General features: G+C 45.2%; 36 protein-coding genes and 1 tRNA gene (1 of these 37 only partly in view). 29 read left to right on the forward strand and 8 right to left on the reverse strand.

Annotated elements, in window-relative coordinates; translation table 11 throughout:
• Together BN161_RS09190 and BN161_RS09195 are read right to left on the reverse strand one after the other, a co-directional pair.
• Positions 1 to 2,186: the 5' portion of an RHS repeat-associated core domain-containing protein gene (locus tag BN161_RS09190; RefSeq protein WP_244436452.1), read on the reverse strand. 4,138 nt of this gene lie to the left of the window's left edge; the window shows 2,186 of its 6,324 coding nt (coding positions 1-2,186); its start codon is at positions 2,184 to 2,186; the stop codon falls past the left edge of the window.
• 31 nt (positions 2,187 to 2,217) lie between these two features.
• Positions 2,218 to 2,652 (reverse strand): T9SS type A sorting domain-containing protein, encoded by a 435-nt coding sequence (locus tag BN161_RS09195; protein WP_044265167.1) that lies wholly within the window; start codon positions 2,650 to 2,652, stop codon positions 2,218 to 2,220.
• Positions 2,653 to 3,184: 532 nt separating this feature from the next.
• Here BN161_RS09195 and mraZ point away from each other — a divergent pair.
• The 15 genes from mraZ (at position 3,185) to BN161_RS09270 (ending at position 21,158) form a co-directional block, all read left to right on the forward strand.
• The gene (gene mraZ, locus BN161_RS09200) at positions 3,185 to 3,664 is read left to right on the forward strand and encodes a division/cell wall cluster transcriptional repressor MraZ (protein ID WP_044265246.1); all 480 of its coding nucleotides are present in this window, start codon (positions 3,185 to 3,187) and stop codon (positions 3,662 to 3,664) included.
• 23 nt (positions 3,665 to 3,687) lie between these two features.
• Positions 3,688 to 4,599, forward strand: coding sequence for a 16S rRNA (cytosine(1402)-N(4))-methyltransferase RsmH (gene rsmH, locus BN161_RS09205; protein WP_044265170.1), 912 nt, complete (start codon positions 3,688 to 3,690; stop codon positions 4,597 to 4,599).
• 56 nt (positions 4,600 to 4,655) lie between these two features.
• Complete coding sequence (locus BN161_RS09210; protein WP_125910786.1) at positions 4,656 to 5,024, forward strand: FtsL-like putative cell division protein; 369 nt, start codon at positions 4,656 to 4,658, stop codon at positions 5,022 to 5,024.
• 53 nt (positions 5,025 to 5,077) lie between these two features.
• Positions 5,078 to 7,180, forward strand: a complete 2,103-nt coding sequence (locus BN161_RS09215; protein WP_044265174.1) for a penicillin-binding protein — start codon at positions 5,078 to 5,080, stop codon at positions 7,178 to 7,180.
• A gap of 50 nt (positions 7,181 to 7,230) precedes the next feature.
• Positions 7,231 to 8,679, forward strand: a complete 1,449-nt coding sequence (locus BN161_RS09220; protein WP_044265177.1) for a UDP-N-acetylmuramoyl-L-alanyl-D-glutamate--2,6-diaminopimelate ligase — start codon at positions 7,231 to 7,233, stop codon at positions 8,677 to 8,679.
• 59 nt (positions 8,680 to 8,738) lie between these two features.
• A complete protein-coding gene (gene mraY / locus BN161_RS09225; RefSeq protein WP_007210863.1) occupies positions 8,739 to 10,007 on the forward strand; it encodes a phospho-N-acetylmuramoyl-pentapeptide-transferase in 1,269 nt (422 codons plus the stop codon).
• Between the two features lie 132 nt (positions 10,008 to 10,139).
• Positions 10,140 to 11,474, forward strand: a complete 1,335-nt coding sequence (gene murD / locus BN161_RS09230; RefSeq protein WP_044265179.1) for a UDP-N-acetylmuramoyl-L-alanine--D-glutamate ligase — start codon at positions 10,140 to 10,142, stop codon at positions 11,472 to 11,474.
• A 180-nt stretch (positions 11,475 to 11,654) separates the two neighbouring features.
• The gene (locus BN161_RS09235; RefSeq protein ID WP_044265182.1) at positions 11,655 to 12,932 is read left to right on the forward strand and encodes an FtsW/RodA/SpoVE family cell cycle protein; all 1,278 of its coding nucleotides are present in this window, start codon (positions 11,655 to 11,657) and stop codon (positions 12,930 to 12,932) included.
• Between the two features lie 48 nt (positions 12,933 to 12,980).
• Positions 12,981 to 14,150: an undecaprenyldiphospho-muramoylpentapeptide beta-N-acetylglucosaminyltransferase gene (murG, locus tag BN161_RS09240; RefSeq protein ID WP_394332288.1), complete on the forward strand. Its 1,170-nt coding sequence runs from the start codon at positions 12,981 to 12,983 to the stop codon at positions 14,148 to 14,150.
• 82 nt (positions 14,151 to 14,232) lie between these two features.
• Positions 14,233 to 15,621: a UDP-N-acetylmuramate--L-alanine ligase gene (murC, locus tag BN161_RS09245; RefSeq protein WP_044265186.1), complete on the forward strand. Its 1,389-nt coding sequence runs from the start codon at positions 14,233 to 14,235 to the stop codon at positions 15,619 to 15,621.
• Between the two features lie 21 nt (positions 15,622 to 15,642).
• Positions 15,643 to 16,383 (forward strand): cell division protein FtsQ/DivIB, encoded by a 741-nt coding sequence (locus BN161_RS09250; RefSeq protein ID WP_044265188.1) that lies wholly within the window; start codon positions 15,643 to 15,645, stop codon positions 16,381 to 16,383.
• Between the two features lie 19 nt (positions 16,384 to 16,402).
• Entirely contained in the window at positions 16,403 to 17,830 is a 1,428-nt protein-coding gene (gene ftsA, locus BN161_RS09255; protein ID WP_044265191.1) for a cell division protein FtsA, read from the forward strand.
• A gap of 20 nt (positions 17,831 to 17,850) precedes the next feature.
• Positions 17,851 to 19,170, forward strand: coding sequence for a cell division protein FtsZ (gene ftsZ / locus BN161_RS09260; protein ID WP_007210870.1), 1,320 nt, complete (start codon positions 17,851 to 17,853; stop codon positions 19,168 to 19,170).
• Between the two features lie 89 nt (positions 19,171 to 19,259).
• Positions 19,260 to 19,709, forward strand: a complete 450-nt coding sequence (locus tag BN161_RS09265) for a GatB/YqeY domain-containing protein (RefSeq protein WP_044265193.1) — start codon at positions 19,260 to 19,262, stop codon at positions 19,707 to 19,709.
• Between the two features lie 201 nt (positions 19,710 to 19,910).
• Positions 19,911 to 21,158 (forward strand): acyloxyacyl hydrolase, encoded by a 1,248-nt coding sequence (locus BN161_RS09270; RefSeq protein ID WP_044265194.1) that lies wholly within the window; start codon positions 19,911 to 19,913, stop codon positions 21,156 to 21,158.
• Between the two features lie 217 nt (positions 21,159 to 21,375).
• On the opposite strand, the gene recO is transcribed toward BN161_RS09270, so the two are convergent.
• Positions 21,376 to 22,110: a DNA repair protein RecO gene (gene recO, locus BN161_RS09275; protein ID WP_044265197.1), complete on the reverse strand. Its 735-nt coding sequence runs from the start codon at positions 22,108 to 22,110 to the stop codon at positions 21,376 to 21,378.
• A gap of 286 nt (positions 22,111 to 22,396) precedes the next feature.
• On the opposite strand from recO, the gene BN161_RS09280 reads away from it, so the two are divergent.
• The 3 genes from BN161_RS09280 to gyrB all read left to right on the forward strand — a co-directional run bounded on the left by BN161_RS09280 (position 22,397) and on the right by gyrB (position 24,936).
• Positions 22,397 to 22,468, forward strand: a tRNA-Glu gene (locus tag BN161_RS09280).
• Between the two features lie 39 nt (positions 22,469 to 22,507).
• Complete coding sequence (rpsT, locus tag BN161_RS09285) at positions 22,508 to 22,762, forward strand: 30S ribosomal protein S20 (protein WP_044265199.1); 255 nt, start codon at positions 22,508 to 22,510, stop codon at positions 22,760 to 22,762.
• Positions 22,763 to 22,974: 212 nt separating this feature from the next.
• A complete protein-coding gene (gene gyrB / locus BN161_RS09290) occupies positions 22,975 to 24,936 on the forward strand; it encodes a DNA topoisomerase (ATP-hydrolyzing) subunit B (RefSeq protein ID WP_044265201.1) in 1,962 nt (653 codons plus the stop codon).
• Positions 24,937 to 25,119: 183 nt separating this feature from the next.
• Here the strand turns inward: gyrB and BN161_RS09295 are convergent, their stop codons facing one another.
• Both BN161_RS09295 and gpmI read right to left on the reverse strand, forming a co-directional pair.
• Positions 25,120 to 25,701 (reverse strand): DUF3109 family protein, encoded by a 582-nt coding sequence (locus BN161_RS09295; RefSeq protein ID WP_007210876.1) that lies wholly within the window; start codon positions 25,699 to 25,701, stop codon positions 25,120 to 25,122.
• A gap of 69 nt (positions 25,702 to 25,770) precedes the next feature.
• Positions 25,771 to 27,285 carry a 2,3-bisphosphoglycerate-independent phosphoglycerate mutase gene (gene gpmI, locus BN161_RS09300; RefSeq protein WP_044265204.1) on the reverse strand — a complete coding sequence of 505 codons (1,515 nt, stop codon included), beginning with the start codon at positions 27,283 to 27,285 and terminating at the stop codon, positions 25,771 to 25,773.
• Between the two features lie 273 nt (positions 27,286 to 27,558).
• Between gpmI and BN161_RS09305 the strand changes: the two genes are divergently transcribed.
• A complete protein-coding gene (locus BN161_RS09305) occupies positions 27,559 to 28,485 on the forward strand; it encodes a magnesium transporter CorA family protein (RefSeq protein ID WP_044265206.1) in 927 nt (308 codons plus the stop codon).
• An 11-nt stretch (positions 28,486 to 28,496) separates the two neighbouring features.
• On the opposite strand, the gene BN161_RS09310 is transcribed toward BN161_RS09305, so the two are convergent.
• Positions 28,497 to 29,102, reverse strand: coding sequence for a ribonuclease HII (locus BN161_RS09310; protein ID WP_044265213.1), 606 nt, complete (start codon positions 29,100 to 29,102; stop codon positions 28,497 to 28,499).
• Positions 29,103 to 29,362: 260 nt separating this feature from the next.
• Between BN161_RS09310 and BN161_RS09315 the strand changes: the two genes are divergently transcribed.
• From BN161_RS09315 to BN161_RS09330, 6 genes are all read left to right on the forward strand, one after another.
• On the forward strand, positions 29,363 to 29,641 hold the full coding sequence (locus BN161_RS09315; RefSeq protein WP_044265215.1) for a LysO family transporter: 279 nt from the start codon (positions 29,363 to 29,365) through the stop codon (positions 29,639 to 29,641).
• Positions 29,638 to 30,243 carry a lysine exporter LysO family protein gene (locus BN161_RS09320; protein WP_044265219.1) on the forward strand — a complete coding sequence of 202 codons (606 nt, stop codon included), beginning with the start codon at positions 29,638 to 29,640 and terminating at the stop codon, positions 30,241 to 30,243. The genes BN161_RS09315 and BN161_RS09320 overlap by 4 nt, the downstream gene beginning before the upstream one ends.
• 357 nt (positions 30,244 to 30,600) lie before the next feature.
• A complete protein-coding gene (locus tag BN161_RS30455) occupies positions 30,601 to 31,161 on the forward strand; it encodes a TonB-dependent receptor plug domain-containing protein (protein WP_244436453.1) in 561 nt (186 codons plus the stop codon).
• Positions 31,122 to 31,952, forward strand: coding sequence for a hypothetical protein (locus BN161_RS30460; RefSeq protein WP_244436454.1), 831 nt, complete (start codon positions 31,122 to 31,124; stop codon positions 31,950 to 31,952). The genes BN161_RS30455 and BN161_RS30460 overlap by 40 nt, the downstream gene beginning before the upstream one ends.
• Positions 31,891 to 32,535, forward strand: coding sequence for an outer membrane beta-barrel protein (locus tag BN161_RS30465; RefSeq protein WP_244436457.1), 645 nt, complete (start codon positions 31,891 to 31,893; stop codon positions 32,533 to 32,535). The genes BN161_RS30460 and BN161_RS30465 overlap by 62 nt, the downstream gene beginning before the upstream one ends.
• 81 nt (positions 32,536 to 32,616) lie before the next feature.
• Positions 32,617 to 32,913, forward strand: a complete 297-nt coding sequence (locus BN161_RS09330; protein ID WP_044265223.1) for a nucleotidyltransferase domain-containing protein — start codon at positions 32,617 to 32,619, stop codon at positions 32,911 to 32,913.
• A gap of 101 nt (positions 32,914 to 33,014) precedes the next feature.
• Here BN161_RS09330 and BN161_RS09335 read toward each other — a convergent pair whose 3' ends face one another.
• Positions 33,015 to 35,219, reverse strand: a complete 2,205-nt coding sequence (locus tag BN161_RS09335; protein ID WP_044265226.1) for a sodium-translocating pyrophosphatase — start codon at positions 35,217 to 35,219, stop codon at positions 33,015 to 33,017.
• Positions 35,220 to 35,392: 173 nt separating this feature from the next.
• Between BN161_RS09335 and BN161_RS09340 the strand changes: the two genes are divergently transcribed.
• From BN161_RS09340 to BN161_RS09350, 3 genes are all read left to right on the forward strand, one after another.
• Entirely contained in the window at positions 35,393 to 37,978 is a 2,586-nt protein-coding gene (locus BN161_RS09340) for an outer membrane beta-barrel family protein (RefSeq protein ID WP_044265229.1), read from the forward strand.
• A 324-nt stretch (positions 37,979 to 38,302) separates the two neighbouring features.
• Positions 38,303 to 38,827 carry an RNA polymerase sigma-70 factor gene (locus BN161_RS09345; protein WP_007210903.1) on the forward strand — a complete coding sequence of 175 codons (525 nt, stop codon included), beginning with the start codon at positions 38,303 to 38,305 and terminating at the stop codon, positions 38,825 to 38,827.
• Positions 38,824 to 39,795 carry a FecR family protein gene (locus tag BN161_RS09350; protein ID WP_052356218.1) on the forward strand — a complete coding sequence of 324 codons (972 nt, stop codon included), beginning with the start codon at positions 38,824 to 38,826 and terminating at the stop codon, positions 39,793 to 39,795. Before BN161_RS09345 ends, BN161_RS09350 begins: the two co-directional genes overlap by 4 nt.
• Before the next feature lie 41 nt (positions 39,796 to 39,836).
• On the opposite strand, the gene BN161_RS09355 is transcribed toward BN161_RS09350, so the two are convergent.
• Positions 39,837 to 40,157 (reverse strand): heavy metal-binding domain-containing protein, encoded by a 321-nt coding sequence (locus tag BN161_RS09355; protein ID WP_044265231.1) that lies wholly within the window; start codon positions 40,155 to 40,157, stop codon positions 39,837 to 39,839.
• Positions 40,158 to 40,324: 167 nt separating this feature from the next.
• On the opposite strand from BN161_RS09355, the gene BN161_RS09360 reads away from it, so the two are divergent.
• Positions 40,325 to 40,666, forward strand: coding sequence for a hypothetical protein (locus BN161_RS09360; RefSeq protein WP_244436455.1), 342 nt, complete (start codon positions 40,325 to 40,327; stop codon positions 40,664 to 40,666).
• Positions 40,667 to 40,766: the final 100 nt, after the last annotated feature.

The raw sequence follows: 40,766 nt of genomic DNA on the forward strand, positions 1-40,766 counted from the left end.
ATATTGGATAACGGATAATAAACCTCCCACCACGTACCATTATGAAATTTACGCCAATATTCCACTTGACAGACATCCCCATGCACAGAACAACTACTACCATCCAGCCACTCACCACAAACCAAGCACCTGTTGGAATACCCAATATATTCTCCACAATGCACACATTCATAATCTTCCGGATATTCTGCATTACACTCCGGGCAAAATTCGTGTGAAGTAACAGGCATCTCATACGTACCTTTTTTGGTATATGACTTGACAGGAGTTACTAAGAATTCCGGTTTGCCATCACCATTTATATCTCCAATGGCCATGTCTCTATTGCTTTGAAATACATAATTATAGGATAAGTCAAAACTACATTTCAAGTTTAAGCTATATACTCCGTTCACTTGAGAAAACGAATACACTTTTGTTATCCCAAAATTAATATGACAAATATCCGTCTTTCCATCTCCGTCAATATCTACAGCCACCAAAATTCCTTGTTTCACATTGAAATTGAAAACATGAGCATTAAACAACACCTTATTTGTGCTCAAATCAAACAAATAGCACTTAGAGTTCATATCCTTATCCAAAGGTCTATCCATAGATATAGCCAATAACTCAGCTTTTCCATCTCCATTGTAATCGCCCGGAAGATATACTTTTGGCCAAATGCTAGAACTATTGGGAGCCTCACTGTCAAATGTAAAAGTAGAAGTCTGTGTCAAAGACAAACCCAGACCAGGCTTATAAACCTTTACAGTTAAACGATCCTTACCACTCTGCACCGTAGCATTTATCTTCAATAGTTCATCTCCAGATACTCCATCTACATCTGCCGACAATAAAGTCTGAAAGCCTCGCTCTGCATACAAAGTTGCAGGTACCAAAGTACTACCTTCCAAATTTCGATATACAAGCAACTCTTGGTTTTCAGCAAAAGCAGAATAATACCCTTTCGAAGATATAGCACAAGGATTAAAATCCGGATACGAAAAAAGTCCATCATCTTCTGTCCCTGACTCAAACTTTACCTTATTTACTACTAAATCGGTATCCTGATTAAAATATCTCGTTAATATAGCTTTTTGTTTTTCCCATCCATTCATATTATTATCATATCCATAGTAAAACAACAAAGGATTTAAATTATCGCAATCGATTCTTGTCAACAAAGACACATTACTAGTTTTATAAACAAATGAATAGGTATGAAGCAATTCTGTTCCGTGATAACACTTGATATTATCAAGTAAATGGGATAACTTTACTTCTGTCCCTCCTTCAAAACCACCCAACACGTCCACACGGTCTTTATAAGTAAATGTAATATTAGCCAATGGCGTATCAGAAGAGGTATGGGCTCCATATTCTATATTTAGAATACGATATCTGTTATTTTGATAAGCATAAGAAAAGGATACCATATTCCCCAAAACATCTGTACTTTTAGATATTGGGTAAACGAGGCAGTCACTCGCATTAGTTTGTGAACCAAACACAGCTACCGTGCCATTCGGATATAATACCATAAAATAACTAAACGTTCCGGATGCCGTTTTCTGCGCTTTCACTCGAATATTCCCTTGTTCTGTCTCAAAAACATTCACAACAGTTGTTGGTAACAGACGAACTCCATCAAGCATTAATGCATCATCACCATTCACTTCAACCGGTGCTGTTTTACCGTCATAGTACATAGAACGTGGTACTCGAGTTATAGATGATAGACCGCCAATAGACCAACCATAACCAACTATGTCATTTCCACCTTGACTATTATAAGTAATGGAAACAGAAGGTGTAATGCCACTACGTACCGGAACACACGAAATAGGAACATTGTAAACAAGTCCTCCCGATGGCGTAACTTGTGAATTTATTGGTATAACACCAACATCTTTACTTGTATTTACAGATATTGAGGTAGGGATATGCGTATGAGAACCACTCGCAAAACCTCTTACTAAATCTTGTTGAGACATAGGATTTTGGTTAACAATAGTCTCTTTGCTCCTGCACTCTAGCTTTTTTATATAAATGGAATCACCAGTAGAAATTGTGTCAGTAGGTACTGTCCGATGTTTTTTTATGGATGAAATAAAATCAAAAGATTGTTGTCCCATAGATGGGAATGTCACTATAAAAGTAAATGTCACGGCTAAAAGAATAAGCCATAAGTGATGTGTTTTCATAATAAATAATTAGTTTACAAACAGTATAACCCTATTCTTTAATAATTTTCCATATAGATTGCCTTGAACCAAAGACCAACTTCAGCAAATATGTACCCGACACAAAGCTATCAAGCTGAAGGATAGTTCGTATAGAAGTCACATCCTGTCTTAACAATAGTCGACCTTGCAAATCGTACAGGAAAACCTCGCCGTAACCCGGCTCAAAGAGTTCACTTAACAGAACAGTCAACTCCGTTTGCATTGGATTAGGAAAGAGCTTAATTGCTTTCTGTTCCAACAGTCCTTCCGACAAAACAACATTTACCTCGTTTTTTTGAAGAACAAAAGAACGCGTAGCTACTTGCATTCGAGTAACCCTGTTACCGGCAGCATCATACAAATACGAAAAAGATTGTGAGAAAATGGAAGTGGCCAATCCTAAGTTGATTAAGAGCAAAATAAATTTCAATTTCATGTTTTTCATAATTTAATTACGCAATAAAGATAGACACTCTTTTTTTAGAAAAAAGCTATCAGCATTATGTATTTAGAGGCAATACAATTTTTACTCCTTTTTCTACAGTTTTTACTCTAAATAAAAAGTTTATAGACAACAACCAGGAATTTCTCATGCAGTTTTTTCCTCCATGACTTCGCTAAATCAAATAAAAAATGCAAAGTCTTCCATCTTTTAACCCCACCATACTCCAACCGTACCCGAACCGTACTTGCTCCGTACCTTCTTCGGTCAGAAGTACCTCTATACGGAGAAACTACGGAGTTGGTACGGAGCAAGTACGGCTCAGGTACGGTACAAGTACAGTCCGAATAGAAAACTAACAAGGTTTTTGCCCCTCAATTCCCCACGAATAAAGCCTTTCGGCACCATGTTCATTATCAACGAAATAAACAATGAACAGGGTGTTGAAAACTTCTCTGAAAGTTTTTAGTTAAAACTTGTGGGGGATTGTGGGGAAATGTGTACTTTTACCGTCGCTTATTATAATAAGGTAGCAATGATACGTTTTTTGGGCAATATAGAAGCGAAGACCGACGCAAAGGGACGTGTATTTATCCCCGCCGGCTTTCGGAGGCAACTGCAATCCGCTTCCGAAGAAAGGCTAGTGCTGCGCAAAGACGTATTCCAAGATTGCCTGGTACTCTATCCAGAAAGCGTTTGGTTCAAGACGCAAAACCAATTAAGGAGGCGATTGAACAAATGGAACGCAAAACACCAAGACATTTTCCGGCAATTTGTGAGCGATGCGGAAATCATGATTCCCGACGGGAACGGACGCATCCTTCTGCCCAAACGTTACCTGCAAATGGCCGGCATACAGAGCGATGTACGTTTTATTGGTATGGATAATACAATAGAGATCTGGGCAAAAGAGAAAACCGAACAGCCATTCGTCAGTCCGGAAGAGTTCAGCGAAGCATTGCAGGACATTCTGGGAGATGAGGATGATTGGAAGGAAGAGGAAGAGAATGATTAACGTTTAGTGATGAGTGATTAGTGATGAATGAAGAATTGACATATCATGTACCGGTGCTGTTGATGCCGAGTGTGGACGGAATGAATATCCGCCCGGATGGGACGTATGTAGACGTCACTTTCGGCGGAGGAGGACATTCACGCGAAATACTGTCACGATTGGGAGACGGCGGACGGTTACTGGGATTTGACCAGGACGAAGATGCCGAACAGAATATCGTGGATAATCCGCATTTCATTTTTGTACGCAGCAATTTCCGCTACCTGCATAACTTCCTACGCTACCATGATATAGAAGAAGTAGATGCGATACTTGCCGATCTAGGTGTGTCCTCACACCACTTCGATGATAGCGAGCGGGGATTCTCATTCCGCTTTGACGGGGCACTGGATATGCGTATGAACAAACGTGCAGGAGATACTGCGGCGGACATTATCAATACTTATAATGAAGAGCGCTTGGCAGATATCTTCTATTTGTACGGTGAACTGAAAAACAGCCGCAAATTGGCATCCGTACTCGTAAAGGCACGCGCCGGACAAAAAGTAACAACTATCGGTGAGTTTCTGGAAATCATCAAGCCACTTTTCGGCCGGGAACGGGAGAAAAAAGAACTGGCAAAAGTCTTCCAGGCATTGCGTATCGAAGTAAATCAGGAAATGGAAGCGCTGAAAGAGATGTTGTATGCAGCAACCGAGGCGCTGAAACCAGGTGGAAGACTGGTAGTAATCACGTATCACTCGCTGGAAGACAGAATGGTGAAGAATATGATGAAAACCGGAAACGTAGAAGGCAAGATGGAAAAAGATTTCTTTGGAAATGTACAGACACCTTTCCGGCTGGTGAACAATAAGGTGATTGTACCGGACGAAGCGGAGATAGAACGAAATCCGAGATCGCGAAGTGCAAAACTGAGAATAGCGGAGAAGAAGTGATAAAGAGCAAGAGTGGTAAAATGATAAAGCGGTAGAGTGATAGAGCGATGAAGGAAATGGAAGAAAAACAGGTAAATGAGAAAACAGAGAAAGCGGAAAAGGCGAAGAAAGCTAAAAATCGCACGTCTCTGAAGAACATCATTGGTGGTGATATTCTGGCAACGGATTTTTTCCGTCGTCAGACCAAATTGCTTGTGCTGATAATGGTGCTGATACTGTTTTACATACACAACCGTTATGCTTGTCAGCAACAAATGATAGAGATTGATAAACTGAAAAAAGAACTGATTGACATTAAATATGATGCCCTCACCCGTAGCTCGGAGTTGATGGAAAAAAGTCGCCAGTCACGCATTGAGGAATACATTGCAACCAAGGAGAGTGACTTACAGACCTCAACCAATCCACCGTATTTGATTAAGTAATCAGTAGAACCGTTAAACAGAAAACAGACTTGGCAGTAAATAAGAAAAATATCATGACCCGCTACTTCTTTGTAGTCCTCGTAATGGGACTGCTGGGAATAGCTATTGTCGTAAAAGCCGCAATTATCATGTTTGCAGAGCGACAATACTGGCAGGATGTAGCCGACCGTTTCATAAAAGAGAACGTAACGGTAAAGCCTAATCGTGGTAATATTCTTTCATCCGACGGCAAACTGATGGCAAGTTCCTTGCCGGAATATCGCATCTATATGGACTTTAAGGCAGGTGGTGTAACCAAAGATACCATGCTGGTGAATCATATGAACGAAATTTGCGAAGGACTGCATAAGATATTCCCCGATAAGAGTGCCGCTGAATTTAAGTCACACTTACAGAAAGGGCGTAAGAAGGGCAGCCGTAATTATCTGATTTATCCGAGACGCATTTCGTATATCCAGTATAAAGAAGCAAAACGTTTGCCTGTATTCAATCTGAACAAGTACAAAGGTGGCTTCCACGAGCAGGTTTATAATCAACGTAAGAAGCCATTCGGATCATTGGCAGCCCGTACATTGGGCGATCTTTATGCCGATACTGCACAAGGTGCAAAAAGTGGTATCGAGTTGTCATTCGACACCTTATTGAAAGGTCGCGACGGCATCACCCATCGCCAGAAGGTGATGAACAAGTACCTGAATATCGTAGATATAGCCCCCGTAGACGGTTGCGACATTATCTCAACCCTCGATGTAGGCATGCAGGATATCTGCGAGAAAGCATTGGTAGACAAGTTGAAGGAAATTAATGCCACTGTAGGTGTGGCAGTACTCATGGAAGTACAGACCGGCGAAGTGAAAGCCATCGTCAACATGATGAAAGCCAACGATGGCAACTATTACGAAATGCGCAACAATGCCATCAGTGACATGATGGAACCGGGCTCGACTTTCAAGACAGCTTCCATCATGGTGGCTCTTGAAGATGGAAAGATCACACCGGAAACAGAAGTAGACACCGGAAATGGTATTATGATGATGTATGGCAGCAAAATGAGAGATCATAACTGGCATCGCGGAGGATACGGGAAAATCAATGTAACACGTATTCTGGAAGTCTCATCCAATGTAGGTGTCTCCTATCTCATTGACAAACATTACAAAGATAATCCGCAGAAATATGTGGATGGTTTAAAGCGCATGAGCATCGACCAACCGCTACATCTACAAATTTCCGGCGAAGGAAAGCCTAACATCAAGGGTCCGAAGGAAAGATACTTCGCAAAAACAACCCTGCCCTGGATGAGTATTGGATACGAAACACAGGTTCCGCCACTCAATATCCTGACTTTCTATAATGCCATTGCCAACAATGGTGTAATGATACGACCCAAATTCGTAAAGGCTGCGGTAAAAGACGGTGAAGTTATAGAAGAATATCCTACGGAAGTGATTAACCCGAAGATATGCTCTGACCGGACATTGACTCAGATACGTGATATTCTGGAAAAAGTGGTATCACAAGGATTAGCCAAACCAGCCGGAAGCAAACAATTTTCCGTAGCCGGCAAGACGGGTACAGCACAGGTATCACAAGGTACAGCAGGCTATAAAAACGGACGAGTGAATTATCTGGTAAGCTTTTGTGGCTATTTCCCGGCTGATGCTCCCAAGTATAGCTGTATCGTTTCCATACAGAAACCGGGACTTCCGGCATCAGGTGGTCTGATGGCAGGTAGTGTATTCGGAAAAATTGCAGAAAGAGTATATGCAAAGAATCTGCGGTTTGATATTCGCAGTGCAATAGATAGTACAAGCAATGTCATTCCTCCTGTAAAAGCCGGAGAAATGAATGAAGCCTTCCAGGTACTGAATAGTTTGAAAGTACCGGTGCAGAAACAGTTCACGTCCAAGAAAGGACAAGAGGCTTGGGGACATACACAAGCAGCTCCCAATGCAGTTGTTCTGCAAGGTAAAGACGGGGCCAACCCGGATCTTGTCCCCAGTGTTATTGGAATGGGAGCGAAGGATGCTGTGTACCTATTGGAGAGTAAAGGTCTGAAAGTGAGACTAAACGGTATCGGAAAAGTGAGAAATCAATCGATACCGGGAGGCAACCGGGTGGTAAAAGGACAGACGGTGACGTTAGCACTTCATTAGAGGTGCGGACGAAAGATTTACTAATTTAGAATATATATTATATATAAGGTATGGTATTAAGTGAATTACTGAAAGCAATACAACCGATACAGATTATCGGAAGTACGGAGACGGAGATAACGGGGGTAAACATCGACTCCCGCCTGGTACAAGCCGGACATCTGTTTATGGCTATGCGCGGTACTCAAACTGACGGACATGTCTATATTCCCGCGGCCATAGAGAAAGGCGCTGTCGCCGTGCTCTGCGAAGATGTACCCGAAGCTAAACAGGAGGGCATCACCTACATTCAGGTGAAAGACAGCGAAGACGCTGTAGGCAAAGTAGCCACTACATTCTACGACGATCCTACTTCCAAGATGGAACTGGTAGGTGTAACCGGAACGAATGGAAAGACGACCATCGCCACCTTATTATATAATACATTCCGTTATTTCGGCTATAAGGTAGGACTGATTTCTACTGTTTGCAACTACATAGACGATCAACCCATACCCACTGAGCATACGACCCCCGACCCCATCACTCTGAACCAGTTATTAGGACAGATGGCAGACTCCGGATGCAAGTATGTCTTCATGGAAGTGAGTTCGCACTCTATCGACCAGAAGCGTATCAGCGGGCTTCGTTTTGCAGGCGGTATTTTCACCAACCTGACGCGAGACCATCTGGACTATCACAAGACAGTGGAGAATTACCTCAAAGCTAAGAAGAAATTCTTCGACGATATGCCGAAGAATGCCTTCAGTCTGACCAACCTGGATGATAAGAACGGGCTTGTAATGACGCAAAACACGCGCTCGAAGGTATACACCTACTCATTGCGCAGCCTCAGCGATTTCAAAGGCAAGATATTGGAGTCTCATTTCGAAGGTATGTTACTCGACTTCAATAACCACGAACTGGCCGTGCATTTCATCGGCCGTTTTAATGCTTCAAACCTGTTGGCGGTATTTGGTGCAGCTGTACTGCTCGGCAAAAAAGAGGAAGATGTATTGGTTGCCCTCAGCACTTTGCAGCCGGTAGCCGGACGCTTCGATGCAGTGCGTTCACCCAAAGGCATCACCGCCATTGTAGATTATGCACACACTCCGGACGCCCTCATCAACGTATTGAACGCCATTCACGGAGTACTTGAAGGTAAAGGCAAGGTGATCACCGTAGTAGGCGCAGGCGGTAATCGCGATAAAGGCAAACGCCCCATCATGGCCAAGGAAGCAGCCAAAGCCAGCGATCGCGTCATCATTACCTCGGACAACCCGCGTTTTGAAGAGCCCCAGGATATCATCAACGATATGCTTGCCGGATTAGACAAGGAGGACATGCAGAAAACCATCAGCATAGCCGACCGTCGCGAGGCCATCAAGACCGCTTGCCTACTGGCACAGCCGGGTGATGTAATTCTCGTAGCCGGAAAAGGCCATGAAAACTATCAGGAGATTAAGGGAGTGAAACATCATTTCGATGATAAAGAAGAATTAAAAGCGATAATGTTTTAGAGTAATAGGGTGATAGAGTGATATTACTTTACCACCTTATCACAGCAAATAGTCAAATTATGTTGTATTATTTATTTCAATGGTTAGACAAGTATGACATTCCCGGCGCGGGTATGTTTGGATATACATCATTCCGGGCTTTGATGGCAATCATCCTTGCATTGCTCATTTCAAGCATCTGGGGAGATCGTTTTATCAACCTGCTGAAACGGAAACAGATTACGGAAACACAACGTGATGCCAGCATCGATCCGTTCGGGGTGAACAAGGTAGGTGTACCGAGCATGGGGGGAGTCATTATCATTGTAGCAATTCTCATTCCGTGTCTGCTACTGGGTAAGTTGAGTAATATCTATATGATATTGATGCTGATTACCACGGTATGGCTGGGGTCATTAGGATTTGCCGATGATTATATCAAGATTTTCAAGAAAGACAAAGAAGGCCTGCACGGAAAGTTCAAGATTATCGGACAGGTAGGATTGGGATTAATCGTGGGGCTTACCTTATACCTGAGCCCGCAAGCTGTTATCCGCGAAAACATTGAAGTGCAGAAACCCGGGCAGGAAGTGGAGGTTATTCATGCGGGACAAGACATTAAGTCGACGCAGACTACCATCCCCTTCTTCAAAAGCAATAACCTGGATTATGCTGATTTCGTAAGTTTTATGGGTAAACATGCGCAAACGGCAGGTTGGGTACTGTTTGTGATTATCACTATATTCGTAGTGACAGCCGTCAGCAATGGCGCCAATCTGAATGATGGAATGGACGGTATGGCGGCAGGAAACTCGGCAATTATAGGTTTGGCACTGGGAATTTTAGCTTATGTATCCAGCCACATCGAATATGCCGGTTATCTGAATATCATGTATATTCCCGGATCGGAGGAACTGGTAATCTTCATCTGCGCCTTCATTGGTGCCTTGATTGGTTTTCTGTGGTACAATGCGTATCCGGCACAGGTATTCATGGGTGATACGGGTAGTTTAACCATTGGCGGTATCATCGCCGTATTTGCCATCATCATACACAAAGAATTGCTGATACCCATTCTTTGCGGTGTATTCCTGCTGGAAAACCTATCCGTCATTTTACAACGGTTCTATTACAAAGCCGGAAAACGGAAAGGAGTAAAACAAAGGCTGTTCAAACGAACACCTATTCACGACCACTTCCGTACCTCCATGAGCCTGATCGAACCGGGCTGTACGGTGAAGTTTACAACGCCGACCAAGTTGTTCCATGAGTCAAAAATCACGGTCCGTTTCTGGATTGTGACGATTGTACTGGCCGCGATAACGATTATTACATTAAAGATAAGATAACAGAGTTGCCAGTGACGAGCTACAAGCTACAAGTGCTCGCTACCGGTAACCAATAAGAAACAAACTTGTAGCAACTACCAACTCCAGCCACTGCTTGTAGCTGGTAGCTGGTAGCCCGTAACTAAAGAAAACATGAGTAGAATTGTAGTATTAGGAGCCGGAGAGAGTGGTGCAGGTGCTGCCGTACTCGCCAAAGTGAAGGGATTCGACACATTCGTATCCGACATGTCCGCCATTAAAAGCAAATATAAAGAAGTGCTGGACAGGTACGACATCTCCTGGGAAGAGGGACAGCATACAGAAGAGCTGATTTTAAATGCCGAAGAAGTAGTGAAAAGCCCCGGCATCCCCAATGATGCTCCGATTATATTGAAACTGAAAAAGCAAGGTACGCCTGTCATCTCTGAGATAGAGTTTGCAGGACGCTATACCAATGCAAAAATGATATGTATTACCGGTTCAAACGGTAAGACCACTACCACCTCACTCATTTATCACATTTTCAAGAGTGCAGGTCTGAATGTAGGATTGGCAGGCAACATTGGCAAGAGCCTTGCTTTGCAGGTGGCCACGGATCAACATGATTACTACGTGATTGAGCTCAGTTCTTTCCAGTTGGATAACATGTATAAGTTCCGCGCTAATATTGCCGTGCTGATGAATATTACGCCCGACCACCTGGACCGCTACAATCACTGCATGCAGAATTATGTGGACGCAAAGTTCCGTATCACGCAGAACCAGACACCGGAAGATGCTTTCATCTTTTGGAACGACGACCCCATCATCAAACGCGAACTGGACAAACACGGGTTATGCGCCCACCTTTATCCATTCTCCGCAGTGAAAGAAGATGGAGCCATAGCCTACGTAGAAGACGGTGAAGTGGAAATCAACGAACCCATCGCCTTCAACATGGAACAGGAGAAATTGGCTTTACAAGGCACACATAACTTATACAATTCTCTCGCCGCAGGCATCTCCGCCAATCTCGCCGGAATAGAGAAAGAATATATTCGCCGGGCTTTGTCCGACTTCAAAGGCGTAGAACACCGCCTTGAAAAGGTAGCCACAGTGCGCGGTGTAGAGTTTATCAACGACTCTAAAGCTACCAACGTAAATTCCTGCTGGTATGCTTTGCAGAGCATGAAAACGAAAACGGTCCTGATACTGGGCGGAAAAGATAAAGGCAACGACTATACAGAGATTGAAGACCTTGTGCGCGAGAAATGCTCTGCCCTGGTTTACCTGGGATTGCATAACGAAAAGTTGCACGATTTCTTCGATCGCATGGGATTGCCCGTTGCCGATGTACAGACCGGTATGAAAGACGCCGTAGACGCCGCTTTCCGTTTGGCGAAAAAAGGCGAAACGGTATTGCTGAGTCCTTGTTGTGCAAGCTTCGACCTCTTCAACAGTTATGAAGACCGGGGCGACCAGTTCAAGGAATACGTTAGGGCGTTGTAATCATAGGCTGCGGACGGAACATCGTGAGAGGAAATTCTCACGCACTGTGAGAGGAGGCTCTCAGGCATCGTGAGAGGAGGCTCTCAGGCACCGTGAGAGAAGACTGATAAAACCCGTGAGAAGTTTGACTGTATGGAAGCGCTTTCATTCTTTAATTATTAACTATTAATTTGCGAAGCATTGGATTTACTCAGAAGCATATTCAAAGGTGACAAGGTAATCTGGATCATATTCCTTTTCCTTTGCCTCATTTCTATCGTAGAAGTGTTCAGCGCCGCGTCTACACTGACGTACAAGAGCGGCGACCACTGGGGGCCTATTACACAGCACAGCATCATCCTGATGGTGGGCGCTGTAGTAGTGGTGTTTATGCATAATATTCCCTATAAGTGGTTTCAGGTGTTCCCTGTGTTCCTGCTTCCTTTGTCCGTAGTATTACTGGGTCTCGTTATGATGATGGAACGCATCAACGGCGCTGCACGCTGGATGACCTTCATGGGTATCCAGTTCCAGCCTTCGGAGGTGGCAAAAATGGCCGTGATCATCGTCACTGCCTTTATCCTCTCCAAGGGACAGGATGAAGACGGGGCCAGTCCGAAAGCCTTTAAGCGTATCATGATTATCACAGGTGTTGTCTGCCTGCTGATTGCACCGGAGAACCTTTCGACGGCAGCTTTACTTTTCGGAGTGGTTTTTCTGATGATGTTCATCGGACGGGTGGCAATGAAGAAACTGTTGATACTGGCCGGTGCTCTGGCAGGAGTAGCAATCATAGGTGTAGCATTCCTGGTACTGACCAAGAATAGTGATTTACCGTTCCTGCACCGTTTTGACACATGGCGTGCCCGTATAGAGAAATTCACGGATGACACAGAAGTGCCTGCCGCCAAATTCGATATTGACAAGGATGCCCAGATAGCCCACGCCCGTATCGCCGTAGCCACAAGCAACGTTGTAGGTAGAGGGCCGGGTAACTCAGTACAGCGCGACTTCCTGAGCCAGGCATTCTCTGACTTTATCTTTGCCATTATTGTGGAAGAATTGGGATTGATAGGCGGGGCCTTCGTCGTATTCCTCTACGTCTGCCTGCTGATACGAGTCGGGCGTATAGCGAAGAAGTGCGACCGAACGTTTCCGGCCTTCCTCATCATAGGAATTGCGCTGCTGCTTGTATCGCAAGCCGTATTTAACATGATGGTGGCAGTAGGATTGGCACCGGTCACCGGACAACCGCTGCCGCTTATCAGTAAAGGTGGTACCTCCACACTTATCAACTGCGCCTACATCGGCATGATATTGAGTGTGAGTCGCTATACTGCCAAATTGGAAGAGATTAAAGAACATGACGCACAGATACCGATGCAAGTGGAAGCTGCTGTTGAAGAAGGAAATAGCGAGATACAAACAGCGGCCGAACCAACAGCAAAGGTGCTGAATAGTGATGCAGAATTCGAGTAGGAGATAAAAGGAGTTATCACTCCTTTATCTCCTGCAATAAATTTAAGTATGAAAGATATGAATAAAAATCATAACGGAGAGGCTCCCCGCATTATCATAAGCGGTGGAGGTACAGGGGGACATATATTCCCCGCAGTATCCATTGCCAATGCCATCAAGGAACTACGCCCCGATGCAGAAATCCTCTTTGTAGGTGCGGAAGGACGGATGGAAATGCAACGCGTGCCCGATGCAGGATACAAAATCATCGGTTTACCTGTGGCAGGCTTCGACCGTAAACGTTTATGGAAAAACTTTGCAGTGATTATAAAGTTACTCCGCAGCCAGTTGAAGGCACGTCGAATACTGAAAGAGTTTCATCCTCAGGTAGCGGTAGGTGTAGGTGGTTATGCCAGTGGCCCTACGTTAAAAGTAGCAGGTATGATGGGAGTGCCTACTTTGATACAGGAACAGAACTCTTATGCAGGCGTAACAAATAAGCTGCTGGCACAAAAAGCCTGCAAGATTTGTGTAGCGTATGATGGAATGGAAAAGTTCTTTCCCACGGATAAGATTATTATGACAGGGAATCCGGTTCGACAGAATCTGTTAGCCAATAAGCAGAGTCGCGAAGCTGCCGTGACTTCTTTCGGTTTCAATCCGGAGAAGAAAACAATATTGATACTGGGCGGCAGTCTTGGAGCGCGTACTATAAACCAGACGCTGGTTGCCGCACTAGATACAATCAAAGCATACGGTGACATTCAGTTCATCTGGCAGACCGGGAAGATATACATTCAGCAAGTGAAAGATGCCATCACCACCACCACCGGAGAAGCGGTACGCAATCCACGCATTTCAGCTATCCCGAACCTCTATGTGACGGACTTCATTAAAGATATGGCAAGTGCGTATGCGGCTGCCGATCTGGTCATTTCGCGTGCAGGAGCAGGATCTATCTCAGAGTTCTGCCTGCTGAATAAACCGGTTATTCTGGTACCTTCACCCAATGTGGCAGAAGATCACCAGACTAAAAATGCACTGGCCCTCGTAGATAAGGAAGCCGCCATTTACGTGAAGGATGCAGATGCAATGAAGCATCTTATTCCGGTAGCACTCGAAACGGTTGCCGATGCACAAAAACTAAAAACGTTGAGCGAGAACATTGCCAAGTTGGCTCTGCCGGACTCAGCGACTATAATTGCAAAAGAAGTATTGAAACTGATAGATAAACCATAATAATTCAATGAATGAACTGTAGTAACTCAATTCCCCTCCTCCCGGGAGGAGGAGAATTGAGATAGTATTAAATTATAAGAAGATGAATATAGAGAATATCAAATCCGTATATTTCGTCGGTGCCGGCGGCATCGGTATGAGTGCCCTGATACGTTATTTCTTATCAAAGGGCAGACTCGTAGCTGGTTACGACCGCACTCCAAGCGAACTGACCGAACACCTTATCGCAGAAGGCGCACAAATACATTATGAAGAAAATGTAAGCCTGATCCCCGAAGATTGCAAGGACAAGGAAACAACTTTAGTCGTATACACCCCGGCCGTTCCGCAAGACCATGCCGAGTTAGTGTACTTCCGCAATAACGGTTTCGAAATACAAAAACGCGCCCAGGTTCTGGGAACAATCACCCACAGCAGTAAAGGTCTGTGCGTAGCTGGAACGCATGGTAAAACCACTACCAGCACAATGGCTGCACATCTGCTTTATCAGTCACATGTAGGCTGCACCGCATTCCTCGGAGGCATCTCCAAGAATTATGGAACCAACCTGCTGCTGTCTCAGTCCAGTCCGTACACAGTGATCGAAGCAGATGAGTTCGACCGTTCTTTCCATTGGTTATCACCGTACATGAGTGTCATTACAGCTACTGACCCCGATCATCTGGATATCTACGGTACGGAAGAAGCCTATCTGGAAAGCTTCCGTCATTATACAACCCTGATTCAACCGGGCGGCGCATTGATCATTCACAAAGACATTGCTTTGAAACCTGATGTGCAATCCGGGGTAAAGGTTTATACCTATGCTCGCACCGAAGGTGATTTCCATGCTGAGAATATCCGCATCGGGAACGGTGAGATATTTATCGACTTCGTGGCACCTGATACACGTATCAATGATATCCAATTAGGTGTTCCCGTGAGCATCAATATAGAGAATGGTGTGGCAGCCATGGCGCTCGCCCACCTCAACGGTGCTACGGACGAGGAAATCAAACGCGGCATGGCAAGTTTCCGCGGAGTAGACCGCCGTTTCGACTTCAAGATCAAGAATGACAAAGTGGTATTCCTGAGCGACTACGCCCACCATCCTGCCGAAATAGCACAAAGCGTAAAGTCTATCCGCGATCTATATCAGGACAAGAAAATAACAGCTATCTTTCAGCCACACCTTTACACACGTACCCGTGACTTCTACAAGGAATTTGCCGATAGTTTGTCTCTGCTCGACGAAGTGATCCTCGTAGATATCTATCCGGCACGTGAACAACCGATTCCCGGTGTCACCAGTCAGCTGATATACGACAACCTGCGTCCGGGCATTGAAAAATGTATGTGCAGGAAAGAAGACATACTGAACCTGCTATCGCAGAAAAAGATCGAGGTTCTGATTACTTTAGGTGCAGGAGACATAGATAACTACGTCCCCGAAATCACGAAACAACTTAAACTAAGAATTCTTCATTCTTAATTCTTCACTAATATAAACATTATGCTAAAGCGAATTCTATTGTCTATCGTCCTGCTGCTCGTCATCGCCTATCTGGTGGTAGCTATCACGGCTTTCAACCGGAAGCCTGCCGGACAGGTGTGTCGTGACATGGAATTGGTTATCAAAGATACAGTTTATGCCGGCTTCATCACCAAGAAAGAAGTAACGGGTATGCTGGAAAAGAAAGGTATTTACCCCGTTGGCAAACCAATGGACCGCATTCGTAGCAAAACATTGGAGCGGGAACTCGCCAAACATCCGCTGATCGACGAAGTGGAATGTTATAAGACTCCCAGTGGAATACTCTGTGTGGAAGTCAGCCAGCGCATCCCTATCCTGCGAGTAATGAGCGCAAACGGTGAAAACTACTATCTGGACAACAAAGGCACCGTGATGCCACCCGACGCAAAGTGCGTTGCTCACCTTGCCATAGTGACCGGAAGAGTAGAAAAGTCGTTTGCCATGAGGGATTTATATAAGTTTGGTGTATTTTTGCAGAATAATAAGTTCTGGGACGCGCAAATCGAACAGATACATGTGCTTCCGGACAAGAATGTGGAATTAGTGCCCCGGGTGGGCGACCATATCATCTATCTCGGTAAGCTGAACGGCTTTGAGCGCAAGCTCGAACGGGTGAAAGCTTTCTACGAAAAAGGATTAAATAAGGTAGGATGGAACAAATATTCACGTATTAACGTTGAATTTAGTAACCAGATTATCTGTACAAAACGAGGAAATTAAATAAATTAGGAATATATCTATGGCAACAACAGAATTTATCGCCGCTATCGAGTTGAGTTCTTCCAAGATTTCCGGTATCGCCGGCAAGAAGAACAGCGACGGAAGCATACAAGTGCTGGCCTACGCGCGTGAAGATGCCTCTTCTTTTATCCACAAAGGAGTCATCTACAACATAGACAAGACCGCACAGGCTCTGACTTCCATCATCAACAAGCTGGAGAGCCAGTTGAACAACTCCATTGCCAAAGTATATGTAGGCATCGGCGGACAGTCATTGCGCACGGTAAAGAATGCGGTAAGCCGTGTGCTGGAAGAGGAAGGGATTATCTCGCAAGAGTTGGTAGATGCAATCAGCGATGAAAACCTCGAAGTTCCCCTGATGGACATGAGTGTGCTGGATGTAGCCCCGCAAGAATATAAGATAGACAACAATCTTCAGGCTGATCCGGTGGGTGTGGCAGGCAAGCGTATCACAGGAAACTTCCTGAATATCGTGGCGCGTGCTTCCCTCAAGAAGAATCTGGAGCACAGCTTCGAGCAGGCCAAAGTAGAAATTGCCGACTTGCTCATCGCCCCGATAGCCCTGGCCAATGCCGTGCTGACGGAAAGCGAAATGCGCTCGGGATGTGCCTTGGTAGACTTCGGGGCAGATACAACTACCGTATCAGTATATAAAAATAACATTCTCCGCTTTCTTAGCGTGCTGCCGCTGGGTGGAAACAATATCACCCGTGACATTACCGCCCTGCAAATGGAAGAAGCCGAAGCCGAGCAACTGAAGCTGAAATACGGAGATATGCTTTACGAGGAAGAAGAGACAGAAGCACCGGCTGTCTGCACACTGGAGGACGGTCGTAGCATCGAGTTGAACGTACTGAACGACATCATCGACGCCCGTGCCGAAGAAATCCTTGCCAATGTATGGAACCAACTGCAACTTTCCGGATACGAAGACAGATTGCTGTCCGGCATCATCTTCACCGGTGGGGGCGCCAACCTGAAAAACATGGAGGACGCATTCCGCAAACGCAGCAAGGTCGATAAGGTAAAGACCACCCGGTTTGTACACAACACCATCCATGGCTTCAGCGATGTACTGAAGAAAGACGGCATGCAGAATACACTGCTCGGCCTGCTTGCTGCCGGCAACGAAAACTGCTGCCTGCAAGAGGTGAAACCTGCACCTGCCGCTTCCACCGTTACTCCACCGAAACCCGTCGATATGTTTGGCGACGACGAAGCCCTGAAAGAACAGGAAGCCGCTGCCCGTGCCGCCAAAGCACAGCGCGAGAAGGAAGAGAAAGAACGTCGCGAACGGGAACGCAAGGAGAAAGAACGTAAAGAAAAAGAAGAGAAAAAGAAAAAGAAGAAAGAAGGTCCCAGCTGGTTTGAAAAGACTTTCAACAAGATTTCCAATGAGATTTTCTCGGATGACGATTTGAAATAAACTCAAAAAAATAAGGAACTATGGACGATATAGTACAATTCGATTTCCCGACAGATTCACCGAAGATCATTAAAGTGATTGGTGTAGGTGGTGGTGGTGGTAATGCCGTGAACCACATGTACCGGGAAGGCATACACGACGTGACGTTCGTTCTGTGTAACACGGACAACCAAGCGTTGAAAGAGTCTCCCGTCCCCGTAAAACTGCAACTGGGGCGTTCTATTACCGAGGGACTGGGTGCCGGAAACCGTCCCGAACGTGCCCGAGAAGCCGCCGAAGAGAGTAGCGAAGAAATCAAATCGCTGCTGAACGACGGTACCAAAATGGTATTTATCACCGCCGGAATGGGTGGCGGAACAGGTACGGGAGCTGCTCCCGTCATTGCCCGCATAGCCAAGGAGATGGACATCCTCACCGTCGGTATCGTCACCATACCTTTTATCTTCGAAGGTGAAAAGAAAATTATCCAGGCGCTGGATGGCGTGGAACGTATCGCCCAGCATGTAGATGCCCTACTGGTTATCAACAACGAGCGCCTGCGCGAAATATATTCCGACCTTACGTTTATGAATGCTTTCGGCAAGGCAGATGATACGTTGTCTATCGCAGCCAAGAGTATTGCAGAGATCATCACCATGCGTGGAACGGTGAACCTGGACTTTGCAGATGTAAAGACCATCCTCAAAGACGGTGGCGTTGCCATCATGAGCACCGGCTTCGGCGAAGGTGAAAGCCGTGTGACGAAAGCCATCGACGATGCCCTGCACTCTCCGTTGCTGAACAACAACGATATCTTCAATGCCAAGAAGGTGATGCTGAACGTATCCTTCTGCGAAAGCTCGGAACTGATGATGGAAGAAATGAACGAGATCCACGAATTCATGAGCAAGTTCCGCGAAGGCGTAGAGGTAATCTGGGGTGTGGCTATGGACAACACACTGGAAGGTAAAGTAAAGATTACCGTACTCGCCACCGGTTTCGGCATGGAAGATGTTCCCGGTATGGACAGTGTGCTCGAAAAGCGCAGCCAGGAAGAGGAAGAACGCCAGCTTCAGCTCGAAGAAGAAAAAGAAAAGAACAAAGAGCGTATCCGCAAGGCTTATGGCGAAAGTGCCAGCGGCATCGGCAGCAAGAACATCCGCAAACGCCGACATATCTATATCTTCAACCCCGAGGATCTGGATAATGCCGATATTATCAGCATGGTAGAAAGTTCACCGACATACCTGCGCGATAAGAGCACCCTGAGCACCATTAAAACCAAAGCGGCTACCGAAGGGCAGCTTGCTACGGAAGAGGCACAGGGCGGTGAAGATATGGGAGGAGTGATTACCTTCTAAATCTGCCTTAAGACATCTTTCATCCGCGTAATCTGCGGATGAAAGATTAGAACATACGATAACGTAATAAACAAAAATAGAGTAAACTTATGGATTTATTTGAAAGAGTCAGCGAAGACATTAAAACCGCAATGAAGGCCAAAGACAAAGTGGCACTCGAAACATTAAGAAACATCAAGAAAGTATTCCTGGAAGCGAAGACCGCTCCGGGTGCCAACGATACTCTGACCGACGACGCTGCATTAAAGATCATGCAGAAGTTGATGAAACAAGGCAAAGATGCCGCTGAAATATACATCCAGCAAGGTCGTCAGGACCTGGCAGACGATGAACTGGCACAAGTGAAGGTGATTGAAGTTTACTTGCCGAAGCAGATGTCCGCTGAAGAGTTGGAAGCTGCCCTGAAGGAAATCATTGCCGAAACAGGTGCTACCAGTGGTAAAGATATGGGGAAAGTAATGGGCGTTGCTTCCAAGAAGCTTGCCGGACTTGCCGAAGGTCGTGCCATCTCCGCCAAAGTGAAAGAATTGCTGGGATAAACTCCCCTTTTATTTCTGTTATAAGCCGTGTTTCCGGAAGATAGAAGAAAGTAATTTAACTTCTATATCCCGAAAACACGGCTTCTTTTCGCATTTTATTGAGTATCATAATTTTTATTTCAAATACTATCATTATATTTGCCACGCATTTTCAAGGGAATATCCCCGCATAATAATAAAACTAGAATTCTGGCACAGCATATGAAAAGCAATATAAAGATGTGGAAATTAATGGTCCTTGCGGGGGCAATGCTTTTCTTGTCTGACATAGCTTACGCCAAAAGCCGGACACAAGACAGCGTACCGGGATATAAACCGGATACGGGATACTTCGCCAAACGTTTTATTCACAGACTGGGCGTAGAATACCGCCCGGGGTATATATTCCCTACCAGCTCATTCCTGGCAGGGGACAATTCTCAATGGAAACCTTTCGAATGGGGCTATTCCGCCCACCTGAAATATTCATTCCAGTTCAAACCCAATACTTGTGCCGACCGGATTTACGGCAGCGCCTACCAAGGTATAGGCGTAGGCTACTACGACTTCGGAAGCAAAGAAGAACTGGGAAACCCGATTGCCGTTTACGTCTATCAAGGGGCGCGCATTGCGCGTATCACTCAACGGTTGTCACTCAATTACGAATGGAACTTCGGTGTGTCCTTCGGCTGGAAACCTTATGACGAACGCTACAACCCGCACAACAGTGTAATCGGCTCGAAAGCCAATGCCTATATCAATGCCGGCGTACAACTGAACTGGATGGTTTCACGGCAGATCGACCTGATTGCCGGAGTAACCGGTACCCACTTCTCTAATGGTAATACCAAATTCCCTAATGCGGGTCTGAACACCATGGGATTAAAAGTAGGCGTCGTCTATAACTTCAACAGACCGGAAGATGCGCTTACCAAACCCACATACTATGCACCTGTACCGAAATTTCCGCGCCACGTCAGTTATGACCTAACCCTGTTCGGCTCATGGAGGCGGAAAGGCGTGTGGGTAGGTAGCGGACAGATCGCTTCACCGGATGCTTATACGGTGCTTGGTTTCAACTTCGCCCCCATGTACAACATCGGATATAAATTCCGTACCGGTGTTTCGCTGGATGGTGTATACGATGCCAGCTCCAATGTTTATACGATCCCCGGAAACGGAAATGAGTGCTACAAGCCGTCTCTTCACAAGCAGTTAGCCCTGGGTATTTCAGGACGTGCGGAGTACGTGATGCCCTACTTCACAGTCGGTGTCGGTATCGGTGCCAACGTTCTGCATGGTGGCGGCGACCACAAAGGTATCTACCAGGTGTTGACGCTGAAAGTGGAACTTACCCGCAGCTCCTACCTGCATGTGGGTTACAATCTGAAGAATTTCAGTGATCCGAACTATCTGATGCTGGGTATCGGCTTCCGTTTCAATAACAAGTATCCGACTTTCCACCGCTGATACAACGCATCCGGTCCGGGAGTTCTTCCCCATATCCCTCATACATCTCTATCACATCCCTATTTAATCTCATGCAAAAGATGGCATCTTTTACATCAAAAGGTGGCATGTTATGCTACAAAAGATGGCATCTTTTACAGCGAAAGATGGCATCTTTTGCGCCAAAGGTCAGTGAGATATACAGGAAAGGGTTTATTGTTCTACGTCAAAGGACTTATTAATCCATATCAAAGAGCTCCTTCAGCACCTCAAGAGACTTTAATACGGGAAAGTCAGGCAAGTGGAGGCGATAATATTCATTCATTATTGTAAGGCAGCGAGTACGTTCAGCGCGGTTCATGGCAAAGAGATGCATTGTTTCATAATTCATGCGCATCAGCATCGTCAACCGTGAAGCCTCCGCAGGAAGTATATAAAATGAATGAAGCTGCGGGCGCAAAGGAGTGAAACAGGCATTCAGCAGATCAAAGTAATCACCATTCTCATAATCCTCCAGATTAGGGTACAATCCCAGGAAGCGGGATAAGCGCATCAGGAACACCAGATGGAAATTGGCAAAACTATCGCGGCACTCGTCCAGCCAGATAATAGAATGTCGCAGATAAGCAAACAACGGACGGTTCTCAGCCTCTTCGCGCACCGCACGATACAGGAACTCCGCCAGGAAAAGCGCTATGGAAGATTTGTACGGATCGTAGGGAATGGAAGAAAACGGATAGTAAGACTTCGCCTCCGTTATCTTATACATACTGGCGTTCGAACGGAAATCCGCCTCCAACTCCACTAAGGCGAGTGGCTGAAACAGCACCGATTTCACCGCAGCCTTCCGCGAACGGGGTATCTTTACAATAAACGAAGCACGTCCGGCCGTCTCCGTATAGATGTCCGCAATAAGAGAGGTATCGTTATATTTCAGGGTATGCAGCACAATCCCCAGCGTTTTCTGTAACATTCGCGCTTCAAGTTTTGGTTTCAATCCGGTAACAAAACTACGAAAAAAGCCGGAAATAACGGGAATAAAACAAGGATAAATAAAAAAATGTAGGTAGGGAAGTAAAAAAATGAAAGACATTATTCTCCTGTTAATCAGACCATAAACATAGAATCAGAGAATAAACGCTACAAATCCCTTCATTTTTTTCCAAAGATTATTTTGCCAATTCAAAAATAGTCCCTACATTTGCAACCGCAAACGAGAGATAATCTCTCTGCAAGAGCAGAAATGCTCACCAAAGGATGGCCCGTTCGTCTATCGGTTAGGACGCAAGATTTTCATTCTTGAAAGGGGGGTTCGATTCCCCCACGGGCTACAATTAAAAAAATAAACGAATTAAAAAAGATTAGTCGAGATGGCAAATCACAAATCATCACTGAAAAGAATCAGACAAGAAGAGACTAGAAGACTTCACAACAGATATTATGGCAAAACCATGAGAAACGCTGTTAGAAAGCTTCGTTCTACAACCGACAAGGCAGAAGCTACTGCAATGTATCCGGGCGTAACTAAGATATTGGATAAATTGGCTAAGACCAATGTAATCCATAAGAACAAAGCTAATAACTTGAAGTCAAAGTTGGCTCTCTACATTAATAAGCTGGGATAAGCTAATTAATATTACACAAAAGATATACAAGGAAAGTCGGGCTTTTTAGTCCGACTTTTTCTGCATCTGCGCCTATTGCCCCACCCCGTTCCGGACACCTTCCGCAAGAAGCTAAAAAGCTGTAAACGAATAAAATTTATCATTCAGTTTAGTTTCGTATCTCACGAATTTTCACTATATTTGCTCTGTTATTTGAATAAGGAAATTAGATTATGACTGAAGAACAGATTAACTCCAATAACGGGAGCTATTCAGCCGAGAACATCCAGGTTCTGGAAGGTTTGGAAGCTGTTAGAAAGCGTCCCGCGATGTATATTGGTGACATTAGTACGAAAGGACTTCACCACCTGGTTTATGAAGTTGTGGATAACTCTATCGACGAAGCGCTCGCCGGCTATTGCGACCACATTGAAGTAACCATCAACGAAGATAATTCCATCACTGTACAGGATAACGGACGTGGTATTCCGGTTGATTTTCACGAAAAAGAGCAGAAATCAGCCCTGGAAGTTGTCATGACCGTATTGCATGCCGGCGGTAAATTCGATAAGGGATCTTACAAAGTATCCGGAGGTTTGCACGGTGTAGGTGTATCTTGTGTGAACGCCCTGTCCACACACATGACTACGCAGGTTTTCCGTAACGGAAAAATCTATCAGCAGGAATATGAATGCGGACATCCGCTGTATCCGGTAAAGGAAATCGGAACAAGCGATATTACCGGTACGCGCCAGCAATTCTGGCCGGATAACACGATCTTCACAGAGAGCGTTTACAATTACGAAATCCTTGCCACCCGCATGCGCGAGCTGGCTTACCTGAATGCAGGCATCAAGATTACACTGACCGACCTTCGCGTAAAAGATGAAGAAGGAAACGCCAAGATGGAGGTCTTCTACTCGGAAGAAGGCTTGAAGGAATTCGTCCGCTACATCGACTCTTCCCGCGAACATCTGGTAAATGATGTAATCTACATCAACACAGAGAAACAAGGCACGCCGGTGGAAGTGGCTATCATGTACAATACGTCTTATAACGAAAATATCCACTCTTACGTAAACAATATCAATACCATCGAAGGTGGTACGCACCTTGCAGGTTTCCGCCGCGCACTGACCCGTACGCTGAAGAAATACGCCGAAGACAACAAGATGCTGGAAAAAGCCAAGGTAGAAATCGCAGGCGATGACTTTCGTGAAGGTCTGACGGCTGTAATCTCTATCAAGGTACAGGAACCACAGTTTGAAGGCCAGACCAAGACGAAGCTTGGGAACAGCGAAATTATGGGAGCCGTAGACCAGGCTGTAGGTGAAGCGCTGAACTACTATCTGGAAGAGCATCCGAAGGAAGCCAAGATGGTGGTGGATAAAGTGATTCTGGCTGCACAGGCACGTGTTGCCGCACGTAAAGCGCGTGAGTCCGTGCAACGCAAATCACCGATGTCCGGTGGCGGTATGCCGGGTAAGCTGGCCGACTGTTCAAGCAAGGATCCTGATGAATGTGAATTGTTCCTCGTCGAGGGTGACTCGGCAGGTGGTTCGGCAAAACAAGGCCGTGACCGCAAATTTCAGGCCATCCTGCCACTTCGCGGTAAGATTCTGAACGTGGAAAAAGCCATGTGGCACAAGGCGTTCGAGAGTGATGAAGTCAACAATATTATCCAGGCATTGGGTATACGTTTCGGTGTAAACAGCGAGGACAGTAAAGAAGCAAATATCGATAAGTTGAGATATAAGAAGGTGATTATCATGACCGATGCCGACGTCGATGGTTCTCACATCGACACACTGATTATGACACTCTTCTTCCGTTACTTCCCGCAGGTTATCCGCAACGGCTATCTGTATATCGCCACTCCGCCCCTCTACCTCTGCAAAAAAGGTAAAGTGGAGGAATATTGCTGGACAGACCAGCAACGCCAGAAGTTTATCGACACCTATGGTGGCGGTTCGGAAAGTGCCGTACATACACAACGCTACAAAGGTTTGGGTGAAATGAACCCGGAGCAGTTGTGGAGCACAACAATGAATCCGGATAACCGTATGCTGAAACAGATAAGCATTGAAAATGCCGCCGAAGTGGATTATGTCTTTTCCATGCTGATGGGTGAAGACGTTGGACCACGCCGCGATTTCATTGAGAAGAATGCAACATATGCAAATATTGATGCGTAAGAAAAACAGTGATTAATGATTTACGATTAGTGATTAGTCACTGAATAACACGTTTTTATTAACCAACCTCACATCTTACAACGAAGAAACGCCGGATGGACAGGAAAATCCTGTTATCCGGCGTTTTTCTTTCCAGCTCACGAAATAGAAAAATCCGCCCCGTGAGATGGTTCCGTACTATCCTTACAACAGATTCTGTTTCTTCATCTCTTCTGCCACCAATTCCAGCTCAGCATACCAATCCTCACCGAACTTACGTATCAACGGTTCTTTCAGAAACCTGTATACCGGCAGATTCTCTTTCCGCCCCAGCAATACGGCGGCTTTACACACATCCCAACGGTTATAATTCACTGCCTTATAAACTCCGTAATTTCCTACCCTGATCGGATACAAATGACAGGAAACAGGTTTGTAGAAATCTGTCTTTCCGTCCCGATATGCCTTTTCAATAGCGCAATAACAACAGCCTTTCTCATCATAACAAGTAAAAACACAATCCTTGTTGTTGACAATGGAGGTCACCAGATCACCCTCACAATCAGTATACACTACACCTTGCTTCTCTATAACGGCACGCGCCTCGGGAGCAAGTTCTTCCCAAATCACAGGCAGTACTTCTTCCAGCTTTTCTATTTCATCCAGTTCCACTGGAGCCCCGGCATCTCCCTCAACACAACAAGCACCCTTGCAGGCATCCAGATTGCATATAAACTTTTCACGCAGCACATCAAAACTGACCACTACATCACCTATCTGTATCATTTTCAGCCAAAGAATTAGAAAAGATAAAGGCGGAGTACACCCCGCCTTTACTTATATAGTCATAACTGTTTATTTAATCAAGTCTTTTCCTGTCATATCAGCCGGCTGCGCCATACCCAGAATGTGAAGGATAGAAGGAGCAACATCTGCCAAAACACCATTCTCAACTTTAGCGTTCTTGTTCTCGGTTACATAAACAAAAGGAACCGGATTCAGAGAGTGAGCAGTGTTCGGAGTGCCGTCTTCGTTCAGTGCATGGTCTGCATTACCGTGGTCAGCGATGATGATTACTTCATAATCGTTGGCTTTGGCAGCTTCTACCGTATCTTTCACACATTCGTCGATAGCTTTTACAGCTTTCTCAATGGCGTCATAGATACCGGTATGTCCTACCATATCACCATTCGCATAGTTCACAACAATGAAATCAAACTTCTGAGTGTTGATAGCTTCCACCAATTTATCCTTTACCTCGTAAGCACTCATTTCCGGTTTCAGGTCATAAGTAGCTACTTTCGGAGATGGAACCAGGATACGTTCTTCAGCATCGTACGGAGTTTCACGACCACCATTGAAGAAGAAAGTTACGTGAGCATACTTCTCTGTTTCAGCAATGTGCAATTGAGTTTTGCCTTGAGCAGCCAGATATTCACCCAATGTATTCTGAACATTTTCTTTATCGAAAAGGATATGTACACCTTTGAATGATGCATCATACGGAGTCATGCAATAATACTGCAAGCCCGGAATGATATGCATACCCTGCTCAGGCATATCCTGTTGAGTCAGCACTACTGTCAACTCTTTCGCACGGTCGTTGCGATAGTTGAAGAAGATAACGACATCACCTTCTTTAATAGTTCCATCGAAGTTACCATTTACAATCGGCTTGATGAATTCATCCGTTACACCTTCATCATAAGATTCCTGCATAGCCTGAACCATATCGGTGGCAACTTTACCTTCACCGTTTACCAGCAAATCATAAGCTACCTTCACACGTTCCCAACGTTTATCACGATCCATTGCATAGAAACGGCCTACAATAGAAGCAATCTTGCCTGCCGACTTTTCACAATGTGCAGTTAGTTGCTCAATAAAGCCCTTGCCGCTCTTCGGGTCAGTATCACGACCATCCATGAAACAATGAACGAATGCATTGTCAACACCATATTCCTTAGCAATATCGCAAAGTTTGAATAAGTGGTCGAATGAACTGTGAACACCACCATTGGAAGTCAATCCCATGAAGTGAATATTCTTACCGTTCTCTTTTGCATAAGAGAAAGCAGAAACAATTCCCGGATTCTTCATAATGCTATTGTCGGCACATGCGCGGTTAATCTTCACCAGATCCTGATATACGATACGTCCTGCACCGATATTGAGGTGTCCTACTTCCGAGTTACCCATCTGACCGTCGGGCAAACCTACATTCTCACCGCTTGCCTGAAGCTGTGAATGAGGATATGTAGCCAGCAGACTGTCCCAGTACGGAGTAGGTGTATTGAAAATCACATCGTCTTTACCCTGATCGCCTATACCCCAGCCATCAAGAATCATTAAAAGGGCTTTCTTACTCATAATATTAATTGATTTTAAATGTACAATCTTTAACCTTAGCAAAAACGTTCTTTATAGAAGGAACGATTTTTCCGGCTGCAAAGGTACAAAAAAGCACGGTTAAAGCGTACTGTTTCAAATGATTTATGTACTTTTGCCACGCTTTAAAAAAATAAAAAACAAGAAATATGGACGATTCAAACCCACGAACGTGCAACAGTATTTATAATTAAAGCGAACGGAGACGTTGCTCGCAATGCCTCGGTTCGTCCCTAAAGAAAGGAGGCTATTACGATGAGAACGTATCTTTACTCTGAAGCCGGCTTTATAGAAAAGCCACAATGGATGCCCAATAGCTGGGTAAATGTTGAATGCCCTGATGACAATGACTTTAACTTTCTCACACAGGAACTGAAAGTTCCCGAATCATTTTTAGAAGATATCGCTGATGCGGACGAACGTCCGCGTACAGAAACAGAAGGTAATTGGTTACTGACTATTCTGCGCATCCCTATGCAGAGCAGCCAGCATGGTATTCCTTTTATCACTGTGCCCATAGGCATTATTACCAATAATGAAATTATCGTATCGGTATGTTACCACAAAACCGAACTTATTTCTGATTTCATCCAGCATACACGCCGCAAAGGTATCGTAGTCAACAATAAACTGGATTTAATCCTGCGGATGATTTACTCTTCCGCTGTCTGGTTTTTGAAATACCTGAAGCAAATCAATAATGACGTTGCCAATGCGGAAAAAGAACTGGAAAAGAGTATCCGCAATGAAGACTTGCTTCGGCTGATGAAGTTACAGAAGACTCTTGTCTACTTCAATACCTCCATCCGTGGTAATGAAGTGATGATCGGTCGCCTGAAAAACATCTTTCAGGACACTGATTATCTGGATATGGAACTATTGGAAGATGTAATCATCGAATTAAAACAAGCATACAATACTGTAAATATCTACAGTGATATCCTTACAGGAACAATGGATGCTTTTGCTTCTATTATTTCCAATAATGTCAACGCCATCATGAAACGTATGACGAGCCTCTCCATCACGCTTATGATACCCACACTGATAGCCAGTTTCTATGGTATGAATGTGGATATTCATCTGGATGGTTTCCCGTATGCTTTCATATTCATTATCTTAATCTCTGTAATCCTGTCGGCAGGTACATTTATCTGGTTCAGAAAGATCAAGTGGTTCTAACGATAAAACAGTTACTTAAAATCAAGTGCTAACTGCCCGTCGCCCAAGAGATTGAATGTCATGCGGTGATAAGGCGTAGTTCCACGTTCAGCAATAGCTGCGCGATGTTTCTTGGTAGGATAGCCTTTATTATGATCCCAATCGTAATACGGAAATTCTTCGTGAAGCCGGTTCATATAGTCGTCACGATAGGTTTTGGCAAGTACGGAAGCTGCCGCTATGGAGAGATATTTGCCATCACCTTTAATTACCGTGGTATGCGGAAGATCCTGATATTTCTTGAAGCGGTTGCCATCTATAAGCAGATGCTGCGGACGCATCTTCAATTGATCCACGGCTCGATGCATGGCAAGGAAAGAAGCGTTCAGGATATTAATCTTATCGATTTCTTCGGGAGATACAATACCTACCGCCCATGCCAGCGCTTCTTTCTCAATCACTTCGCGCAAAGCATAGCGCTGGTGTTCCGTCAACTGTTTGGAATCATTCAGCAGTTCGTTCTTGAAATCTTTGGGAAGAATCACGGCAGCAGCATACACAGCACCTGCCAGGCAACCACGACCGGCTTCATCACAACCGGCTTCTATCAGATCTTTATTCAAATAAGGCAATAGCATATAGCATTAATTTAGAGGCACAAAGATAAATCTTTTTGATAATATTTCCTCCGAATATCCAAATGACTTATCTTTGCCCCACAAAAAAACAGGATAGTAATGCTTAAAATAATAACTTGGTACATAAATGATAATTTATCTCCCATTTTATTATCAGCCATTACTTAATTATTTTTCTCCTATTGGGAAAAAATATTTCTCTAACCGGAAAAATAAAACACCCAGTTATACCGAGTTGTTTTTTTAATGATCACATAAGTATGTTTACTATCATTGGATTGATGCTTACCGGAATGCTCTTGGGATATCTTCTGCGGAAACGAAACCTGAGCAGCATTCATAAAATTATCACAGTACTGATTTGGTTACTTCTCTTCATTCTTGGTATTGAAGTAGGCGGGAATGATCGGATTATCAAAGGGCTACATAGCATTGGCATTGAAGCGGCAATACTTACACTGGGCGGAACGCTGGGAAGTGTAATCGCTGCCTGGGGATTGTGGAGAGCTCTATACAAACGGAAAGGAGGGCAGGCATGAAAGGAAGTCTCATCATAGTCGGTTTTTTCGTACTGGGTACACTTTGCGGAGTCTTTCAGTTGATACCTATGGATATTGTAATAGACAACAAAATCAGTTACTACGCACTCTGCCTGCTGATGTTCAGTGTAGGGCTAAGTGTAGGCAATGATCCACAAACATTGAAGAACTTCCGATCGCTCAATCCACGACTGGCATTCCTGCCCATCATGACTATATTGGGCACGCTGGCAGGTTCCGCAGCGGTCAGCCTCATTCTGACACATCGTTCCGTAACAGATTGCCTGGCTGTAGGATCGGGCTTCGGTTACTATTCACTCTCAAGTATCTTCATTACCGAATACAAAGGAGCCGAATTAGGAACCATCGCCCTGCTTGCCAATATCAGCCGTGAAATCCTTACGTTGCTGGCTGCACCGTTTTTGGTGCGCTGGTTCGGCAATCTGGCTCCTATTTCAGCCGGAGGTGCCACGACGATGGATACGACACTGCCCATCATTACCCGCACAGCAGGACAGCAGTTCGTCGTAGTCTCCATCTTCCACGGATTTGTGGTCGATTTCAGCGTTCCGTTCCTGGTGACATTATTTTGTTCGATATAAACTCTTAATATAACTGCAAGTCAACGAGATAAACAGAGAGCCGATGTATGCACACTTTATTCCGTTTACGAATGAAGCCTCAGTAACACCCAACAATCTTCAAGCTACTGTCATTATCCGATTCGGATTCCCGCTGCATGCTTCCTGATTTTAAGGAAACATAAATCCGTTTGTTTCCTATAATTCTGGAAATAAATTCTAACTTTGTCCCATTAATTCAAACAATTAAGTATATGAAAACACTCAAGACTGCTTTATTAATACTTGCTTGCCAGGGCATCATAACAGGGACTTTCAGCACAAACCGTCAGTGGAAAACTGGTAGATGAGAAGAATGAGCCGCTACCCTATGCCAATGTGGTATTATTGTCACTCCCCGATTCCACCTTTGTGACAGGGACGACGAGCGGAGAAGACGGGACGTTCAACCTAAGTGTAACAGCGGAGCATCAAATAGTACGTATTTCCTCCATAGGATATACCACTATATATAGACCGGTGAGTTCTGCCAATATAGGTACTATACAATTGACATCGGATACCCAGCTATTAAATGAAGTGACCATAAAGGCCGATCTACCTAAGATACGGCTGAAAGGTGATGCGATGGTGACTACGGTTACAGGTAGTGTATTGGAAAAGTCAGGGACGGGAAATGACTTACTCGACAAGATACCGGGTGTTTCGGCTGAGGACGGTGCGGTAAACGTATTCGGACAAGGCGCAGCCGAAATCTACATTAATGGAAGAAAGGTGAGAAACTCCTCGGAACTGGATCAACTCTCTTCTGACAATGTGAAGAGCGTGGAGGTGGTACGTAATCCGGGAGCACGCTATGATGCTTCCGTGAAAGCTGTTGTCCGCATCATCACAAAAAAATGCAAGGCGAGGGCTTTGGTTTTGACAACCGCTTTGTGACGCGACACCGACGCACGTATGGTTGGAACATTTACGACCAGTTCAACTTCAACTATCGGAAAAATGGTTTCGATCTTTCCGGGACTTTGTTTGGTAGCAAATTCCGGGGTGGAAACAATCAGCAGATAACCTTGGACACCCATCTGGATAAGTTCTGGCAGCAAAAGATGGATGCTATATACGCCAAAACAAAGCGCAGTAACATAGAAGGTGCACTTGCTATGAATTATCAGTTCAGTGAAAAGCACTCTATGGGAGTTCGCTACGATGTAGACCGCTACATGTCCACTTATGGAGATTGGCGATATCTTACACAAGTGTTTTGCGACGGACAACTTTACGAGAATAGTTTCAGCCGGATGATTATCTACGACCCTTCTACCCGCCACAACCTGAACTATTATTACAACGGACAGGTAGGTAGTTGGAACATTGATTTTAATGCTGACGGGCTATGGAATCCCACCAAGGAAACGCAGCAGACAACGGAAATCATCAATGAGCGCGACGAAAACCACATCAATACCTTCAATGAGAACAAGGGGGACGCTTTATGCTACCAAGCTGATGCTTTCACATCCGTTGTGGCAAGGCAGCTTGTCGTTTGGGGGGAATACTCGCACACGAAACGTACCAATCTCTATCTTAATCCGGAAGGTATCCTTGCCGATGACTTCCCATTGGCACCGCTATACCTATCAGACAGGAAACCCTTTTCCGACTCCCACAATCACCCAAAACGTATTATTGGCAACCTCTTACGAATGGCTGAATTTCTCCATAGGATATAGCCATGTGAAAGATGACATGATGCAGATGTCGGAGACTTACTCGGAGGGGAATCCTACTATTTCGTTATTGAAAATAGTAAATACTGAGGCTTATGACCGATTGACGACATCGCTGACTTTGTCACCGACCATCGGGTTGTGGAAACCACAGTTCACTGCGGAGTTGTACAAGCAGTGGTTTTCTATGAAAGGTTACAATGGCATGCTTTCGCTGGACAAACCTGCCGCTACCTTTGTGTGGCGCAACAATTTCTCGTTGCCTGCCGGGATATTGTTTGATGTGAATGCTGTTTATATGACTTGCGGACACAATCAAAACTTTTATCAGCGGAAGGATGCGTGTAATATCTCTTTAGCTTTGTACAAGACATTTTTCAATAATCGGCTGAGCATACAGTTCCAAGCTAATAATTTATTGGAAACGAATGATGCGGACGCGATCATATATAGTGGCATACGCACTATGAGCGATTATATATCCAGTTTCCGGCAAGTGACTTTCACTTTGCGCTACAAGTTTAATGCAACAAAGAGTAAATACAAAGGGACTGGTGCGGGAGATAGTCAGAAAAGTCGGATGTAGTAACTTTCCATATATACCCCCATTCGCACGGCTCTTTCATTTAAAGGATAATGACTATCTTTATTCTAAAGACTTACAATCATGGATAAAGAACAAGCTATAACTCTTGCTAAACGCTATAAAGAAATGGTAGCCGAGAAGTTACCATTAAAAGCTCTCTATCTTTATGGTTCATACAGTAAAGGAAATTATAGAGAGGACAGCGATATAGATATTGCTGTGGTAGTAGAGCATCTGAACGAAAACTATTTTGAGGACACCCCTCTATTGTGGAAACTTAGACGTAAGATAAGTAACCTTATAGAACCAGTTTTGCTTACAGAAGATATGAATAACCCCCTTTATTGTGACATTACAAAAACAGGGATTTTAATATAATAAGTAGGGTGTCCAGTTTGATGTTCCGGTTTTTACTTCAAAAAGAGTTAAAAACGTATCAAACTGGACATTCTATCTATTGAAACAGATACCTGTACTTATCAGAACAAGCTCCACGCAACCGTCAGTCCGGCCATCACGATAGCTACCATACTCATCAGCTTGATAAGGATATTCAAACTCGGACCGGAAGTATCCTTGAACGGATCCCCTACCGTATCACCTACCACAGTGGCTTTATGCACTTCGCTACCCTTACCGCCGAAGTTTCCTTCTTCCACATATTTCTTTGCATTATCCCATGCACCTCCCGCATTCGCCATAAAGATGGCAAGAACGAAACCGCTACTCAATCCACCGATCAGCAAGCCCAGCACACCGGGAACACCAAAAATAAGTCCCGTAGCAATCGGAGCTAAAATGGCTATCAGCGAAGGAACTACCATTTCACGTTGCGCCCCCTTTGTGGAGATAGCTACACAACGTTCGTAATCCGGTTCTGTCTCACCGGTAAGTATTCCTTTGATTTCACGGAACTGGCGGCGTACCTCATCCACCATATGACCGGCAGCACGGCCAACAGCGTTCATTGTCAATCCGCAGAAAAGGAATGCCATCATACTACCCAGGAACATACCTGAAAGAACCTTCGGGTTCATCAATGTCACATCATAATGATGCATGAAGTCGAAGAAAGTGGCATCCTGAAGCGCCACGGCATCCCCATGAGGAAGCGTTAAATCAGTGGTTCCCAAACGAGTCAGTCCGATACGGATTTCTTCAATATAAGAGGCAAGCAGGGCAAGTCCCGTAAGTGCAGCCGAACCAATGGCAAACCCCTTTCCGGTAGCGGCAGTAGTATTACCCAAAGAGTCGAGAGCATCCGTACGCTTACGTACTTCCGCACCCAGACCGGACATCTCAGCATTACCGCCGGCATTATCAGCAATAGGGCCGTAAGCATCTGTAGCAAGAGTGATACCCAAAGTGGAAAGCATACCTACAGCAGCAATACCGATACCGTAAAGTCCCATACCTACATTATTGAAATCAAATCCTGATGCAAACAGGTAGGAAGCGATGATACCTATTACCACGGCAATCACCGGAATAGCAGTAGAAAGCATACCCAAACCGATACCGGAGATAATTACCGTAGCCGGGCCGGTCTTTCCGCTTTCGCTCAACTTCTGGGTAGGACGATAGGATTGTGAGGTATAGTATTCCGTAGAACGTCCGATGATGATGCCAACTACCAGACCGACTATAACGGCACAAGATATCCACATCCAGTTATCAAGTTTCAATAGCCAAAGAATAAAGAAAGTAGCCACAACAATCAGCACTGAACTCAGGTTCGTACCGAAAGCCAACGAAGCGAGCAGGTCTTTCATCTTCGCATTCTCCTTGGTACGTACTGCGAAGATACCGATAATAGAAAGAAGGATACCTACGGCAGCAATCAGCATCGGAGCTATAACAGCTTTGAACTGCATGGCCGTATCTCCTGTATGAATAAAAGCGGCAGCACCCAGAGCGGCAGTTGCCAGAATGGAGCCGCAATAGCTTTCATAGAGGTCGGCACCCATACCAGCTACATCGCCTACGTTGTCACCTACATTATCGGCAATCGTTGCAGGGTTACGAGGGTCATCTTCGGGAATACCGGCCTCAACCTTACCTACCAGGTCGGCGCCTACATCGGCAGCTTTCGTATAAATACCTCCACCTACACGGGCAAAGAGCGCTTGTGTGGAAGCACCCATTCCGAAAGTAAGCATGGTGGTAGTGATAATACAGAGTTTATGAGTCGGAGTCAGAACATCTTCCGGAATAACCGCATTCAGTAACAGATACCAGAAAGAGATGTCAAGCAATCCCAAACCCACTACGACCAGTCCCATTACCGCACCGCTACGGAAAGCAACACGCAATCCCGCATTTAGTGAGCTACGGGCAGCATTTGCTGTGCGTGCCGAAGCATACGTTGCCGTCTTCATACCGAGGAATCCGGAAAGTCCGGAGAAGAAACCGCCCGTCAGGAAAGCAATCGGTACCCAACGATTCTGTACATCGAAACCGTATGCCATAATAGCGAAAAGGATCACAAGTCCCAGAAATACCCAGCCAACTATCTTATACTGTTGTTTCAGATAAGACATCGCGCCTTTACGCACAGCGGCGGCAATCTTTATCATTTGCGGAGTACCCTCACTCTCTTTCATCATTTGCTTATGGAAATAGTAAGCAAAGCAGAGAGCTAAAACGGAAGCGGCCGGAATCAGCCAGAAAAGCAAACTGTCCATGGTGTTATTCGTATTAAAAGGTTGATTGAAAGCCTAAAAGTATTGATTTGAAACGAAATAAGCAAAGGAATAAAAGAAAAATCAACTCATTCTATTAAATTTGCAGGCGAAAACCGTACCCGATTGAGCACCCATGTTGTAGTATAAGTAAAATCAATAAAAACAAAGGAATAATGAAACGCACAGATTTTACTTTTAGAAAGGCATGGATGATATACACAGTATATTTTCTTCTACTCTTTACCCCAACCGCAAATGCACAGCAAACAGCCAGCCTGGTCAGCCTGGAACTAAAAAACGAAAAGCTGTCTGCCGCACTGAAACAGATAGAGAAGATGGGCGGCAAGAATATCCTTTTTGCCTATGAAGAGACGGAGAATTATCACGTAACAGCAAGTATCCGTAAACAGACGCAAGGCGAAGCCATCCGTACAGTACTGAAAGGAAAACCTTTCAACTGTATCGAACGTACCGATTACTTCGTGATTCAGCGGAAGGGAAAAGATGGCAAGACTACCCAAGTACGCGGAACCATATACGGAGACCGAGATGAACCGTTAGCGTATGCCAACGTCATCCTGCTGGCAGCAGCTGATTCCGCCTTTATCACAGGATGCGTCACAGCGGAAGACGGTAGCTTTATCCTACCCGGCAACAATGAAAAAAATCATTTGCTGAAAGTAACCTACATAGGCTATCAGTCCTTGACGCTTCCTTGCCAGCCGGAAAATGACATTCACCTGCAACCAGACGCACAAATACTGAAAGAAGTGACCGTCACCGCCTCCCACCCGCTGGTGGAACGCAAGAATGGCGCTTTCGTTGCCAACGTAGCAGGGACACCGCTTTCTATGCTGGGCTCTGCAAGCGATATGATCGGTCACCTCCCTTTTGTCACCGGCTCGGACGGTAACTATACCGTTATCGGACGAGGCAAACCGGACATCTATATCAATGGCCGGAAAGTACGCGACACCTCAGAACTAAACCAACTTCAGGCTAACGAAATACTCTCCGCTGAAATTGTAACCACGCCCGGAGCACGTTATTCCTCCAGCGTGTCATCCGTTATCCGGCTACGTACCATCCGCAAGCGCGGGCAAGGTTTAAGTGCCAATGCCTACGCAGACTATACTCAGGGACACTCGGCAAAAGGCAAACAAGGTGCCTCACTAAATTATCGTACCGGCGGACTGGACATCTTTATCAAAGGGCACTTCAATGAGTCGGACACATACTCCACCAGTCATACCCAACTGCAACTGAACACTTCCTCCGAATGGAAAAGCATATCTGACAACGTCAATCGTGCACATGATGCAAACTTCAATGGCGAAGTAGGTTTCAACTACGAACCGGATGACCATCAGTCTTTCGGTATACGCTATGTACCCAAAACCGGACTGGGCGATCAGGAGCTTTATTCGCAAGGTGAAACCGTGATGCTGCGGGACGGAGAAGAGGTAGATCGTCTCACATCCGACTCACACGGTCGCAAGCACACCAACTGGAATCATACCGTGAATGGCTATTATAACGGTACTTTCGGAAAATGGAACATCGACTTCAATGCCGACTACCTCTACGGTCGCTCCGGAGGTGGGCAGAAGGTGGACAACAATGGTGAAACCGATGCCTCATCCGACAGTGAAGTAAAAAACCGCCTGTATGCCGCTAAACTGGTGATTACGGCACCGCTCGGGCAAGGCAAACTCTCTTTCGGTACTGAAGAAACTTTCACCGAGCGCCACGACATCTTCAAGCAAAGCGGTTTCTCCAATGATGCCGATAACCGCATCAAACAGTCCATCGCCTCTGCCTTTGTCGATTATTCCATAGAATTGGGACAGTTCGACATCATGGCAGGATTACGCTATGAATATCAAAAGACGGATTATTACGAATCAGATATCTATAAAGAAGAGAAAAGTCCAGCTTATCATGACCTGATTCCCGTAGCGGGCATTTTCTACAAAAAGGACGACTGGAATATCGGCCTGTCTTATCGCATGAAAAAGCATAATCCCAGCTACAGTATGCTGTCCAGTACCATCAGTTACCAAAGCAAGTACCAATACCACAACGGAAATCCTGAACTGGAACCACAAAAGCATAACCTCTTCTCATTGGAAGGGGGCTGGAAATGGATCAATGCCAGTTTGTACTTCAACCACGTACGAAACATGTACACCACTTATGCCAAACCCTATGATGACGCAAAGCACCCCGGCGTAGTATTGTGGACAATGGCAAGCATCCCCAACTCCTATGCATACGGAGGCGCCTTGGTACTCTCCCCAAAGTTCGGCTGGTGGCAACCGCAATTTACGGCCAGCCTGTCCTGGTTCCAGTCCAACGCCCGTTCACTGAATATTCAGCCCCTTTGGAATGAGGCGCAACCGGATTTCATTCTGAATAACAGTTTTACATTGCCTCGTGGCTGGTTTTTCAATATAAAAGGAAGACTGGCATTTGGTGCAAAGCAAAGCTATGGCATCAAAAAAACAGAAGGAACTGTAGATGCGCAACTTACCAAATCTTTCCTGAAAGACCGCGCGTTGCGCGTCTCGCTGGTAGCGAATGATATATTTCGTACAGGTACCTATCACTTTCGTGTATATGGCGACCGCACCTACAACGAGTTTGAAAACTATTCCGACAAACAACGTTTCGGCATACGCCTCAACTATCAGTTCAATGCCACCAAGAATAAATATAAAGGTAAAGGTGCCGGAGAAAGTGAAAAAGGACGTCTTTAAATTCCGTTTACCCCAAAGGATGATTCTGTTTACCTCAAATGATAACTCCGTTTACACGCCGAGGTAAAGGTCGTTACATACCGAGGTAAAGAGCATTACAATAAGGGGTAAAGGTCGTTACATACGGCGGTAAAGGCTTTTACCGTGCGATGTAAATGGTTTGTAAATGCAGCACACTGATTGCAAGAACACTAACCATTCCAGCATCTCTCTTTCCCAATATGTACAATGCCCTTCCCACAACGGTACAACGACAGTTTAAGGAGATTGATAAAGGAAATAAAGGATAATCCTTACCTTTGCAGACCCAAAAAGAATCAGAAAATGTCCTTGTTTCATAAAAAAGACACAAAAAGAGAAGTTTTCGGACAGATGTTCACGGAGCTATATCCCCGTCTGGTGCGCTACGCCACCCAACTATTGGGCGACGGAGAAGAAGCCCGTGATATTGTGGGTAGTGTGATGGAGCAGGCGTGGAAACAATTCGAAAAGCTGGAACCGGAAAACCGGGGAGCCTGGCTTTACACTGCCGCACGTAATGCCTGCCTTAACCGTCTGAAGCATCTGCAAGTAGAAGCCACCAACCTGGAAGCATTGCGCGAAGCCACCCGCATGGATGTAGCGACCGACTACCGGGAACATGAGCGACTACTGCAACAGGCGGAAAGCATCGCCCGCAACCTACCGGAACCGACCTGCACGGTATTGCGGCTCTGCTATTATGAACATAAAACCTATCGGGAAGTAGCCGAACAACTTGGCATCAGTCCCGACACCGTAAAGAAACATATATCCAAAGCTTTGCGTACCTTGCGCGAAGCAATGACCCTGAAAGGAGGAAACCGATGATGGAAGAGAAAAAAGAAAATGATTTCAAGATGGATACTGAAGACCTCAGATTACTGAATGCCTTCGGAGAAGCGCTCGGAGACTTGCCTTCGGAAGAAGAGACCCGTGCGGCATGGAATGCTTTTGCCTCCCGGCAAGACGCCCGAAAGCGCAGACGCATCATACAGATGTGGACTTCCGGCATTGCAGTTGCCATCGTAGTGCTGGCAGCGCTTATCGTGCCCCGCATTATCAGCGAAGACACAATACAAGATATTGAAATCTTTGCGGCCTTGGATGTTCCCAAAGCAATCATCACCTCGGAGAGCAATGGCAGGATTACTCTTTCAACTCCCCCAGCCACTACCACGCAAATCACTCTGGACGATGGTACACAGGTTACACTCAGTGCCAATTCCCGCCTGGAATATCCTAAACTGTTCCCCACAGAGGGGACCCGTGAAGTCCATCTGACAGGAGAAGCACGTTTCGAAGTGGCAAAAGATAGTGCACGTCCTTTCATTGTTTCTTCCGGTAAGATACAGACACAGGTATTGGGTACGGTATTCGATGTAAATGCCTATCCGGGAAAAGTAGCGGCAGTTACTTTATTTCAGGGGCGCGTCCGCGTCAGCGACGAGAAACAAACACGGCAGAAAGACATATTGCCCGGACAGCAAGCTATATTGTCTGAAGATAACGGCTTCACCATATCCGAAGCACAACTCACCGCAACGGAAGGATGGACCAAAGGAGAGTTCAGCTTCGATGATGCCGAACTGGCGGAGATTATGAAGTCTGTAGGCACATGGTATAACACCAGTATCATCTTTCATTCGCCCGACTTGCTGAAACAACGCATTCATTTCCGCTTCCCGCGAACAACTTCTTTGGAAGAAGTAGTGCAAGCGCTCAATGATCTGGGAATAGCCAAACTGGAACAAAAAAAGGGAAAAGTAATCATCAGCGATTATTCTCCCAAGCATTGACAAGCTGGGGAAGAGCTTTCCGGCTCTTCCCCCTGTATTTATTATTCTACTGTCACAGCCGTACCGCAAGCGGTTACCATCAGCATACTGCTGCTTCCACCTACAGTTTCATAGTCCAAATCCACGCCAATCACAGCATTGGCTCCGAGTGCTCTGGCGTGTTCCTGCATTTCACGCAGGGCGATATCTTTCGCTTCGTGCAGCACTTCCTCATAAGAGCCGCTACGTCCGCCCACTACATCGCGGATGCTGGCAAAAAAGTCACGGAATACATTGGCACCGATAATCGTCTCGCCTGAAACGATACCGTAATAGCGGGTGATACGTCCACCCTCGATAGTTGGTGTTGTTGTTACTAACATAATCTTTCTCTATTTATTTAAGTTATTTGCACCCTATTAGACGCACGAACAGGGCGAAAAGTTGCAGTGCCGAGAGCTTTTATACCTCTTCATTATAATAAAAAAACAAAAAAGAGAGGACCTATATATGAGCAAAGTCAGCATTTATCTATCTTTGTGCCGAAGAAATGAAAACAAAGCATTTTATATTTAAAATAATGATGTATCTGGTCGTAGTGCTTTTTGCTCTGCAACCAGAAGATTATAATTCCTTTTCCGAGAACGAACCTCCCTTTCTTTGCATCGAACAAAATGAGCATCATTCGCCTGAAGAGTTTAATGATGAAGCTGTTATCTCACGTACACTTTCTTTAAGCCGTGCGCGTAAGTTCTGTGCAGAGACTACGACTACTTATACTTTCTCTACTGAGAACACTAATCTATATCAATATAGTGACGGCAGCCAACCGTACAACCTCAGGAGCATATATTCACCCGAACGCTCCCTACTTTGTATATACCGGCTTTAGCACAAGTCCTTCTATTACCGTATTTTTATATTCTATCCGGGACGAATCATACATTCGTTCCGCTATGTCTAATTAATAAACTTATATATGGGACTTGTTA

The sequence above is a fragment of the Bacteroides timonensis genome, from assembly GCF_000513195.1.
Lineage (GTDB): Bacteria > Bacteroidota > Bacteroidia > Bacteroidales > Bacteroidaceae > Bacteroides > Bacteroides timonensis.

What these genes read in the sequence shown, in the direction of transcription:
- BN161_RS09195 (WP_044265167.1), bottom strand. Translation starts at nt 2,652, where the DNA reads ATGAAAAACATGAAATTGAAATTTATTTTGCTCTTAATCAACTTAGGA.
- mraZ (WP_044265246.1), top strand. Translation starts at nt 3,185, where the DNA reads ATGATACGTTTTTTGGGCAATATAGAAGCGAAGACCGACGCAAAGGGA.
- rsmH (WP_044265170.1), top strand. Translation starts at nt 3,688, where the DNA reads ATGAATGAAGAATTGACATATCATGTACCGGTGCTGTTGATGCCGAGT.
- BN161_RS09210 (WP_125910786.1), top strand. Translation starts at nt 4,656, where the DNA reads ATGGAAGAAAAACAGGTAAATGAGAAAACAGAGAAAGCGGAAAAGGCG.
- BN161_RS09215 (WP_044265174.1), top strand. Translation starts at nt 5,078, where the DNA reads ATGACCCGCTACTTCTTTGTAGTCCTCGTAATGGGACTGCTGGGAATA.
- BN161_RS09220 (WP_044265177.1), top strand. Translation starts at nt 7,231, where the DNA reads ATGGTATTAAGTGAATTACTGAAAGCAATACAACCGATACAGATTATC.
- mraY (WP_007210863.1), top strand. Translation starts at nt 8,739, where the DNA reads ATGTTGTATTATTTATTTCAATGGTTAGACAAGTATGACATTCCCGGC.
- murD (WP_044265179.1), top strand. Translation starts at nt 10,140, where the DNA reads ATGAGTAGAATTGTAGTATTAGGAGCCGGAGAGAGTGGTGCAGGTGCT.
- murG (WP_394332288.1), top strand. Translation starts at nt 12,981, where the DNA reads ATGAAAGATATGAATAAAAATCATAACGGAGAGGCTCCCCGCATTATC.
- murC (WP_044265186.1), top strand. Translation starts at nt 14,233, where the DNA reads ATGAATATAGAGAATATCAAATCCGTATATTTCGTCGGTGCCGGCGGC.
- BN161_RS09250 (WP_044265188.1), top strand. Translation starts at nt 15,643, where the DNA reads ATGCTAAAGCGAATTCTATTGTCTATCGTCCTGCTGCTCGTCATCGCC.
- ftsA (WP_044265191.1), top strand. Translation starts at nt 16,403, where the DNA reads ATGGCAACAACAGAATTTATCGCCGCTATCGAGTTGAGTTCTTCCAAG.
- ftsZ (WP_007210870.1), top strand. Translation starts at nt 17,851, where the DNA reads ATGGACGATATAGTACAATTCGATTTCCCGACAGATTCACCGAAGATC.
- BN161_RS09265 (WP_044265193.1), top strand. Translation starts at nt 19,260, where the DNA reads ATGGATTTATTTGAAAGAGTCAGCGAAGACATTAAAACCGCAATGAAG.
- BN161_RS09270 (WP_044265194.1), top strand. Translation starts at nt 19,911, where the DNA reads ATGAAAAGCAATATAAAGATGTGGAAATTAATGGTCCTTGCGGGGGCA.
- recO (WP_044265197.1), bottom strand. Translation starts at nt 22,110, where the DNA reads ATGTTACAGAAAACGCTGGGGATTGTGCTGCATACCCTGAAATATAAC.
- rpsT (WP_044265199.1), top strand. Translation starts at nt 22,508, where the DNA reads ATGGCAAATCACAAATCATCACTGAAAAGAATCAGACAAGAAGAGACT.
- gyrB (WP_044265201.1), top strand. Translation starts at nt 22,975, where the DNA reads ATGACTGAAGAACAGATTAACTCCAATAACGGGAGCTATTCAGCCGAG.
- BN161_RS09295 (WP_007210876.1), bottom strand. Translation starts at nt 25,701, where the DNA reads ATGATACAGATAGGTGATGTAGTGGTCAGTTTTGATGTGCTGCGTGAA.
- gpmI (WP_044265204.1), bottom strand. Translation starts at nt 27,285, where the DNA reads ATGAGTAAGAAAGCCCTTTTAATGATTCTTGATGGCTGGGGTATAGGC.
- BN161_RS09305 (WP_044265206.1), top strand. Translation starts at nt 27,559, where the DNA reads ATGAGAACGTATCTTTACTCTGAAGCCGGCTTTATAGAAAAGCCACAA.
- BN161_RS09310 (WP_044265213.1), bottom strand. Translation starts at nt 29,102, where the DNA reads ATGCTATTGCCTTATTTGAATAAAGATCTGATAGAAGCCGGTTGTGAT.
- BN161_RS09315 (WP_044265215.1), top strand. Translation starts at nt 29,363, where the DNA reads ATGTTTACTATCATTGGATTGATGCTTACCGGAATGCTCTTGGGATAT.
- BN161_RS09320 (WP_044265219.1), top strand. Translation starts at nt 29,638, where the DNA reads ATGAAAGGAAGTCTCATCATAGTCGGTTTTTTCGTACTGGGTACACTT.
- BN161_RS30460 (WP_244436454.1), top strand. Translation starts at nt 31,122, where the DNA reads ATGCAAGGCGAGGGCTTTGGTTTTGACAACCGCTTTGTGACGCGACAC.
- BN161_RS09330 (WP_044265223.1), top strand. Translation starts at nt 32,617, where the DNA reads ATGGATAAAGAACAAGCTATAACTCTTGCTAAACGCTATAAAGAAATG.
- BN161_RS09335 (WP_044265226.1), bottom strand. Translation starts at nt 35,219, where the DNA reads ATGGACAGTTTGCTTTTCTGGCTGATTCCGGCCGCTTCCGTTTTAGCT.
- BN161_RS09340 (WP_044265229.1), top strand. Translation starts at nt 35,393, where the DNA reads ATGAAACGCACAGATTTTACTTTTAGAAAGGCATGGATGATATACACA.
- BN161_RS09345 (WP_007210903.1), top strand. Translation starts at nt 38,303, where the DNA reads ATGTCCTTGTTTCATAAAAAAGACACAAAAAGAGAAGTTTTCGGACAG.
- BN161_RS09350 (WP_052356218.1), top strand. Translation starts at nt 38,824, where the DNA reads ATGATGGAAGAGAAAAAAGAAAATGATTTCAAGATGGATACTGAAGAC.
- BN161_RS09355 (WP_044265231.1), bottom strand. Translation starts at nt 40,157, where the DNA reads ATGTTAGTAACAACAACACCAACTATCGAGGGTGGACGTATCACCCGC.
- BN161_RS09360 (WP_244436455.1), top strand. Translation starts at nt 40,325, where the DNA reads ATGAAAACAAAGCATTTTATATTTAAAATAATGATGTATCTGGTCGTA.